At 40.6% G+C, this 44,021-nt stretch carries 38 protein-coding genes and 2 tRNA genes; 20 read left to right on the top strand and 20 right to left on the bottom strand.

Going from position 1 to position 44,021, the window contains the following annotated elements; translation table 11 throughout:
* From VGA95_08305 to VGA95_08290, 4 genes are all read left to right on the top strand, one after another.
* On the top strand, positions 1–1,395 hold a 1,395-nt coding region (locus VGA95_08305), incomplete at its 5' end, for an aldehyde dehydrogenase family protein (protein HEX9666540.1).
* A gap of 100 nt (positions 1,396–1,495) precedes the next feature.
* A complete protein-coding gene (locus tag VGA95_08300; protein ID HEX9666539.1) occupies positions 1,496–3,133 on the top strand; it encodes a methylmalonyl-CoA mutase family protein in 1,638 nt (545 codons plus the stop codon).
* 150 nt (positions 3,134–3,283) lie between these two features.
* Positions 3,284–3,694 (top strand): cobalamin B12-binding domain-containing protein, encoded by a 411-nt coding sequence (locus tag VGA95_08295; protein ID HEX9666538.1) that lies wholly within the window; start codon positions 3,284–3,286, stop codon positions 3,692–3,694.
* Positions 3,695–3,714: 20 nt separating this feature from the next.
* Complete coding sequence (locus VGA95_08290; protein ID HEX9666537.1) at positions 3,715–4,353, top strand: hypothetical protein; 639 nt, start codon at positions 3,715–3,717, stop codon at positions 4,351–4,353.
* A 179-nt stretch (positions 4,354–4,532) separates the two neighbouring features.
* Here the strand turns inward: VGA95_08290 and VGA95_08285 are convergent, their stop codons facing one another.
* Positions 4,533–4,712: a hypothetical protein gene (locus VGA95_08285; GenBank protein HEX9666536.1), complete on the bottom strand. Its 180-nt coding sequence runs from the start codon at positions 4,710–4,712 to the stop codon at positions 4,533–4,535.
* Positions 4,713–5,765: 1,053 nt separating this feature from the next.
* Here VGA95_08285 and VGA95_08280 point away from each other — a divergent pair.
* Positions 5,766–7,634: a VacB/RNase II family 3'-5' exoribonuclease gene (locus VGA95_08280; protein ID HEX9666535.1), complete on the top strand. Its 1,869-nt coding sequence runs from the start codon at positions 5,766–5,768 to the stop codon at positions 7,632–7,634.
* A 6-nt stretch (positions 7,635–7,640) separates the two neighbouring features.
* Here the strand turns inward: VGA95_08280 and VGA95_08275 are convergent, their stop codons facing one another.
* From VGA95_08275 to VGA95_08255, 5 genes are all read right to left on the bottom strand, one after another.
* Positions 7,641–8,192, bottom strand: coding sequence for a carboxypeptidase-like regulatory domain-containing protein (locus VGA95_08275; GenBank protein ID HEX9666534.1), 552 nt, complete (start codon positions 8,190–8,192; stop codon positions 7,641–7,643).
* 27 nt (positions 8,193–8,219) lie between these two features.
* Positions 8,220–8,924, bottom strand: a complete 705-nt coding sequence (locus VGA95_08270) for a hypothetical protein (GenBank protein ID HEX9666533.1) — start codon at positions 8,922–8,924, stop codon at positions 8,220–8,222.
* A 30-nt stretch (positions 8,925–8,954) separates the two neighbouring features.
* Positions 8,955–9,539: a hypothetical protein gene (locus tag VGA95_08265; GenBank protein ID HEX9666532.1), complete on the bottom strand. Its 585-nt coding sequence runs from the start codon at positions 9,537–9,539 to the stop codon at positions 8,955–8,957.
* Between the two features lie 125 nt (positions 9,540–9,664).
* Positions 9,665–10,303, bottom strand: a complete 639-nt coding sequence (locus tag VGA95_08260; protein ID HEX9666531.1) for a bifunctional 4-hydroxy-2-oxoglutarate aldolase/2-dehydro-3-deoxy-phosphogluconate aldolase — start codon at positions 10,301–10,303, stop codon at positions 9,665–9,667.
* A gap of 23 nt (positions 10,304–10,326) precedes the next feature.
* Positions 10,327–10,415: transfer RNA gene (locus VGA95_08255), tRNA-Ser, on the bottom strand.
* A gap of 297 nt (positions 10,416–10,712) precedes the next feature.
* Here VGA95_08255 and VGA95_08250 point away from each other — a divergent pair.
* A complete protein-coding gene (locus VGA95_08250) occupies positions 10,713–13,289 on the top strand; it encodes a helicase C-terminal domain-containing protein (protein ID HEX9666530.1) in 2,577 nt (858 codons plus the stop codon).
* Positions 13,290–13,471: 182 nt separating this feature from the next.
* Here the strand turns inward: VGA95_08250 and VGA95_08245 are convergent, their stop codons facing one another.
* The 5 genes from VGA95_08245 to VGA95_08225 form a co-directional block, all read right to left on the bottom strand.
* Positions 13,472–15,637 carry a nitrite/sulfite reductase gene (locus VGA95_08245; GenBank protein HEX9666529.1) on the bottom strand — a complete coding sequence of 722 codons (2,166 nt, stop codon included), beginning with the start codon at positions 15,635–15,637 and terminating at the stop codon, positions 13,472–13,474.
* Between the two features lie 197 nt (positions 15,638–15,834).
* Positions 15,835–17,160, bottom strand: coding sequence for a M28 family metallopeptidase (locus VGA95_08240; GenBank protein ID HEX9666528.1), 1,326 nt, complete (start codon positions 17,158–17,160; stop codon positions 15,835–15,837).
* Positions 17,161–17,227: 67 nt separating this feature from the next.
* On the bottom strand, positions 17,228–17,854 hold the full coding sequence (locus VGA95_08235; protein HEX9666527.1) for a class I SAM-dependent methyltransferase: 627 nt from the start codon (positions 17,852–17,854) through the stop codon (positions 17,228–17,230).
* A gap of 131 nt (positions 17,855–17,985) precedes the next feature.
* Positions 17,986–18,837: a glycosyltransferase gene (locus tag VGA95_08230; protein HEX9666526.1), complete on the bottom strand. Its 852-nt coding sequence runs from the start codon at positions 18,835–18,837 to the stop codon at positions 17,986–17,988.
* Between the two features lie 26 nt (positions 18,838–18,863).
* On the bottom strand, positions 18,864–19,523 hold the full coding sequence (locus VGA95_08225) for a hypothetical protein (protein HEX9666525.1): 660 nt from the start codon (positions 19,521–19,523) through the stop codon (positions 18,864–18,866).
* Positions 19,524–19,574: 51 nt separating this feature from the next.
* Here VGA95_08225 and VGA95_08220 point away from each other — a divergent pair, with 51 nt between their 5' ends.
* Together VGA95_08220 and amrS are read left to right on the top strand one after the other, a co-directional pair.
* Positions 19,575–19,841 (top strand): hypothetical protein, encoded by a 267-nt coding sequence (locus tag VGA95_08220; protein ID HEX9666524.1) that lies wholly within the window; start codon positions 19,575–19,577, stop codon positions 19,839–19,841.
* Positions 19,842–20,412: 571 nt separating this feature from the next.
* The gene (amrS, locus tag VGA95_08215; GenBank protein ID HEX9666523.1) at positions 20,413–21,495 is read left to right on the top strand and encodes an AmmeMemoRadiSam system radical SAM enzyme; all 1,083 of its coding nucleotides are present in this window, start codon (positions 20,413–20,415) and stop codon (positions 21,493–21,495) included.
* Between the two features lie 160 nt (positions 21,496–21,655).
* Here amrS and VGA95_08210 read toward each other — a convergent pair whose 3' ends face one another.
* Complete coding sequence (locus VGA95_08210; GenBank protein ID HEX9666522.1) at positions 21,656–22,465, bottom strand: amidohydrolase family protein; 810 nt, start codon at positions 22,463–22,465, stop codon at positions 21,656–21,658.
* Positions 22,466–22,633: 168 nt separating this feature from the next.
* Between VGA95_08210 and gyrA the strand changes: the two genes are divergently transcribed.
* Genes gyrA through VGA95_08195 form a run of 3 tightly spaced genes read left to right on the top strand, consistent with a single transcriptional unit; the run spans position 22,634 to position 26,285 of the window.
* Entirely contained in the window at positions 22,634–25,084 is a 2,451-nt protein-coding gene (gene gyrA, locus VGA95_08205) for a DNA gyrase subunit A (GenBank protein ID HEX9666521.1), read from the top strand.
* A gap of 52 nt (positions 25,085–25,136) precedes the next feature.
* Positions 25,137–25,631: a PaaI family thioesterase gene (locus tag VGA95_08200; protein ID HEX9666520.1), complete on the top strand. Its 495-nt coding sequence runs from the start codon at positions 25,137–25,139 to the stop codon at positions 25,629–25,631.
* A 3-nt stretch (positions 25,632–25,634) separates the two neighbouring features.
* A complete protein-coding gene (locus VGA95_08195; GenBank protein HEX9666519.1) occupies positions 25,635–26,285 on the top strand; it encodes a glutathione S-transferase family protein in 651 nt (216 codons plus the stop codon).
* Between the two features lie 56 nt (positions 26,286–26,341).
* Here the strand turns inward: VGA95_08195 and VGA95_08190 are convergent.
* Positions 26,342–26,418, bottom strand: a tRNA-Gly gene (locus VGA95_08190).
* 239 nt (positions 26,419–26,657) lie between these two features.
* Positions 26,658–27,122, bottom strand: a complete 465-nt coding sequence (locus VGA95_08185; protein HEX9666518.1) for a transposase — start codon at positions 27,120–27,122, stop codon at positions 26,658–26,660.
* A 188-nt stretch (positions 27,123–27,310) separates the two neighbouring features.
* Between VGA95_08185 and proB the strand changes: the two genes are divergently transcribed.
* Together proB and mltG are read left to right on the top strand one after the other, a co-directional pair.
* A complete protein-coding gene (proB, locus tag VGA95_08180) occupies positions 27,311–28,459 on the top strand; it encodes a glutamate 5-kinase (GenBank protein HEX9666517.1) in 1,149 nt (382 codons plus the stop codon).
* A 26-nt stretch (positions 28,460–28,485) separates the two neighbouring features.
* Entirely contained in the window at positions 28,486–29,508 is a 1,023-nt protein-coding gene (gene mltG / locus VGA95_08175) for an endolytic transglycosylase MltG (protein HEX9666516.1), read from the top strand.
* On the opposite strand, the gene VGA95_08170 is transcribed toward mltG, so the two are convergent.
* Positions 29,489–31,597, bottom strand: a complete 2,109-nt coding sequence (locus VGA95_08170; GenBank protein ID HEX9666515.1) for an AAA family ATPase — start codon at positions 31,595–31,597, stop codon at positions 29,489–29,491. The genes mltG and VGA95_08170 overlap by 20 nt on opposite strands.
* A gap of 808 nt (positions 31,598–32,405) precedes the next feature.
* On the opposite strand from VGA95_08170, the gene VGA95_08165 reads away from it, so the two are divergent.
* From VGA95_08165 to guaA, 5 genes are all read left to right on the top strand, one after another.
* Positions 32,406–33,776 carry an ammonium transporter gene (locus VGA95_08165; GenBank protein HEX9666514.1) on the top strand — a complete coding sequence of 457 codons (1,371 nt, stop codon included), beginning with the start codon at positions 32,406–32,408 and terminating at the stop codon, positions 33,774–33,776.
* Positions 33,777–34,036: 260 nt separating this feature from the next.
* Entirely contained in the window at positions 34,037–35,200 is a 1,164-nt protein-coding gene (locus VGA95_08160) for a zinc-ribbon domain-containing protein (protein HEX9666513.1), read from the top strand.
* Positions 35,201–35,421: 221 nt separating this feature from the next.
* Positions 35,422–35,796, top strand: coding sequence for a hypothetical protein (locus VGA95_08155; GenBank protein HEX9666512.1), 375 nt, complete (start codon positions 35,422–35,424; stop codon positions 35,794–35,796).
* A 6-nt stretch (positions 35,797–35,802) separates the two neighbouring features.
* Complete coding sequence (gene guaB / locus VGA95_08150; protein ID HEX9666511.1) at positions 35,803–37,269, top strand: IMP dehydrogenase; 1,467 nt, start codon at positions 35,803–35,805, stop codon at positions 37,267–37,269.
* Between the two features lie 81 nt (positions 37,270–37,350).
* On the top strand, positions 37,351–38,883 hold the full coding sequence (gene guaA / locus VGA95_08145) for a glutamine-hydrolyzing GMP synthase (GenBank protein ID HEX9666510.1): 1,533 nt from the start codon (positions 37,351–37,353) through the stop codon (positions 38,881–38,883).
* Between the two features lies 1 nt (position 38,884).
* Here the strand turns inward: guaA and VGA95_08140 are convergent, their stop codons facing one another.
* The 5 genes from VGA95_08140 to VGA95_08120 all read right to left on the bottom strand — a co-directional run bounded on the left by VGA95_08140 (position 38,885) and on the right by VGA95_08120 (position 41,700).
* On the bottom strand, positions 38,885–39,094 hold the full coding sequence (locus VGA95_08140) for a hypothetical protein (protein ID HEX9666509.1): 210 nt from the start codon (positions 39,092–39,094) through the stop codon (positions 38,885–38,887).
* On the bottom strand, positions 39,094–39,294 hold the full coding sequence (locus VGA95_08135) for a hypothetical protein (protein ID HEX9666508.1): 201 nt from the start codon (positions 39,292–39,294) through the stop codon (positions 39,094–39,096). The genes VGA95_08140 and VGA95_08135 overlap by 1 nt, the downstream gene beginning before the upstream one ends.
* Positions 39,295–39,371: 77 nt before the next feature.
* Positions 39,372–40,358 carry a methyltransferase gene (locus VGA95_08130; GenBank protein HEX9666507.1) on the bottom strand — a complete coding sequence of 329 codons (987 nt, stop codon included), beginning with the start codon at positions 40,356–40,358 and terminating at the stop codon, positions 39,372–39,374.
* A gap of 22 nt (positions 40,359–40,380) precedes the next feature.
* Entirely contained in the window at positions 40,381–41,325 is a 945-nt protein-coding gene (locus VGA95_08125; protein HEX9666506.1) for an NAD-dependent epimerase/dehydratase family protein, read from the bottom strand.
* A 174-nt stretch (positions 41,326–41,499) separates the two neighbouring features.
* A complete protein-coding gene (locus VGA95_08120; protein ID HEX9666505.1) occupies positions 41,500–41,700 on the bottom strand; it encodes a hypothetical protein in 201 nt (66 codons plus the stop codon).
* Between the two features lie 347 nt (positions 41,701–42,047).
* On the opposite strand from VGA95_08120, the gene VGA95_08115 reads away from it, so the two are divergent.
* Positions 42,048–43,226, top strand: coding sequence for an RNA polymerase sigma factor RpoD/SigA (locus VGA95_08115; protein ID HEX9666504.1), 1,179 nt, complete (start codon positions 42,048–42,050; stop codon positions 43,224–43,226).
* A gap of 567 nt (positions 43,227–43,793) precedes the next feature.
* A partial coding sequence (locus VGA95_08110) for an aminopeptidase (protein ID HEX9666503.1) occupies positions 43,794–44,021 on the top strand: 228 nt, incomplete at its 3' end.

The raw sequence follows: 44,021 nt of genomic DNA, 5'->3' as shown, positions 1-44,021 counted from the left end.
AGCCAGAAAAAACGTGAGGTGAAAAGCCCCTATCATGGCGAAGTGGTAGGAATTACAAATATCCCCGAACCAAAGGACTCAAAAAAGGCGCTGGACGGGGCTCAAACGGCATTTGACAAATTCAAGAATAGCCCTAGTTATTTAAGAAGCAACATACTGAAAAGGATTGTGGATGGTATTGAGAAAAGAAAGGATGAGTTCGCCAGGGCATTAGTTGAGGAAGGAGGCAAGCCCTTAAAAACAGCCAGGGTTGAGGTTGGTCGTGCAATGACAACCTTTTCAGTTGCTGCTGAAGAAGCCAATAGGTTTTCCGAGGGTAATCTAATACCAATCGACATCGTTCCTGGAAATGAAGAGATGTATGGTTTAACGCGTAGATTTCCGCTTGGGGTTGTCATGGGTATTTCTCCCTTTAATTTCCCCCTCAACCTGGTGGCTCATAAGGTTGCTCCTTCAATCGCGTCGGGAAATGCCATGATACTGAAGCCAGCTTCGCAAACCCCTCTATCTGCTCTCATGCTAGGTGAAGTCGTTATGGAAGCGGGGCTGCCCGAAGGATTACTGAATATACTTACCCTGCCCGGATCTCAAATCGAACCGGTGATGGAAGATGAAAGGATAAAGAAGATTTCCTTTACCGGGAGCGATGAGATCGGCTGGGAGCTCATGAAAAAATTCCCTAAGAAAAAGGTTACGCTTGAGCTGGGGGGAAATGCGGCCACTATCATAGATGAAGACCCCCCAGACTTAGATTTCGCTGCAAGCCGGAATGCATGGGGGGCATTTTATCAAGCTGGACAGAGCTGTATATCGGTTCAAAGGATGTATGTGCATGATAAAATTTTTGATCGATTTCTCGATAAGTTTATATCTGCTACTAAAGCGCTTAAACTCGGTGACCCTATGCTCGAAGATACCGATGTGGGGCCAGTCATTGACACGGATTCTGCTGAAAGAATAATGAAATGGATTGATGAGGCTGTGGAAAGCGGAGCGAAGCTTCTCACTGGAGCACACAGGGATGGTAGTTTGATTGAACCTACTGTCCTAACTGACGTCCCCGCTACCTGTAATCTGAGCTGCAACGAGGTATTTGGTCCTGTGGTCCATGTAGAGAGATATAAAGATTTTGATGAGGTCCTGGGTTGGGTAAACAATTCAAGGTATGGCCTTCAAGCGGGGGTGTTTACTAAGGATATGAAAAAGATGTTTAAAGCGTTTAATGCGCTAAGAGTTGGCGGGGTTATTATAAATGACTACCCAAGTTTCAGGGTTGAAAACATGCCTTATGGAGGTGTAAAGGATTCTGGCGTGGGGAGAGAAGGTTTACGGTATGCGATCGAAGAGATGACAGAATTGAAACTCATGGTTGTAAATTTGAAAAACTACTCGTGAAATTAAAGTCTTAGCCGATTATTGTGGGAATCTGATTTTAATCAAACTATTTTTTATCTGAGGGTAACAAGTGCCAAACTATAACGAGGAACATCACAAAATGAAAGAGGGGAAGCAGACCTGGGAAAAGAATTATCAAAAAAATGCTAAAAGGAGTGCCGATTTTACTACAATCTCGGGAATGGACGTGCCTCCAGTTGCTACGCCTCTGGATCTTGATGGATTTGATTATCTGGATGATCTTGGATATCCAGGCTCTTATCCCTTTACCAGGGGTATTTACGACAGCATGTATCAGGGAAGGCTCTGGACGATGCGGCAATTTGCTGGTTTTGGATCTCCAGAAGATACCAACAAAAGGTTTAAGTTTCTATTGAAGCATGGTCAAACTGGACTCAGTACTGCCTTTGATATGCCGACTCTTATGGGTTACGACAGTGATCATACAAGGGCAACCGGTGAGGTGGGAAGAGAAGGTGTTTCAGTATCGTCGCTTGCAGATATGGAAGCTTTATTCGACGGTATAAGGCTGGATAAGGTATCAACCTCAATGACCATAAACTGTACGGCCGGTATAATTCTAGCGATGTATCTCGTTGTTGCGGAGAAACAGGGTGTTAAATGGGATAAGTTGGATGGCACAATTCAGAATGATATGCTAAAGGAGTTCATTGCACAGCGAGAGTGGATATGTCCGCCAAGGCCTTCTGTAAAAATCGTAGTCGATATAATTGAGTTTTGTTCCAGGTATGCTCCTAAATGGCATCCAGTTTCTATTTCCGGTTACCATATCCGTGAGGCGGGCTCGACGGCTGTGCAGGAACTTGCTTTTACGCTTGCTGATGGGATTGGGTATGTCAGGGAATGCATCGAGCGTGGTCTTCAAGTTGACCAGTTTGCTCATCAGCTATCTTTCTTTTTCAACGTGCATAATGATTTTCTTGAAGAGATTGCTAAATTTCGCGCGGCACGAAGGCTTTGGGCCTATATCATGAGAGAGCGATTCGGAGCGAAAAATCCAAAATCTTGGATGCTAAGAACTCACGCGCAGACTGCTGGATGCAGTCTTACGGCTCAACAGCCTTTGAACAACATCGTGAGGGTTTCGATACAAGCCTTGGCAGCGGTACTTGGCGGAACGCAGTCCTTACATACCAATTCCATGGACGAGACACTCGCGCTGCCAACCGAAGAAGCAGTAACGGTTGCTCTTAGAACCCAGCAGATAATCGCCGAAGAAAGCGGAGTTGTAAATTCAATCGATCCGCTCGGTGGGAGCTATGTCATTGAATCTCTTACTAACCGGATGGAGAAGATGTCTCTCGAGTACATCCGAAAGATAGATGAACTAGGCGGAATTATCGAGGCTGTCGATAACGGATTTCCTCAAAGAGAGATTGCTGATGCATCGTATAAATACCAAAAGCAGCTCGATGGTGGTCAAAAGGTTATAGTTGGCGTAAACAAGTATAAAGTTGATGACGAAACCACCTTCCCAACGCTGAACATCGATGACCAGGTTGAAAATGAGCAGAGGAAAAGGCTTACTGCAATTAAGGGATATAGAAACAACAGAGCTGTGAGAAAACATCTTAAAGCGATAAGCAGGGCGGCTAAAAAGGGAGAGAACTTGATGCCTCTTATAGTACAAGCTGTTAGAGAATACGCGACTGTGGGTGAAATTAGTGATGTCTTCAGGGATGCATATGGCGTTTATAGAGATCCGGGGTATTTTTAATTACAGGATACAGGATACAAGAAGAAGATAATCATGGATCGTGCATCGTGCATCATGTATCATGCATCTTGCATCGTGTATCATGCATCGTGCATCATTTTTATGTAAATTGGTGTTCATTCTTCGTCGAAGAGCAGTGAGGAAACAGTTATGGGAGACGAGAGAAGGATAAGAATCTTAATTGGGAAGGCGGGGTTGGATGGGCATGATAGGGGTGCAAAAATAGTCGCGAGGGCTCTGAGAGATGCTGGATTTGAAGTAATCTACACGGGGCTCCACCATACGCCTGAAATGATTGTGGAGACCGCAATTCAGGAAGATGTCGATGTAATAGGATTAAGTATTCTTTCAGGAGCGCATAATTATTTGTTTCCCGAGGTAACTAGGTTGTTAAAAGAAAAGGGAGCCGATGATATAGCGGTATTTGGTGGTGGTATTATACCCAAAGGAGATATACCCGGACTTATTAAACACGGTGTAAGGGCAATATTCGAACCGGGCACACCAACTGGTAAAATAATTGATTGGGTAAGAAAAAACGTAAAACCTAGGAATCCATAAATGCGATCAATTTTTTGGATATGAAATGCTTAATTTGTGAAAAGAGAAAGGGGAAAAGGCATTGTCCTGCGAAGAATGGGTACATATGCCCGGTATGTTGTGGAGAGAAGAGAGGCATTGAGATTAATTGTCCACTCGACTGTCGACATTATTCAGGGGGCCAGAAATATCAACAGGACAAGGTTTCTAGGCAAAGGCTGAGAAAAGAAGGTGTTGGTTCATTTATCAGGCGAGCGGAGCTGTATAACACCAATCCTAGGATCTTTAGCGATATAGAAATTGCTTTTGTTAGAGTTTTCCGTTCTAACAATAGAATTAGAAACATTGATTTAGCTCAAGGTCTTGAGCTAGTTCTTAAAACGCTTGATACGGAGAAGAGGGGTTTACTTTATAATCACAGATCAGAAAATGTTTTTGCAAATGAGGTATCGGATGTTGTAATCAATATCATCAGGGAATATAAAGATAATGTACAGTTAAGCAAGTCTAGAGTTTCCATTGACTATGGAAGAGAAATTGTACAAGAATTTCTTAAAGAAGTTGAATTCTTTATACATAATGAGGCAAACCCGAGGAGCTATTTTATTAATATTCTCAGGCTTCATCCTCAAAGAATTGAAACTTCACACAGTGCCGGCAAGATAATTCTCGCATCATAGGACTATCGCATCTCTAAACAAAGCACTGATTTTCATAGGAATTGAACTAGTTCCTGGGGATTTAAATCGAATCTTTGCTACGCCATTCTTATAATAGATTTTCATTCGTGATGGGCGTATTTAAGAGAAGATTTGTCTTATAAATCAATCGTAATTTAAGGGTTGGAAGAGATTGATACTTAAGCCTTATCCCCACCGGCTGCGGCTATACCGATAATTGCTGATATTACTAAAACAACTGCGCCGATTTTTACATATAGATTCCAGTTGATTGACATGCCAACATATAAAGCATAACCAATTATGGCGAGTAGTATAATACTTATGATTGTACTCCCGATTATGTTTGTTTTCAGCATGCAATATCCTCCAACCGGTTTTGACAGTAGGAACTTGTCAGCGGGGAATACTATCTGAGAAATTAGCAAAATTCAAATCTATGATAATGACACTCGCTGCAGGAAGCGGCGGGGTATCAATACCTAAACGATCAGCCTCTCATGTCATAGCAATGACATATACCCTGCCGTCATTGCTGTAGATGTTAGATATTTCGTGGACAAAATTCTTACAATTTCATGAATAGAGTTATTTGCATTAATCCTTTTCAGAATTGAAAGGCCTTGAACGGCCTTCCAAAAATTGCGTTAAGTGGGTGAATGTCATAGTCAGTCATGCTGAACTTGTTTCAGCATCTCTTGTTTCCACTAGATCCTGAAATAAATTCAGGATGAGCGGGTTGTGGTCGAATTAAATTTTTTAGTCGGTCTGTCATCCCCGAAATCAGTAGTCGGGGATCCAGAGGTAAAAGCATGGATTCCCGCTAACAATCCGCGGGAATGACAACAAGGGGGGCGGCCTAGTCCTGAGCGACGTCGAAGGATTGCTTCTTTGTACCTGTGCTGAACCATGTCCTGACGATAGGTCAGGATCTATTCAGCATCAAGACAAAGAAGTTCTAAAGGAACATTAAGATAAGTGAAGCTAATACTATTTAGGATTCTGTCGTCGAAATATCTGGTTTTTACAGCGATGAAATGCAGTTATCTCATGATACATGTAATTTCTTTTCAGTGACATGAGTTTAAACATTAAATTAATACTTTAAGTCTTTAATGTTTCTTCCGCTTAATATTACCAAAAGCGATTGACAAAGTAATTTGGCCATTTATCATTCATTTAACTATAACTCGTATATAGACGTTTATGGATTAACGATTTTGCCTTATGGCAGATAATAAAATAGCCGAGAATGCCAGTGAGAAGAGTCTTCGCTAAGGTTTCATAAAAGTAGAGAATTGGTTATTTCCCAAGTCTTGATAAAATAAAGAAATATTGAAGATAAACTATATCTCATTAAATATTAAAATCCTATGATTAAGCTACCGGGACCACGAGAGATAGAGAAATTTATGAAGAGGCCGTCATATAGGCCTTCAAGGGCACGAGAAATTTCAAAACGGCTTCGTGTAGAAAAAGAAGGTAGGAGGGCGTTCAAGAACGTACTGCGGAAAATGGTAAACGAGGGAAAGATCTTAAGAATAAGAGGGGGCAGATATGCACTTTCAGAAGGTTTCACCACTAGTGGAAAGGAGAAAACAGCGATTTCTCCTGTAAGGGTTCGAAATCAAGGGAAAATCATTGGAAAGTTCATAAGAACAGGAAAAACGGGAATTATATTGGCCAGAAATACAAACGGTTCGAGGATTGCGGTTAGGCTAGGTGATGCAAAAGGGATAAGGAGTGGTAGTTTGGTTATAGCTGAACTTCGGGGAGCAAGAGTTGAGGAAAATATTCCAAAAATTAACATTGTTGAAGTATTAGGAAAAGCCGGGAAGCTTGATGTTGAGTACAAAGGGCTATCGGCAGATTATAATCTTCCAAACGGTTTTTCAAGGGAAGCGTTGCGCGAGTCTGAAGAAATTCCTTCTGAAGTTAGTCCTGACTATTTGAGGGGAAGGGTAGATTTGAGGGGCTGCTGCATCTTTACAATTGATAATGACACTGCAAAGGATTTCGATGACGCGGTTGGCATTTCACGCGTTAGCAATGGGTATAAACTCTGGGTATCCATAGCGGATGTTACTAATTACGTAAGACTTGGAAGCGGCGTTGACAATGATGCTCTACAGAGAGGAACTAGCATTTATATGCCGCACATGGTCATCCCGATGCTCCCTGAAAAACTTTCTAACGAATTGTGCAGTCTTGTTCCCCACGAAGACAGACTTGCTAAGACCGTAGAGATGCATTTCAACGACGGTGGTGACATAACGGATTACAAGATCTACAAGAGTGTAATACGAAGTCATGCAAGGCTAAACTACTCGTTTGCTTCGGATTTGCTAAACAAACGGTCGGCTGAGAAAGCTGTAAGAAAAGAGATAGTTCAAAGTCTCCAATCAATGAAAGAGCTTTACGAAAGAGTTAGGGAAAGGCGAATTTCAAATGGGGAGCTTAACTTCGATATACCTGAACCCGAGCTTATACGAGACGAGCTTGGAAGAACCGTTGATGTAGTAAAGCTTACAAGGAACATTGCGCATGGAATAATCGAGGAGTTCATGATAGCTGCTAACACTAGTGTGGCTATGCACATATTCAACTCGAAAACCCCCTCTATTTATCGTATACATGATATTCCTGATATTATGTCTTTGAAGGAGCTTGCTGATGACCTGAAAAAACTCGGCTATTCCCTTCGAATCAACGGGAACATTAAGGCTAAAGATATTCAAAGGGTAATTTTGGAGTCTAAAGGGAGACCTGAGGAGATTGCAGTAAATATGCTGATCCTGAGGTCTTTAAAACGAGCATTATATTCTACAGCTACCAGAGGTCATTTTGGTCTCGCACTCAGGCATTATACACACTTTACATCTCCGATAAGGCGCTATCCTGATTTGGTAGTTCATAGGCTTATCGATTGTATTCTCAGTGGAAGGAGAATTCCATATACACCTGAGTCTCTGGAGTGGATTTCAAATCACTGTTCGATGCGGGAGAGATATGCTGATGAACTTGAGAGGGAGGCTATAAAGCTTGAGAGCGCAAACATGATGAAAACGCACGTTGGAAAAGAGTTCGAAGGTGTTGTAGTGAGTGTTCTTCCGTTTGGGATTTTTGTCGAGCTTAAGGAAGTTTTCGTTGAGGGGTTCGTGCCCAGAGAAAAAATTAAGAGTCATAAGAGAAGATGGTATGAAATAGGTCAAAGTGTGAAGGTTAAGGTTGATGACGCTGATGTGGAGAGAAGGAGGATCACGCTAGATCTGGTTGACTAGCAATGTTCAATCATTTGTGATGATATTTATCCCTCCGGTAGTTTGTCCGTTAATTACTATAATCTCCACGGAATCCTCGAGATCATCATCAGAGGATTCTTCGGTCCCATTAAAATACTCGTCAGGAAAGGAAATCAACGGAGAGTTTTGTTTTACAAAATCACTATATCTAAAATCTTGAAACACAAGCGATCGTCCGTCTAATTTTTCAATGAGTATTCTGTAGTTCCCGGATGGCACGCCGTCTATCCGGAATTCTCCATCTCGAAGAGTTAAGTTTGGACCGATGCCTGAAAAGGCCGAAATCTGAATGTTTGTGTTGTCTACTTTCACAGCCCTCACATGCACCCCATTTAGCGGAGATCCACGGGAAGAAGTTACGGTTCCTTGTATGGCACCATTTAATAAAGGTTCTGTCAGATTCATATCAGGGCCTGGATTTGATCCATCTCCACCGCTTTCTTCACCTCCACCATCGCATGACCCAGAAAGTGTAAAAATTATTGCAAGGAACAATAATGGAATCATCGCAAATCTGACATTTGTTCTGAATAACAACTTAAATAACCTCCATTGATATCTTAATCAGTTGGAATGGTATCTTACCGATATTCCAACCTCATCATCAAGTTCCAAGGTCCTTCCAAGTGCATCATTAGTCGGTATGTTAAACGGAAACATCGTTGGAATTGCTTCGGGATCGATCGGTTCGAGCCCATGAGTAAAATTATCACTGTTAATTCCACCTATTGGTATATGGGCCAATCCCCAACCATGGCCCATCTCGTGGATTGATGTTGAAAGCAGGTCCGATGACGAACTGCTTTGTAAACTACCGTTTAAAACTAAAAGCACATTTTGTATTTCACCGTTTGCTACGTTGCTTGTGACAGAACTTACTCCCAGAGTCGAGCTGGGAGAGAACCCCAGATCAGCTAGGATTTCACCTGTTTCATCAAAGATTACATCAATATTACCGTCATTAGTAGATATAAGAGATTCATAATTTTCGACCGTAATGTCTTCGGACACAGTGGAAAAATTTCCACAGAGGCTAACCGCGGTTGGTACGTTGTTCCAGGTCTCACATGCCTCTTCTACAATTTCTCTTCCATCTCCTCCTCCCAAGGTGCCAGGATCTAGTCTTAAATTTACTGTTGTGCCTCCCCATTTAAGGAATACGAAATTACCCGACGAATTTCGGTTATTCAGTATATGGTAACCAAATACAATGCATGGCACAAAAAACACGGCTATAAGAGACGCTGTTACTATTCTTAGTTTAGTCATAGAGGCTCTTTTTCAATGCTTTCAGGTTGGTCAATCAATTGCCTTCTTGAGACTATAATTGAAGTCTTCCAATAAGACTCCATTTTCATAGGGTGAAGATATGGATTTATCTGTATTTCTCTTATAAATTTGAATACCAGTGGTCGGCGTTGTTATTAATTTATTACCAGTGTCTAAGTCGGTTTGAATCCTAAGCACGCCGTTTTGAATGCTGCTTAGCGTTTGATAGCCAGATTTATTTTTTGGGCCGAGGAAGAGCATTACTTCTTCATTCTCAGAGAATTCAGGCATATCGGGTACAGACTGTACTGTGTCCCCGACGCGGCCACCTAAAAATCTTAGGGCTAAATTTTCCTCTGTACTATCTCCTTTAACAGTATCCTGTAACTGAAATGTTACATATGTAAATATTAAAGACCCCTGTTCATTCCACCTTGATTCAGTTGAAATGCATTTTGCTACCACTATGTTATTTGAACTCCTTGCTATATCCAAAGTGGTCTCCTCGAGTTCACGGGTCGCGTATGATTTTGAGCAGTTTATAAAGAAGGTCCCAAGGAATATGATTAAGATACAGGGTATTGCGTAAGTTATCTTTCTATAACTGAGTATCATTGTTTGAATTGGTTCTCCTCTGAGCTGATATTATATCCTATAATTCTGCGCATTTCCTGATTTTATGAGCTCCTATTCGATTGTTCGATGATGATGCCGATATTTCGCCAGTAATGGCACCTTTGCTACTTAATTGTTTTGAAATCTTCTATTAATCCTATAGGATATTTCGTAATTTCCAAATCAATAATAGGAGCTACAGCGTAGGCTCCTTCCCTTAGATACCGGCTCGCCTCTGATGGATTCATCTTATCGGTTGGTATGAATCTTAACTTTGGAAATATTTCCCTGAGGAATACGAACCAGCTCACGCCGCCCATTTTATTACATGGGAAAATACTGATTGTTCTTGCTCCAAATTCATTGGCCGCGGCTAACTCACTTGGTGTGAGACATCCTATAGAATTAAACACAGTTTCTCTATTACATCTTCTTATTATTCCTCTGTCACAATGGGTGGAGAAGATAAACGATGCGCCCGCATTAATAGCAATCCTGGCCTCCTTCTTCGATGAGACACAAAACACTCCAAACCTTCTTTGCCCATGTTTCTTTAGAGATTTGAGGTGGTCCTTCAGTCCGGGTGTTTTCATATCTATCCCTATAAGGTTAAAGCCCTTCTCGCTGGCATAAGAGGACGATTCAATGAATGCATCTAAATTGTTACCTTTAAACAAGAGAAAGGTTTTTTCCTTTTCGATGTACTCCATCGTTTGAGAATAAATGACCCTGTTTGAAGGGAGGTCGAATCTCTTTTTTTGCATTTCTAATCTCAAACTGCTTTAAACGGAGGGGGTGGGATTTGAACCCACGAGAGCCCACAAAGGCTCTACCGGTTTTCGAGACCGGCGCCTTCGTCCACTCGGCCACCCCTCCATCGTGCACAGTGATAAACTACCCTTTTTTACCTGCGTTTTCCATAGAGAAAGATAAGAGCATTCTCCAGAAGGTTTGAAGATCCGTTTTCTGTCACACCCGAAGTCTTAGATCGGGTATCGATACGATTCCGAGATAAGCCGTTCTGGCGTAATTTTCAAATCGAAATTACTCGGGTAGCCGACCAGTCCCTTCGACTTAACTCAGGCCAGGCTTGCTGGTTGGTTAATCGCCTGTCACGAGCAAGACTCGTGACCTAACCGTTAGCGATGTTGGAAAACCCAGTCTATTTTTGTGATGTCAAACGCTAGGAATCTAATAATTGTATTTTTTGGAAAAACTCTCAGTTGTGTTAATTTTCTTGCTGTGAAATTAGATATCTTTTCAAAAAAGGCTAAGAAGGAATTTGCAAAGGTCATTAAAGAAGCAGATGGAAATGAGGTGTTTTTTGTTGGCTCCTTTGGGGATGGAGACGTCATAGAAAATGTGAGAGTGATCGCGCGTGGGAATAATTATTCTGTTCCCGCAGTAGTCGATTCTGCTAAATCTGGTGAAGTCGTAATCCACAATCATCCTTCTGGAAATTTAACTCCTTCAGATCAAGATATACAAATGGCCTCTGTTTTCGGAAACCATGGTGTCGGGTTCTATATAGCTAATAACGATGCCTCGAGGGTTTATGTCATTGTTGAACGTTTCAAGGAAGTCGAGATAAAGCACCTAGAGACTGAGGGTATCCAACAACTCCTAATGCCGAAGGGTAAAGTTGCCGAGAGCTTAGGTTCTAATTATGAGATGCGTGAAGAACAAATAAGGATGCTCGGCGCGGTCTCAAGTGCGTTTAATGAGAACCTCGTATCAATAATCGAAGCCGGTACGGGAACAGGCAAAACGCTTTCTTATCTGATACCTTCTGTCTATTGGTCTCTTCTGAATGGCGAGAGGGTTGTCATCTCCACCAATACTATTAACCTTCAAGAGCAGCTTTCACAGAAAGACATCCCACTCGTTCACAGTAGTCTAAATGAGGATTTTAAACATTCTCTTGTAAAAGGTATGGGTAATTACCTGTGCCTTCTGAGGGCTGAAACTGTTGGAGAGGGACTATTCGAATTTGCTGAAGATGAAGAAATCAAGATCCTTAGCGATATCCTTGATTGGTCAAGGGTTACAAAGGACGGTTCTTTATCGGATTTAAATTTTACCCCCCCTGAGGGTATTTGGGACAAGGTCTCTGCAGAGAGTGATAGCTGTTTACGTGTGAGGTGTCCTCACTACTCGAATTGCTTTTTCTATAAGGCGAGGAGGGATGTTGCATCGTCTCACATTATAGTTGCTAATCATCACCTTGTTTTTTCCGATTTAGCAATAAAAGGAGCAAGCGAGGAGAATGACGCTGGAATCCTACCCCCCTATAAAAATATTGTATTTGATGAAGCCCATCATATTGTAGATGCCGCTACGTCGCATTTTGGAATGAGGGCAACAAAATTTGGGATTATAAGAGCGTTGAGAAGGTTAAAGAGAAAAGGAAGTAGCGGTGAGATAAAGGGATTGATCTTCTACACTGCTAATCTTACAACAAGGCTCAGGAAATATTTTAAAAAAGGAATACTTAACAAGGTGCTTAGAAGAATAGAAGAAAGACTTTCGCCACAGGTCGATATGGTCGAAGAACATGTATTAAATACCTTTGATGAGCTTTATTATTTTTCACTTCAGATAGTTGAGGCAAAAGAAGGTTCCAAAAATGAGATTAATTTAAGAATTACAGAAGATATATTTGAGACAGCGGGATGGGAAGAAATTCATAAGAAATTTTCTATTCTGAGTATAAAGCTTCGTGAATTATTCGATGAGATAAGGAACTTTATAGATGTTCTCATGGAGTTTGAGGCCGAAACTGATGTCGCAAAGATTCTTGTAGAATTTAAAGGTGTCGGCAATAAAGTCAATTACTTCTCCCAAGTCATCGATTCATTCCTGAATCGAGAGGATGATGGTTATATAAGATGGGTTGAGGGTAGGGTGGGAAAAGGGGGAATACTTTCTGGTATCGGTCTCTCCCCACTTGATATTTCGCCACATTTAAGGGAAAGGCTATATTCGAGCTGTAATACGATAGTGATGACTTCTGCTACGATGGCTGTCGGAGGCAATTTTAATTTTCTAAAATCGGGCATTGGTTTAACTGATAACAACAGGGTAAAAGAGCATATATTGCCTTCGTCATTTGATTATGAACAACAGGTTCTGCTCGCGATACCCAATGATATGCCGGCGCCAACGGATATTCAACACTCTTTAAAGGTCTCGCCCGTGATTTTCGACGCTGTTAAAGCATCTGGTGGGGATGCCCTTATTCTCTTCACATCATATTCTCTTCTTGAATTGGTTTATAAGGAAATAAGTAAACGACTTGAGAGTCTTGGGCTAGTTCCATTAAAGCAGGGCAGTCTTCCGCGGGCTAGACTTCTCGATAATTTTAGAAAAGAAGTTAATTCTGTTCTTTTTGCAACCGATAGTTTTTGGGAGGGAGTAGATGTCCCAGGAGAAGCTCTAAGGTTGGTTATTATTACCAGGCTCCCATTCAGGGTTCCCACGGATCCGATTATAGAAGCTCGAGTTGAACATATGGAAAGACAGGGAATAGATCCGTTTTTAGAATACACCGTCCCGGTCGCAGTTTTAAAATTCAAACAGGGTTTTGGGAGACTCATAAGATCTCGTACGGACAAGGGTGCTGTGCTTGTTTTAGATAAGAGAATTATTAGCAAGTTCTATGGTAGATACTTTTTGGAATCTTTGCCAGAATGTAGTAAAATCATCGGGAAAACTGATGATGTATTGGAAAAGCTAGAATCGTTTTTCTGATGTAGGCTCCCTGGCAATCTGATACGGTGTGTCATTCTGAGCGAAGCGAAGAATCTCATCAGGCGATTGCTTTGTCCCCTTCGCACTAGCTCAGGATTGCTCGCAACCGTATATTTTAATACCATACCCCAGCAGCTTTCCGCAGGGTTATTCATTTATTTTTTTATCGGGTTTTGAACCTGCTAGTTTTTTGTAGCCTGAGTAAGATTCATCTGGATTTGTTGGCACTCTGAATGCATATCATCTGCTATAGCTAACAGCTCTTCGGCGATTTCCTTTGTAGGTTCCATGCTGATTTTTTCCTTTAGGCGCACAGCAATGTCAATCCATTTATTATCTGCTTCTCCTGTGCGCACAAGCATGTTCTCAAACTCCCATATTGTTTGCTCATCGGTAAATGGGTCGACCAATTTCGTGTACAAGGGCACATGAGCAGTCGCTGAACATGCCTGGTATGATTCTATTATTGATGATTTTAATTCGCCGTGGTGTAAAAAGGCGCGCGCCTTCTCTAGATGTTTTTCAGCATCTTTGAAGGTTGGGATCTTTTCCTCAACAGTCGCGCCGGCGCACTCCCCTTTAACTCCTTGTTGAATTTCGAACTTTTCTTCCTCATGTCCCCAATCCTGATAGAACGAGGGGTCTTCTTCAAAAGATGGAATAGATGTAAATTCATCAAGCTCCACTTTTATCCGATCAGCGCCTAATCTTTGCATAACAAGGTCAAAGTGCTCGTCACCCTGTTTTTGGTGTTTGTATAGCTCAAGCAGTTTCTTGACAACCTTTGGGGCATTTCGAGTAGGAATCTTTTTAATTGGCATGGCAAGCCGAGTATCATCCCCTATAAGTGAGCCTCCTACAAAAACCATTTCTGCGGGAACTGTCCTACCATCATGATTTATCGACGCGCCCTGAAAACCAATATTTGCGGAGACATGCTGTGCACAGGCGTTTGGGCATCCAGATATTTTAATCTTCAAGTCCTTCGCCATCTCCTTATATTCCGAAAGACCATTTGCCATTCCGTTGCTTAGCCTTCCAGCCAATCCTTTGGCTGATGTGATACCCAATCTGCACGTGTCTGCGCCTGGGCAAGCAGTTATATCCTCAAAGGTATCGGCTCCCAGATAGGTTAAATCTGCCTCCCTGAGGGCAGCATAAAGCGACGGCAGGCAATCCTCTGGTACCCAGCGTAAGACAAAGTTTTGCTGAATCGTAATACGAATTTCCCCGCCGGAGAATATCTCGGTTATGTCTGCCAACGTTCGCGCTCTCTCCGATTCTATATCCCCGACCTTGATTCTTACGTGCACCATCCTATATCCATCTTCCCTATGGGGTACTACGCAAGATTCTTTCCATTTTATATAACCTGGGTCGCTTTCGATTCCCTCCGGTGCCGGAGGTATGTCCTTGAATCTTTCCGGGGCTTTTTCATGTTCATCAATTTTTTTGAGATAATCATTCCATGATTGATCTACTTTCAGTTGAGCTCTTTCTTCTTCAACACGCTTTCGAAACTCCTCAAATCCCAGCTTCCTTACGAGAAACTTCATTCGGGCTTTCATGCGGACCTTTCTTTCTCCATAACGGTCAAAGATCCGTATGATAGAGGCAGAGAGCGGGAGCATTTCTTCGACCGGTATGAAGTCACTCCACAGATATCCAAGGGATGGCGACGCTCCTAAACCGCCCCCAACATAAAGCTGAAATCCTCTCTTTAAGTCCCCGTCAATTTCTTTTACTCTGGCACGAAATCCGAGGTCATGAATTCTGACACCGGCATGGTCTTTATCGGAACAACCCTCGAAGGCTACCTTAAATTTGCGTCCCATATTCTGACAGATGGGATTTCTCAACATGAATTGGACAAAGGCGTCCGTATAAGGTGTAACATCAAATGTCTCTGTTCTTGAAATACCCGATTGATGACATGCAGTAACATTTCTTACGGTATTTCCACAGGCCTCACGGGTTGTAATACCGGCGTCAGCAAGCTCCCTCATCATATTTGGAACTGTGGGGAGTTTTACGTAATAAATCTGCACATCCTGCCTGGTGGTTAGATGCATGAACCCGCTGGCGTATTTTTCGGTCACGTCTGCCAATCTTCTAAGTTGATGAGAAGTAAGCCCCCCATACGGTATCTTGATTCTCTGCATTTGGACGCCATTCTGCCTTTGAGCATAGGTTCCCATTTGCAGACGAATCTTTTGAAATTTAATCTCGCCAATCATGCCAGCTTGATATTCACGAACCTTCTTCTCGAGATAATCAAGCTCTTCTCTTATTAATGACGGTAGGTCCCGAATTATTTCTTTAATTGTTTTTTTTGTTGATTCCTGCATCTCTTGGATAACCTCAAGGATTCATTACATTATTATAACATTATAACATTTTGTCTCATATCCTAACTCTTGATATTGACAGATGCGTTTAATGACCCATCGGGTTACGATTTTAACTTAATATTCCCACCATAGTCAAGTTAAATAGTTTTAACTAGAGAATTCCCTATAGATTGCTAAAGGGTTATTCGTCTTTTCTATAATGACGCATCGATCCTTCTTATATAATTAGTTATCCATCCAACCACCTTATCGTAAAGCTTCCACTGTATATTACTACCGTCGTCGAGTTTGGTATGATAAAAATCGTTTAGGCATGCAGTGGAAGCTGAAAAAATATTATTCTTCAGGAAAACTTCAACATCTGAAGGGAATCCCCTCGATCCCAGAATACGAGCAATCAGGTTAAAAATGCCAAAATGGACGCGATTAAAATGTAAGAACGGTTCCGGCTTTAAGTAATTGTAAAGAAAGAAGTTGTTAAAGAATTTGAGAGTAGTTGGCAAGGACATCTCAAAATTGAAATAAAACTTGTAGTTCTGAGCCAGATTTTGGATTTCTCTATTTGACATGTGGTAAAGCGAACCTAGTAATCCCAGCTCTTCAGCATCCCAGAATATTGCCCTTATTTGGTGTTTAGGAGCACTATTTTTGTGTTTATATAATTCCTCTAGAACAGAAAATAGAGTTTGAACTGATCCACAATTATCTTGGGCGCCAATGTCCCAGCTATCATAATGCGCCCCTAACACGATAATTTTGTCGGGTGCTTTATCGTTATATTTTCTGCCTATATCTACTATTATATTTGCTCCTGTCAGCGTTTCCTGTCTGAAACTGTAGTTTATCATCACTTCATTCATCTTGTGTCTAGAGATTTCATTCCACTGGTTACGTAATATTCCTGTAACAGGGATATGACAATGCTCGAAATTTTGTATATCAGGAAATTCTTTACATGCGAAGCCTGCGTACGGGTAGCCAATACCAGTTTTTTCTAAATTTCCCTGAGCTACTAGTAATACACCGGCTGCTCCCGCCTTTAGTGCCGAGCGAACTTGCTCGGTACGATGTGGAGAAATTTTCGCCAGATCGAATACAACTATTTTATCTTTTGCTTTTCTCCTTTCGAAAATGTTCAGTCTCTTTTTCACGTACAACAACTTTTTCGGTTGTGTACTCAGATCTTCGCCCGAATGCCCCTCCTTATAACCTGTGTTATCATAGAGATGCACTTCCGACATTCCTTGATTGTCGAAAATGATCTTAGCCTTTTCCTGGACTGGCTCAACTGAATCAAACTCAAACTTTTCGAAATAGATATGTACATTTCTTGACAGAATAGTTGAAGAATCAATTGCACTACAAATAACCTCACATGCCTTCCTCCCGTTTTCACTTCCTGCCCGTTTGGAATGATCATGATTTTCATCTTCTATTTCAACAAGCCTTTTAAATAAAGAACATTTTTCAGGAACGATACCTACACCGATGCTTCCATACTTATTTGGATGATTAGTCATATTGCTACTTACCGTTTTTAGAATGCAAATTGAAGAAGTATTATTAATCTATAATTCTGTTTTGGATTTATCGAACCTTTTTGAATAAATCTCCTTCCTTTACCCAACTGATTGGAAAATATTTAATTGACAAAGGTATCTTTTTTAAGTGGATAAAACCGTTGTCGATAAAAGATTTTATATTTACGTTGTGTTCATACGGCGTAAAGCCCATGGTTAAACCGACAAGCCTGCCCCAAAAGTTATTCTTAACAGGCGAATTGAAAAATAGGCCATTGACCCTGAGATACCTGCATAGATTTTTAACTGTAAGGTCCGGATCGACATGTTCCAATAATCCACCAGCTACAATCAGGTCATATTCATCACCTTCAATTTCTGGTATTGGATATCTTGCATCCGAGAAAATTGTTTTAACCGAGTTTGTTAACGATCGGCTTTTCAAGTTAGATTTTAATCTCCTGACCATGTTTTCATTTATGTCAATGGCTGTTATACGAGAGTTTGGAATTCTCTTCAAGATTGCGAGGGTGTAGAGTCCTGTCCCTGCACCAACATCTAATAACTTAATAGTTTGATTGTCATCAAACGAAATTTGCCCTACAAAATAATCCACGGCTCTTTTGTAACTATTCATGTACAAAAATAGGTCATAAAATCTCGCAATGTTTGAATAAAGAAGTTGGTGATACATAATTAAAATTCGAAGCATCAATCGAGGTTGACCGCTTTCTTAGGGCTATCAGGATTGAATAACATCATACCTTGCGCAAGCAATCAAACCCACCACCGATAAGAGAAATCACTACCGTTATTGCGCTCATTTTATCCTTCATTTCTGAAGGGGTATTTGCTTGCAAGTCCATTATAAAGGTTTGCCTCTTTCAGACGTCCTCTTTTTTCTGCCCCTAGCGCATAAATTTGACACTTTTTCACCAGTTCTCCGTGGGTGAGTTTATATTCTTCTTCATTTAAACTGTTACTAGATAACATCTTCTCCAATGCCCGTATTCTGTTTTTATCCAATCCCCATTGTGAAGACAATTGATCTGTTCTACCGCCGTCCTTAATGGTTAAATTTTCGCTTATAAGCTTAACCTCAAACGAATGAGTTGCCCTCAACCAGAAATCGTAGTCTTCACATGCTGGTAGGCTTTCGTCAAATAAACCAATTTTTTCAAAGACTTCTCTCATGACTACCGCAGTTGACATACCAATGCAACATAATGGCACTGCCTTTAGGTAAACATAACCAGACGGTTTTTCATGTTTTTTCTTTTGATTAAGTAACCTCCCCCCCTTATACCAAATTTCGTCAGTGTGAAAAATACTTATGTGGGGATGTTGATTAATCAGTTCATTTACTCTTTGGAGTTTTTGAGGGACCCATCTGTCGTCGGAGTCCAGAAATGCCATAAATTTACCATTGGAGATTTCAAGACCACGATTCCGAGCATGCGAAACACCATGATTTTTTTGATACAGGTATTTGATCCTGGTGTCATCGAAGTTTTTGATCACTTCGCTTGTCTGGTCAGTCGAACCATCGTCTACAATAACAATTTCGAAGTCTTTGTAAGTTTGATTTAGAACGGATTTCAATGCGATCTCGAAGAGGTGTTGACGATTATGAGTGGGAATGATAACGGAAAAAAAAGGGGTCCGTGGTTGTAACATGTTAATGGAGATAATAAGGCGATCAGTTAATTTAATTTGGTTATTACCATTTTAAAATTTTCATCAGCGATCAAATTTTGTGTCGCAACTGCAACAGAAGCTCGTATTACTTTAGTGGAACCATATGCTATTGCCTCTGTTAACCTTTCAGATCCTTCTGTAATCTTTTCGAATAGAATCTTATCATCGGTATTAGAATGCATCTGCCAATGTATTTTTACATATGCTTCACCCTTGCTTATTTTCCAACTTCTGAAGCCGCTCTTTGGAAAACACAAGTTCGCTTTTAATTCCTTAACAATACCCTTTAAAACTAACTCATCTTCATATACACGGGTTTGTGAATCAACCGAGGTATCATCGATGATATTATAATCTGCATTCTCAAGGACGGTCTTAACTACATCTGTGAAATCATTTTCTGAAACTTTGGCTTTCCCTCCAATTGATTTCAGGTCTGTCATTGGAATACACAAGACGCCCATCTCGATTCTGCCAAGCTTATGCCCCTCTGGAAGTTCTAGAACAATCTGTTTAATCTGAATTGGCTTCGTTCCGTAATTGATTTGCGGATTCATGGGATTTTTATCTACCTGATTTATGGTTGCCTCGGTCCACCAGTAACCATTTAGATTAGATTGAACTAAAACAATCGATAGCAAAACAGTAAAATGGACTATATTCACAGTAGATCCTGTATATTGTTATAGAATCAGATTACATTAAACTACTAAAATATGAAAATCCATAAAGGTAGCTGTCATTGTGGTGCTATTCACTTTGAAGTGGAAGCCCCTGATGAGATATATGCTCAAGAATGCAACTGTTCTATCTGCAGATTGACAGGTTTCTTGCATTTAAATGTCCCAAGGTCGAGATTTAAGGTCTTAAGGGGTGAGGACAACATCACGACCTATACCTTTAATACAGGGGCAGGGGTTGCAAAACTTGTGGCATTAAACCATTTTATTTCCCGAGGTCTAATCCAGATGGAAATAGCGTGAATGTGAGATGCCTGGATCAATCAGGTATCAAAAAAATAACCATAGAGCAATTCGATGGGAAGAATTGGGAGGAGAATGCCGCTAGTTTAAAGCACTTAACATAAGAAGATAGATGTCGTCGGGGACACTCCGATTAACTCAGTGCAGGCTTAGCGTGGCGATCTCCTGCGGACTTCGGTGAGGGGGATTGCCTCAATTTCCTCTTCAAATTTAAATTTCGTATTGACGCTATTGATCGTACGAAAGACTTCCCCCAGATGAGACTCAAAGATAGGCCAGCCACGATTTGGTCGGGGTTAGAAAACCCCGCCTATCGACTATCGACAAGGAATTAAATCAACGATAGGCGGGACATTCATGTCCCGCATTGAAGGGCAATCAGAACTTTTGTGGAGAGCTTCCAGATGCGACTCAGCTTAGAGATCGAAGGATTATTTCAGGATTTCAATTTAGATTCTGAAGCAAGTTCAGAATGACGGGCAGATGTCGGACTTGGCCACAGAGTCTATTTCATTTTCATAGAATTTTTGTACAATAAATAATAAAGCATATTTTATTAGGGGCGTGCGGCATGCCTGAAAGCAAAAGATACAAATCCGTTGCAAAAACCTCTCTCGCTGAATCACTGGATAAGTATTCTTCTGAGGGTGAACTATATGAGAAACTTGAGGACAATAAGGTTCTCTGTTATGCCTGTGGTCACAGGTGTGTGATATTTGATGGCCTGAGGGGGATCTGTAAGGTCAGATATAATGAGGGCGGAAGGCTTTATGTTCCCAAAGGCTATGTAGCTGCCCTTCAGTGTGATCCAACGGAGAAAAAACCCTTCTTTCACGTGCTCCCGGGTTCCTCTACATTAACATTTGGCATGTTGGGATGTGATTACCACTGTGGTTATTGCCAGAACTGGCTAACCTCCCAGGCCTTAAGAGATCCTGTGGCTGGAATAGAACCGATGATAGCAACAGCAGAGCAGTTAGTCTCACTTGCAAAAAGATATGAGGCAAGATTAATTGGTAGCTCATACAATGAGCCGCTTATCACCGCGGAATGGGCGGCTGATGTATTTAAAATAGCAAGGAAAGATGGATTCAGAACCGCTTTTATTTCAAATGGCAACGCAACTATGGAGGCATTGGAATATCTGAGGCCAATTACTGACTGTTATAAGGTGGATCTAAAGTCCATGCAGGATAAAAACTATAGGAAACTTGGCGGGCTTCTAAGCAACGTTCTTGAGACAATTTCACGACTATATGATATGGGCTTCTGGATTGAGATAGTAACGTTGGTGGTTCCCGGATTCAACGACTCAAAAGAGGAATTAAGAGATGCGGCAAAGTACCTTGTTTCTGTTTCAGCGAATATACCCTGGCATGTTACAGCATTTCATAAGGACTATAAAATGACAGACCCTGATAATACTTCGGCCGAGGCTTTGATCCGTGCTGCTGAGATAGGTTATGAAGCCGGTCTCAAGTTTGTGTATGCTGGGAATCTTCCGGGTAACGTAAAAAATTACGAGAATACCTACTGCCCGAATTGCAATAGACTCTTAGTTGAGCGTTACGGATATCAGATCTTAAATTACCATATAACTTCTGACGGAAAATGCTCAGGTTGCTCTTCCGATACTCCCGGGATTTGGTGGTAAAAAGATCAGAAAAATCAGCATAATATGAAATGTAGGGCGTTGCTATTTCCCTAGGTTTTAAGCGGGAATCTGGACAAGACAAATGGATGCCCGATAAATGCATTCGGGCATGACAGAGTTAGGTAGACCGCTAGTCTTGCTTGATGGGCTATCAATATTTTTACAAATCAAGCAATCCAACTGCGTTATCGTGAAAAATTTTTCTTTCTACAGATTCACCAAGACTTAATTTCTTAATAGCCTCGACTTGGTATGAATACTCATAGGGTATGTTTGGGAAGTCTGAGCCGAATAGTATCCTTTCCTGGTGCTCGATGAAAAATTGCCGGCCAGGGCAAATATTAGAAAAAACATTATTGTGAACGCAGTTCATAGCTGTATCGAAATATACGAATTCGAAATCCTTTACCAGCGAATGGTAATCGCCATATTCAAAGGCGCCACAGTGTGCAACAATAACTTTTAATCTTGGGAATTTATTCAAAATATTTCTTAAACGAATGGCGCCGTCCGTTCGTTGATATATTGGAACAGAACCCGTATGAGTGACCAGTATTTTCCCCATATTCTGCATGATATCATAGACAGGGGAAAATCGTTTATCATCCACTTCTTCGTTTGAGACGAAGGGGTGCAATTTAATGCCAATAAACTCAAAATCTTCGAAAATGGTTCTTGCCACCTTTTCACATCGACCATCTCCGGCGAAGATGGTTCCAAAAGGGATGAGTTCAGGGGATTGACGGGCAGATTCATGAATGAAATTGTTCAGATAATCCGCTAGGCCAGGTTTATGGGCGTACACAAGAGTGGTATGACGTTTAACTCCGTGCCTTTTAAGGGTATTAATAAGTCTTTTGCCGTGCGTCTTGTATTTAACTTTCCATAAACCATGGCCCGGGGTTTCAAAGTACCTCCATATTGCTTGAAATATCGAGGGAGGGAAGAAATGTACATGAATATCAATCATTGTCGATTTAGTGAGATCTAACTGATTTCATATAGTGAAGTCTGAGAAAATTGGAATATCAGGGACTCGCTATTAAGTTTTGCAATTAATGTCCAATTTTCTTTGACACCATCCAAACACTAATATATCCTTTATAAAGGTTTTCGTAAAGATTTAGGAGGGTTATAAGTGGCCATTGGATCAAAAATATTGCCCGTAAACATTGAAGATGAGATGAAGGAATCGTATCTCAGCTATTCGATGAGTGTCATAATCGGGCGTGCGCTTCCGGATGCTAGAGATGGTCTTAAACCTGTTCACAGGCGCATTCTTTTTGGGATGCATGAGGCGGGGAATCATTGGAATAGACCTTACAAAAAGTCTGCACGAATTGTCGGTGACGTGATGGGTAAATATCATCCCCATGGGGATGCTGCAATTTATGATTCGCTTGTGAGAATGGCCCAAGATTTTTCGATGCGTTATCCATTAGTTGATGGTCAGGGAAATTTCGGCTCAATCGATGGTGATCCTCCAGCAGCAATGAGATATACAGAGGTCAGGCTCGCAAGAATTGCAAGCGAAATGCTGGATGACCTGGACAAAGAAACGGTAGATTTCGTTCCCAACTATGACGGTGGAGCAACGGAACCAGTCGTTCTCCCATCAAAGATACCGAACCTGTTGCTAAATGGTGCATCCGGGATCGCTGTAGGTATGTCGACTAACATTCCGCCACATAACTTAGGTGAACTCATCGATGCAATAGTAGCACAGATAAAGAAACCCGATATCTCTCTTAATGAATTGATGAAACATATTCCTGGACCGGACTTTCCTACTAACGGTTTCATATGTGGAAAGGAGCCAATAAGGGAAGCTTATACCACGGGTAGAGGAATTATCAGGGTCAGGGCTCGTGCGGTGATTGAGAGGCAGAAAAAAGGCGATAGGGAGTTGATTATTGTTACTGAAATCCCATATCAGGTAAACAAAGCCAAGCTCGTTGAACGTATAGCCGAGTTGGTCAAAGACGAAAAAGTAAAGGGAATATCAGACATACGTGATGAATCAGATAGGGAAGGAATCAGGGTAGTAATCGATGTTAAACGAGGGGAGAATGCAGAGGTAATATTGAATCAGCTTTATAAACATACTCCCATGGATACGTCTTTTGGAATCATAATGCTTGCGCTTGTGAAAAACCAGCCTAAGGTACTGCCATTAAAAGACCTAATCGGACAGTTTATTGAACACAGAAAAGAGGTTGTAACTAGGCGAACACAGTTTGAATTACGCAAGGCTGAAGAAAGGCTTCATATACTAGAGGGACTTAAGATAGCACTCGATAATCTCGATGAAATAATCAGCCTGATAAGGAAATCTCAAAGCCCTTCTGAGGCTAAAGAAGGCTTGATAATTAGACTTAAGCTTTCCGAAAACCAAGCCCAGGCAATACTTGAAATGAGGCTTCAAAGGCTTACCGCCCTTGAGAGAGAGAAGATCTTAGAAGAGAGGAAAGATCTGATAAAGACCGTTAAAGAGTTGAAGGAGATTCTAGGAAATGAACAGTTAATACTAATCATAATCGTAGATGAACTGGTGGATATTAAAAAACGTTATGCTGATGACAGAAGAACCGAGATCCTTGAAAGTGTTGAAGAGATCTCTTTGGAAGATCTTATCGCAGACGAGGATATGGTTGTCACAATTACTCACGAAGGTTATATCAAGAATACACCTCTTAGCGTTTACAGAAGTCAGAGAAGAGGGGGTAAGGGTAAAACAGGAATGAGCACCAAGGAGACTGATTTTATTGAGAATGTATTTGTGGCTTCAAAACACAACTACGTTCTTTTTTTCACTAACCTTGGTAGGTGTTACTGGCTTAAAGTTCACTCAATACCAGAAGCGGGACCCACTGCTAGGGGAAAGGCGCTTGTAAATTTGCTAAATCTTTCTGCGAATGAGAATGTAGCTGCTGTTCTTCCGGTTAGAGAATTTAAAGAAGCTCGGTTTCTTCTCATGGCTACCAAGAATGGGATAGTAAAGAAGACTAAACTCATGGCCTATTCCAACCCTCGTGCTGGGGGCATAATGGCCATAAATATTCTTAAGGATGATGAGTTAATCGGTGCTAGGATGACTGATGGAACCAACGAAATTCTCCTCACTACTCGTAATGGACAAGCTATTAGATTTAGTGAGACAAAGGTAAGGGATATGGGGAGAAATGCTACGGGGGTCATAGGCATAAGACTTGATAGGAATGACGAAGTTGTTAGCCTTGAGGTTATCGAGAATCCAGATGCTCAGATTCTAACTGTAACCCAGATGGGGTATGGGAAGAGGACATCAGTTTCCGAATACAGGATGACTGGGCGCGGGGGAAAGGGGGTTATTACGATAAAAACAACCGGTAAGAAGGGACTAGTTGTAGGCGCGTTTCAGGTTACTGGTGATACTCAAATTATACTTATAACCACACATGCGGGAAAGATTATTCGCTTGAAAGCCTCGGATATAAGCGTTTATGGCAGGGGTACCCAGGGGCTCAGGCTGATCGACCTCGAGCCAGAAGAAAAGGTTGCGGCTGTTGCCAAGGTCCCTCCCGAGGATAAGAATATTGAAATGGAATGATTCATTTTGAAGCCTTTCCGAATTCATATAATCCGTTTTAATTAAATTTTTAATGGTCAGAGAAATTGAGAACATTTTTCTAGACTTCCCCGGTTATGGTTGTTTTGCTTGTGATCCAAGAAATAAGCTAGGGCTGAGGATGAAGTTTTATGCGGATGATGAAAAGGGGGAAGTGTTTACCAAACTAAGACTCGAAGAACACCTGTCAGGTTTTCCAGGAATACTCCATGGAGGAATTCAGTGTGCTCTGGTTGATGAGGTAGCATTCTGGGCGATGTTTGATAAGCTGAAAAAGATTGGGGTTACGATGAGGGTCGAAATGGATTTTGTCAAAAAAGTCGACAATCCAGGAGCTCTCGAGATTAGAGGACGGATAGAACAAATAAGGGATAGAAGGGTTACGGTGAAGGTAAATATTTATGACGGACAGAACAATCTGGCTACTAGAAGTAGGGTAACTTATTTTATTCCGAAAAGAGAAATGTTGTATAGGATTATGGGTGAAGAAAGGTTCACAGAAAAGTTCCAAGGATATATTGAGGACTAAAAAATGATCAGTCTATATGACCATCCTTTGTCAGGAAACTGTTACAAGGTAAGATTGTTACTAAGTCATCTTGGTGTTCACTATGAACGGATTACAATAGACTTCTTTAAAGGTGAAAATAAGACAGAAGATTTTAAAAAATTAAATCCCAACCAAAAGATTCCTGTTATCAGAGACGGGGATTTGATTTTGTGGGAATCGAGTGCAATACTCCTCTATCTCGGAAAGAAGTTCTCGCCAAATATATATTATTCAGAAGAGTTGGATCGATTTGGCCTTATTTCTCAGTGGCTTTTTTTCGGGAAGACTAGCATTGATCCATCCCTTGCAAGGGCGAGATTTATGACGAGATTTGTTCCCGAAGAAAAACGTGATGAGGGGGAGCTCAGATCTCTCCGAAATGCCGGTGAATCAGCCCTTCAAATTTTGGAGGACCAACTTAAAAAAAATGATTTCTTGGCTGGTTCCTACTCATTAGCTGATATCGGATGTTTTCCCTATGTCAATATGGCTGAGGAGGGAGGAGTTAGCCTTACCCCTTTTCCTTCGGTAATTAGCTGGTGTGAACGTATTGGCTCCCAGCCCGGTTATATATCTATAGTATTAGAAGAAAAAAGCCACAGAGGTCACGGAGGATTTAGAGAGAAAATATAAAAATTCTAATTATACGCCTCTGTGTCCTCTGTGGCTTATCAGGTCTAATTTTTTACTGGAGCGGGAAACGGGATTCGAACCCGCGACCTTCTCCTTGGCAAGGAGACGCTCTAGCCAACTGAGCTATTCCCGCTTTCAGGTTTTAAAGATAGCGAGGCGTGATAAGATTGTCAAGAAAAACCAGCACTTAAGAATACTCGAGGCTGGACCTGTCTTGAGTTCATCGAAGGAAGCCCCTCCTACAGGGGGATATGGAATTTGTAATTTTTTCGTACGAGCGCCTTCCAGGCGCGATAGAAAAAAAGATTTCCCGCACCGTAGGAGCGGCATCCCTGCCGCGATAATGATATATGTAGGTAGGAGAATTTATGACTAAATTTCATATTTACAATACCAAAACGCATAATCTTTGAAGTCATCTGCCAGCCCTTTTCTCACGGGGTTCTCTAAACAATACTTCACCAAATCCATCAACGATTTCTCATTTCTTATTCCCCTCTCATAATATTGGCTTTGCCAGACATGCCCTTTTCTTTCTAAAGCATTATTTATCTCATTGGCGGAATAGCTTTTTAGAGAATGCATAAGCTTAGGAATTGATGTTTCTTTAAGCTGTGCAATAAAATGAAGGTGATCTGGCATGATTACACAGGCTATTAGATTAATTCGTTCTTTTTGATCCAGCCACTTAAGAGTATTTAACACAATTTCCGCTGCATTTTTGTTAAGAAAGATTTTGGTACGATTATGGGTAACGGCGGTGAAGAAGTAAAATAGTTCGTTTTCGCTGGAGCGGCCTTGACGAATAGATTTTTGTTTTGGAGTTGATTTAAACATTTTTGATAACCTAATTAAATTATAGTGCTTAAATAATATCGAGGCTAGAAGCCTCTCCTACGGTGAAATTGAATACGCAGATAATATTTATGTAGATATATTTGTCCAACCGCAAATAAGCTTGACCTCCAGGCAATTCTTTTCTCTACTCATCTCTTTTTAGGTAGAATAATAGGCATTTAACTCCTATGAAAAGACTAGACAGGAAGCCCCTTATTTCAAAGGTAAAAAGGGTAGTAGTAAAGATAGGTAGCAGTGTACTCACAGACGAAAATGGAGAGCTACAAGATTCTGTGTTTTATGAGATTGCTAATGACATTTCACAATTAAAATCTAAAAAGATTGAAACGGTTGTAGTATCTTCTGGGGCAATAGCCTCTGGAATGAAGAAGCTCGGCCTTAAGGAAAAGGCCAGAGATGTTCCAATGAAGCAAGCTATCGCAGCATGTGGACAAAGCGCTTTGATGTGGAATTATGAACGCGCTTTTTCTGAGTTTGGAGAGAGGGTTGCCCAAATACTCCTGACGCATGATGGGCTTGCTGACAGGAGGAGATTTTTAAACGCTAGAAAAACCCTTCTTACACTACTAAGAATTGGAATTATTCCGATTGTTAATGAGAACGATACAGTGGCTGTGGAAGAAATTATGTTTGGAGACAACGACAATCTTGCAGCACTTGTAACAAGTCTGGTAGAGGCTGATCTTCTCGTTCTTCTTACAAATATTGATGGACTATATACAAATGATCCTCGAAATCACAGAGATGCTGAATTTATTTCCGTAATAAATGAAATAGACAAAGAAATACAAAAAATGGCAGGTAAGACTTTTGGAAGGACAACAACCGGAGGCATGAAAACGAAGATCGAGGCAGCCAAGGCAGCGGCCGCCTTTGGGGTTCCTACCATTATAGCAAATGGGAAGAGGTCGTCTACACTGGCGAATATATTTTCGGGAGAGAAGATTGGCACGCTTTTCCTCCCATCTCATGAGAGGATTAGAGGGAGAAAGCATTGGATCGCATTTACACTTAAGCCATCGGGAGATTTAATAATAGACAATGGGGCAAAAAGAGCTATAGCTTCCTTGGGGAAAAGCCTGCTTCCATCCGGGATAATAGGGGTTAAAGGTGATTTTGAATTGGGTGAATCGGTGAGATGTATAGATGAAAATGGATTTGAAGTTGCGAGGGGACTTGCCAGTTACGGTTCTGATGAGATAAGAAAAATAGTTGGCGCAAAATCAACCAGTATTGAAAGCATACTCGGATATAAGTATGGCGACGAAATAATTCATAGGGATGATTTGGTTGTAATTTTGAAAGAAAAGCCTTAATTGATTTGACCTGACGAATCTTCAAAATGAAGTTTCTGAAGAATAGATTATCCATAATATCCTTAACGTTAATAGTATTATTAATACCCTCTGTATGCTTTGTCTATTTTAACTATTTTGTTCCATCCAATACAAAGAAAGTAATCTTTGAAATATCGCGAGGGACGGGGCTGCGTGAAATCGCAACTAAGATCGAAAAATGTGGAGTTGTGAAAAGCGATAAGATCTTCATCCTGTATGTTATGTTCAAAGGGAAACACAATAGGTTGCAAGCTGGGGAATACGAATTTAGCCCAGGAGAATCGATGTCAGATGTGATCGAAAAAATAGCACGTGGCGATGTAATAGTAAGAAAAATAACCATCCCTGAAGGACTTAATATCAATGAGATAGCAGATCTCCTTGAAACAAAGGGAGTCATTTCCAGGAGAGAATTCATTGAGAAGGCCACAAGAGCTGATCTTGCGAAAGAACTTATTGGAAAACCATTGAGCAGCTTTGAAGGTTATCTTTTCCCTGAAACCTATTATTACAAGAAGGGTGTCACTGCTGACGAGCTTATTAATATGATGACATCAAGATTTAAAATTATTTGGAATTCTCTTAAGATCCGGAGAGATGAAATCAATCTTACTGATCAAGAGATAGTAACGTTGGCATCAATCATCGAGAAGGAAACAGGAGAGCCATCAGAAAGAAATATGATATCGGAGGTATTTCATAATCGCCTGAAGCTCGGTATGCGTTTAGAAAGTGATCCGACTGTGATATACGCATTGGGTAATAATTTCGATGGAGATCTAACGAGGGAAAAATTGAAAACGACATCAAACTATAATACTTATATAATCTCAGGTCTTCCCCCAGGACCAATAGCAAACCCAGGTAAAGCATCGCTCGAAGCGGCTCTAAATCCGACCCATTTCAATTATCTGTACTTTGTGTCAAAGGGTGAAGGAAGGCACGAATTTTCGACAAGTTACAGGGATCATCGTAAGGCGGTGAACAAATATCAAAAGCGATCGAGAACTATCGGGAAAACGCCTTAGTAAAAGGATCTATATGCTGTTTTTCGATCTTAGGTGCAAGGTATTTCTTTTCTTTTCTTTCTATTCTTATAATACCGTCTCTTTCCCGTGATGCGATAAACTGAGTTCCACTTGTTTCACTAGAGATCCTCTCAAGTATCTTTGGATAATTCTTAGAACCTATAAATATAGAGTGAATGCAGACTCCAAGCTTTTTTGCCCTAACTCTTTCATTGGGAACCTCACAATCACCTGAAGTGGGAATACCATCTGTTATAAAGAGAATGTGCTTATTTCTGAGTCCTCTACCTTTGAATTCGGAGAGGGCCCCCTTTAATGCATCCTCATAATTTGTATTACCTGAGCACTCGTTCTTCGAGGCGAGGTCCATCATCCAGTGGTAATCTCTTGTAAAGAATTTCGAGTTTCGCTTGTACATGTAGGAACGGTGATTAAATTCGATATAACCAACCTTCATCTTCTTGACCCTCGCAAGCTCAATTACTCCTAGGACTACTGAGGAAGACCACTCACTATAAACACCCATCATTGAGGTACTAACATCCCTGAGAATTGCAAGTTCCCCGCCCATGACTTCCTTTTCTCGTTTGTGAACCCTTGGAAGCGTCGGTGTTGTATGTTCAGCCCAGAAAATTCCTTCAAAGAGATCTACGTCTTCCATTTCTTCAAAGTAATTCATCTTCTTCCATCTTCTGGGTAATCCTCCGGGATGAGGAGCGTCTAATGCCATACTCCTCTGGATATTGCCCTCAAGAACTTTCATGATTATCTTGACATTATCAGCACTCGAATAGATTTTTTTCCCGCCAATCCAGTATTCTTCTTCATCTCCTGGACGTGGGGACTTACTTGCGTAAACCTTTTCTGAAAATGGCAGCACACGGTCATCACTCGAGTCTTCTATTCCACTTTCGTGTCCACTACCATCATCTGAAAGGTTTTGATCCGAAGGAGGGGCACCGCTAGGGCTTTCCTTCTGAATATTATCTTTCAGCTCTTTTAGGGCTTGGAGGAATGTCTTTCGGGCTTCGGAAAGTTGGTCTTTTTGTTTATTTTGTTCTTGGTCAGGCGATTTTCTTGGTTGATCCCCTGGTAGATCCTGATCAAATTCAGATGTCTGCGGTTCTAATTTGCTTGTTGTATCCTTGGTTGTTTTTTTTTTTGAAATTACATCCTCAATGATTTCTTCGATTCTCTTAAACATTTCCCCAGGCAGACGGAATGCCGTCATATATTTAAGGGCCATGAGGTCTTGCAGACCGCATGTTTCCCTGTTATTAATGAGGGCATGGGATCTGATTATCTTGAGCGATTTTACGAAAAATGTCCTGTCAGAGATCAGTGAATTAGATTCATTTAGACCATAATCTTCGATAAGTGTTGTAACAAAGTTTGCGAGTCCATCTTGTACGTCTGAGGGAATGACTACTGTATTAAGCCTTTGATAATATTCATCAAAGACTTCCTTAGACACCCTTGTCGGCACTTCATAATCTAATGGATGTTCCGTATATAGCTTTATAACTTCTTTCGCTTCATTCCACTTCTTGCCGTAAGATAGTCCTTGAGCGTTTATCTGGAGTACGAAACGATCTAGATTAGCCGGGTCAAGCGGCTCGTTATAATATTCATCAGCAGTTGGGTTGCTCGTAGCAATTGCCGTAAGAAGAGGAATACGCTCTTCCAGGAATTTTCTCTCATTCAGGATTCTTAGTAAGACATTTAACGACTCGCCTGGTGCACGAGAAATATCATCAAGAAGACAAATTTCTGAGGTTAAAATACCACCCTTTACAATCCTTTGCTTAATCAATTCACCGGTATCTAGTGTCTCTTTTGAAATAACCAGATCACCTACGAGTTCCGAAAGCCTTGTATCCCTGTGCAACTGGTAAAAGAAAAACTTCAAATGAGCCGCCTTAGAAATAATTTCGGCAAGCATCGTTTTGGCAGTGCCAGGGGGACCTTCGATATATATATGCTCTCTTGATAGGACACCTAATAGCAAGGACATTTTGACATCTTCATGTCCTATAACGAGTTTGTCCATCTCTTCTTTGAGCAACTTAAAAGGATTAATATCTTTCATTATATGATTTACCTTCTCAAAACAATTATCCTTTAAATATTACATAAGCATAAGAGAATTTTCAATATACTTTAGATTATAGATGCTTGATATGCAAAATTTGTGCACAGGTTGAGACGAAGAACGTCAATTTTGATTAAGTTACGAAAAACAGATTACAATCAAAGTCTCCGCGAAGGATGATATAAAGCTATATAATAGAGGTAATAGCTACAATTGCTTAAAACATCCATCGTGCCAATCTGATGGACGTTTCAACTTTATGTGTGAAAACCTGATCTTTCTGAATTTTAACCGTGGCGATCTGACCTTTTGTGGGTGCTGGGATATAGTCGGAAGGTCAAATATTGGTCGACACTAAACTATTCCTCTTAGGATTTTGAACCTACCTAAGGCTATTCGATACGTTCTTAAATATTTTAGGAAAATTGCGATATAACGCTGTTTGTTTCGGTAATTAATTGATTTATTAATTCTTCTCAGAGTATTTGAGTTTTTAACATTATGATCATGCCTAAATAACGGGCATATCTGCTTATACCTTAAGCAATATTCCTGGTCTTTTTTCATCTTATGCCTTGAAATGAATGGCTCAAATACTGGCATATATTTTGCATTTTGAAAGTCTAACGCAGTGCAAACTAAGAGGTATGAGATGAATATTTGCATAAAAGAGTGTTCATGCCCAGAGCATCATTCTATCAGTGTTAGCTCAATCACCTCAAAGTATTGTTTCCTATTTAGTACCAAATATTTCACTGATTATCTAGGATCCACTAAATATCGATTAAGTAATGGAGGATCATAAATGGAAAGGTTAAATAAGAGGATAACAATCGAACGATTGGTTTTACCTTTGGTTAGTTTGGTGGCATTCATATTACCGATGACTTTGTCCTTTGGCCAGGAACCTTTGGAAGTTAAGCCTGACGCCATTTCACAAGTAGCAACTGCTGGGCTCGATACTGGGGATACAGCGTGGATGTTTACATCCTCGGTCCTGGTCTTGATGATGACAATACCGGGTCTTTTCCTTTTCTATGGCGGGCTTGTTAGATCGAAAAATGCCCTGGGCACCATTATGCACAGCTTCATCATAGCTGCTTTGATAAGTGTTCAATGGATACTCTGGGGATACAGCCTCGCTTTCGGACCGGACCTAGGGTCTATTGTCGGTAACCTTAATTGGTTTGGTTTAAATGGGGTTGGGCCAGATCCAAATCCTGACTATGCTTCAACTATTCCCCAATACGCTTTCATGTTTTTTCAAATGACATTTGCGATTATCACACCTGCTCTAATAACGGGAGCATTTGCAGAAAGGGTTAAATTCAGTACCTTTATAGCTTTCATTCTTCTATGGGCAACTTTTATATACGATCCTCTCGCTCACTGGGTTTGGGGTGGAGGTTGGATAGGATCTATGGGTGCATTGGACTTTGCGGGGGGTACTGTGGTGCATATAAGTTCTGGGGCGGCAGCATTGGTAGCGGCATTAATGTTTGGTAAAAGGATTGGATATGGATATGAACCTATTACACCCCATAATTTACCGTTTAGCATTATCGGTGCTTCACTCCTTTGGGTGGGGTGGTTTGGATTCAATGCCGGTAGTGCGCTTGCTTCAGATGGCCTAGCGGCCCTTGCTTTTGTGACGACTAATACTGCGACAGCTTCTGCAGCTCTGACTTGGATGTTTTGTGAATGGATAATCACGGGTAGACCGACTGTTTTGGGAGCAGCGACCGGGGCCGTAGCTGGTCTGGTTTCAATCACTCCTGCAGCAGGGTTTGTGAGTCCTGTGTCCGCTATCATCATTGGAATTGGAGGCGGCGTTTTCTGTTACCTCGCAGTTAACCTGAAGACTAAACTTGGTTATGATGATGCACTCGATGTCGTAGGCGTTCATGGGATAGGGGGAACCTGGGGTGCATTGGCTACTGGCCTATTTGCCTCAGTGGCCATTAATCCTAGCGGCAGTAACGGTCTGTTTTTCGGAAATCCAAAACAGCTCTGGATTCAGTTTATCGCTGTGGTTGCAACATGGGTTTTCGTATTTATTGGTACTCTAGTTATACTTTCTATCCTAAGGATTGCTATGGGACTGAGGGTAACTGAAGAAGAAGAGCAATTGGGTTTGGATTTGAGTCAACATAATGAAACTAGTTATTCTATTTGACGGTAAGGCTTATAATGATAACACTGCCGGAGCCCCGGGGCGGATCTGGCAGTGTTATTCTATAGAGTATTAAAAAATTCCTTATCCAAATTTTCTGACTATCTTATTAACTTTTTAGTATCTCAAATTCATAACATAATATTGAAGGTATCTTTAATCTTGACATCGGTCCAGATAGGCGATAATTTTCTATAAAATAATCCTGCTTCGTAAGTTGCTAGGGCTAGTATCCTGAGAATGAATTTAGATAATCATCGGATATGATTGTAAGATGCAATTATTGTAGTAATATATACAATCTTGAGGAGTCAAAGATAACTGCCTCGGGCATCTGGTTTGGTTGCTCGAATTGTGGTGGGGTTTTTTATCTTGAACGAGAGCTGAATCGAGGGAAATCCGAGGCTGAATATAAGGGAGAAACAATAGACTTTTCCGATATGCCGGGTAATGATACAAAAGAAACCAAAGTCAGGCATGAGAAAGAAAGCGTCGATTTAAAAAGTAATGCCGACAAAGAAAAACAATTCGATGCTAATTACAAAGGTGATTACTCTAAAACCTTTAATTGGCGGGAGTTGCGAGTAGATAGTGAAACAGAGGCTCAGCAATATACTTATCCGAAATTATTCGATGATTCCGACGAGGTATCGCTTGAATCTAAATCTGACAATTTAGAAACCGGAATAGACCATGAACGGGGTTCTCCTGTTAGAAAATCTTATTCCCAAAGGCTTGATATAGACAGAGAGAAACTCTCAAAAGCAAATATTGAGACACCGGTATCACCTTACTATCAATCCGAAAGGGTAATTTATACCGAAAAAAAATCTGGGGGTGGTATCTTAAAAAGCGCTTTCAATTATATCATCATACTATTATTTACACTGATAATAATTGTTGCGGTTTTTACGATATTAATCAGTCTTGAGTTGATATCGAGTGAGAAGATTTCTGCCTATGGCAATTATTTACGATCGAAGTTTGCTTTTACACTTCCAAAGATCGCTTCCAGTGATGTTGTGGTCACGGGTAGTGTCGGTAGGTGGGTTCCTACTAGGAATGGTCTGGTGTACTTAGTGTCTGGTCAGATTACAAATAATTCTAGTAAAGCAGTCAATTTCGTTAAAATAAAGAGCGAGTTTAAGAGTGCTGGAGAGAATGTTTCTGAGCAAACAGTTTATGCAGGGAATACACTTTCCGAAAATGAGCTTAAGACCCTTCCGATCGAGGCTATCATATTGAAACTAAAGAGAAAAAGCGGTGATATAGATTTTAATGACCCAAGAAGACTAGCCGGGCTTAACTATGGAATTATGCCGGGAGAATCAATCCCCTTTTACATTGTTTTTCCGTCAAAAAAGAGAATCTTGGGATTAAAATATGATATAGACGTGTCGGAATTCGAGACGGCATCGGAAGATTAATAATGATGCCTCAATATTTGAATCGTTACGTTATAACCGCTATTGAAGTTTTCCGATATTTTTAGTATAATAAACGGTTTATATTAGGATTTTTCAAATTAACAAAAGACGGCTATCTTTCCAGGATTTTTATAATGGGAAAAAGGAAAGGTTGGTACGTGAAGGATTTATTGTTTTTTAAGTCAGTATATAGACATCAAATTAATTTTTTTTAACGATAGATGAAATCGACAAGGCTAAAGATTAGTGTGAGTCAGGATGGCCTGCTTCCGCAGGAAACTGCTGATGTTGCTGTAATACAGTTCCCTGTGTTGCCCAAAAAGCTACTAAAAGCTCTTGGATTTGAACGAGTAGATTCTACAACGTTCGTCGGTGTACTCCCAGTATTCGTCAATCTTGGTGAAAAAGAGCAGGAGATTGAAATTGAGCTCGGAGTTACGCTACCGGAAATGAGAAAAAAGGTTATCGAAATTGTTAAAATCCCCGCAAAACAAGCACCGATAGCCAAAGTTGTAAAGCTTCCAAAGCAAGCTAGGGGTCGATCTAAAAAATTAACGAGTAACATTATAAAGTCACGTAAGAAAAAGAAAGGATAATAGAACATGTCAAAGGACAAGATCGAGGAAACGCTAACCTTTGATGATGTTCTTTTGCTTCCTTCCTATTCAGAGGTCCTTCCCAACGAAGTAGAAGTATCAACTAATCTTACTGCCCGGATCAGTCTTAATATTCCAATTATCAGCGCAGCAATGGATACAGTGACTGAAGCAAAGACAGCTATAGCAATGGCTGAGGAAGGGGGTATCGGAATTATTCATAGGAATCTGGATATTACATCGCAAGCTGCTGAAGTTGAAATGGTCAAAAAATATGAAAGTGGGATGATAGTTAATCCATTGACAGTGCGACCTAACCACAGTGTTCAAGAGGCACTGGATATTATGCTGAGACATAACATCACTGGACTGCCTGTCACGGGTGCGGACGGAAAACTTTTAGGCATCATAACTTATAGGGATCTTAGGTTTGAGAAGAATCTTCACTACAGAGTCGATAAATTAATGACTCCAAAGAAAAAACTAATTACTGTAAACGAAGGAACAACATTGGAGGAGGCGACGGAATTACTTCATAAATATAAAATTGAGAAGTTGCCGGTTGTAAATGATGAATTTAGACTTCGCGGTCTAATTACAATGAAAGATATTGAAAAGATAGAAAAGCACCCGAGAGCGTGCAAAGACAAGATGGGAAGGCTGAGGTGTGGTGCTGCAGTCGGAATAAATACTGAAAGAGAAGCAAGAATTGAGGCACTCTTGAGAGTGGGCTGTGATGTTATAGTAATTGATACCGCTCATGCCCATACAAGCAGGGTAATTGATGCCATAGTTTCCAGCAAGAAAAATTTCCGTGGTATAGAACTTATTGCTGGAAATGTAGGGACTGCTGAAGGTGCTGAGGCTTTGATAAAGGCGGGTGCAGACGCCATTAAGGTTGGAGTGGGTCCGGGGTCAATTTGCACTACTAGGGTTATTGCTGGCGTTGGGATGCCCCAGATATCGGCGATAAAGAATGTAGCGGGGGTGGCAGCAAAAACTGGTATTCCCCTGATAGCAGATGGGGGAATAAAATATTCTGGTGATATTACTAAAGCCATTGGGGCTGGGGCAGATTCTGTGATGATTGGAAACCTGTTTGCCGGTACGGATGAAGCCCCAGGTGAGGTCGTCCTTTTTCAGGGAAGGACATACAAGGTCTACCGTGGAATGGGTTCACTAGAAGCTATGAAAAAAGGGAGTCGTGATCGTTATGCACAAGATGAGATGATTGATGCGAAGCTTGTCCCTGAAGGTATTGAGGGTAGGATTCCGTATAGAGGATCGCTTGGTGGAGTGATCTTTCAACTTGTGGGTGGATTGAAAGCGGGAATGGGATACACAGGCTGCCGTACTATCCCGGAGCTTAAGCAAGCTGCTAACTTTATAAGAGTAACACGTGCCGGTCTTCGTGAAAGCCATGTTCACGATGTTATTATAACAAAGGAAGCTCCCAATTATAGGATTGAATAGCTCTTAATTTATTTTGAGGGCAAATTAACCATAACCAAAAGGTAGATTTTGATCGAACCTATATTATCTTAAAGTTCTTATATGAGAGAAAAGGTATTAGTCCTGGATTTTGGATCTCAGTATACACAGCTTATAGCAAGAAGAATTCGTGAGTTAGGCGTTTTTTCAGAGATCAGGCCTTTCCATATTTCAATAGACGAAATTATTGAAATTCAACCCAAGGCAATGATTCTTTCTGGTGGTCCTGCAAGCGTATGGGATGATTGTTCTCCTTCTTTAACTCATAAGATACTTGAATTAGGTATCCCCATACTGGGTATATGTTACGGGATGCAACTAATAGTACACCTGCTGGGGGGGAAAGTTGAACGCTCCCAAAGAAGAGAATTTGGACCGTCTGAAGTTGAGATAACCGATTACGCGGACATTTTCTCGGGTATTCCCCAAAAAACCTCTGTCTGGATGTCTCACAGCGACCGAGTGCTCGAGTTGCCCGCCGGATTTTCCGCTATTGCATCGAGCGTCAATTCCCCAATTGCAGCGATAAAAAGTGATAGAGATAAGATCTTCGGCATTCAATTCCATGCAGAGGTCGTGCACACAGGATATGGGAAAGAGATTCTATCAAATTTTATATTTAAGATCGCGGGGTGCGATGGCGATTGGACTCCTAAATCCTTTGCAGACGACACGATAAAAGAAATTAGAGAAAAGGTTGGAGATTCTAACGTAGTATGTGCAATTTCTGGCGGAGTCGATTCGTCTGTAACAGCTTTGATCTTGCAACGTGCCGTATGGGACCGACTTTACTGTTTCTTCGTCGATACGGGACTCTTGAGACTCGACGAAGGATCAGAGGTTTTAGATGTTTACAGGAAGATGGGGCTTAATGTAATTCATGTAGATGCGACAGATAGATTTTTACGAAAGCTTCGGGGTGTGGAGGATCCGGAGGAAAAAAGAAAAATAATCGGTGAAGAGTTTATAAGGGTCTTTGAAGAAGAGGCATCTAAGATTAATAAGGCTGAATTTCTTGCTCAGGGGACTCTTTATCCTGATGTCATAGAAAGTGTCAGCGTTAAGGGACCCTCGTCGAAGATTAAATCTCATCATAATGTGGGAGGTCTTCCTGAAAAAATGAAACTGGAACTGGTTGAACCATTGAGAGAGCTGTTTAAGGATGAGGTAAGAGAGGTGGGTCGTGAGCTTGGACTTCGTCCAGACATTCTCAGCCGTCACCCGTTCCCTGGCCCTGGTCTGGCAATTAGAATCATCGGCGAAGTGGACGAGGATAAAATAAGGGATCTTAGACAGTCTGATGCGATATTCATCGAGGAGTTAAAGAAAGCGGGAATATATGATGATATATGGCAGGCTTTTTGCGTTTTTCTTCCGATTAAAACAGTGGGAGTTATGGGGGATGAAAGAACTTATGAGAATGTAATTGCCTTGAGGGCCGTTACAAGCGTAGACGGAATGACTGCTGATTGGGCTCGAATACCTTATGATGTTTTGGAAACCGTATCCGTGCGTATCATCAACGAAGTGAAGGGTGTAAACCGTGTGGTCTATGATGTTTCAACCAAACCTCCAAGCACCATAGAGTGGGAATAATCTAAACCTTTGGTTTTTTGAAAATTCCAAATTCGCCAAAAATGGTAATTAACTCCCATCCCAGTTCACCTTGCTGGTTTAGATTGTGTTCAAGACCTTTTCCTATCTTTGACCTCCGTGATGAAGCCGCCTGCTTTGAGACAGCTATGTCATGATCTTCATGGTCTGAAATCAGTTCATCTACCGAGATTATTTTGTATTCCCAATTCATTACGACTCTTCCTCATTATGATTCGATTCACCTTCTAATTCCCCCGTAGGTTCATCATCTATGATCAAGGGACAACTTTCATCGACCATATCTGGAAGATTTTTCAGATACTCTTCGTACTCATTTTTCGTAATTTTCCCTTCACGCAGATATCTTTCAATAATTCTTACATCATATCCGAACTCAGGTTTATCACCCATAGTCTACCTCCATGAAATTTATGATACCAATATGAGTTATTATCTTCAATTATTTTCGGGACAAACGTGTTTTCGTTTTATTTTCGCGCTGTGATCAACGATGATTCTAAAGGTTTTGGTAATTGTTTCCATTCTATATAATTAAATCCGGTGGCTTCCAGCCATGTGGAGACTTGCTTGAAGGAATAGTCTCTACCGTTTGTCGCTAGGAGCATCGTAATAGAAAAGATAGCTCCTACAGCGGGGCTTGTAAGGTCTTCATTTAATATATGATCTTTGATTACTAGCAGTCCTCCAGTGTTTAATGCTTCATAAATATTTTTCATTAAACTTTGATTCGTGTTTTCGTCTTCGCTGTGGATGATATTTGAAAGAAATGCCACATCAAAACCATCGGGTATTCTATTTTTCTTATAATCTCCTTCAAATAAGGTAATTTGACCTATCTTATGTTCCTCTTCCAGGATTTTCCTTGTTACACGTAGGGTTCCTGGTAGGTCAAATATTGTAATCTCGAGTTTTGGATATTTATTTATAAACTCAATTGGATACGTCCCCGGTCCTGAACCTATATCAATCAACGAATTTGCCCATCTAAGGTCTAATAGGTGGCTTACGACTTCGGCGTCGCCTCTTGCCTTTACGAGTGAGTGCATAGCCAAAATAAATTTTTCCGTTTCATCTTCCCTATTTTGAAACATATCAGGTTTTCTGCCAGGCATTCCCGTTCTTACTGAATCTTCTAGTTTGCCCCACATATCCCATAGATTATGTTCGAATATAATCATCCCACCAAAGTATTTGGGGGAGTTCTTAACCAGATATGTGCGTGAGATTTCTGTATTGAAATATTTTCCAGATTCCTTTGATAGTAATCCTATAGCTACTAAGGCATTTAAAAATAGTTCTGTTGCCCTTGGGCTGGTATCAATCGATGAAGCTACTTCTTCTGAAGTGCTTCCCCGGGTTTCAATTTTATCAAATATTCCTATCCTTACAGCAACCTGGATAATTCTGGATACACTAAATCCGCTACTTAAACGATTGAGTTCAGAGAAATCCATTCTTACCTTTGAGTGCTTTAGATTACTTATTCAAGGTCGTATAGCCGGCCTGTTCACTACTGAACCATTCCCATGTTTGGTAAAGGCCGTCTTCTAAGTTTATATGCGGAGTCCATCCCAGGAATTCCTCTGCTCGCTTGATTTCGAGGGCAATTCTATCTACTTCTCCGCTCCGGCGAGGGGTATATACAACTTGTACATCTCTGTTTGTGACTCTTTTCAATGTGCTTACGATATCATTAACAGATGTTTCAATTGCTGTTCCGATGTTGAGTATAACATCTTGAGCATTTAGGCTTAAAATATTTGCCCTGGCAACATCCTCTACATAAATATAATCCCTGGTTTGCTTTCCGTCTCCAAAAATTTCGCATGGATCACCATACTTAATTCGATTACAGAAAATAGCCACAACCCCTGCTTCACCATGTGGATTTTGCTTAGGACCATATACGTTAGAATATCTCAGAACGACGTGAGAAAGGCCGTGGACTGCTTTATAGTAATTTAGATATTGTTCGACTGCGAATTTCGAAACTCCATACGGAGAAATAGGTGCTGGAAGCGTGTCTTCTATGCATGGGATGACCTTAGGCTCTCCGTAGATGGCTCCACCAGTCGATGCAAACATGAATTTCTTTATTTCGTGTTTTATCGATAGCTCTAATAGATTTATCGTGCCGAGTATATTCACTTGCGCATCGAAATTTGGATCTTCTACAGAGTTCCTGACATTTATTTGAGCGGCATGATGATTAACTACTTCTGGTTTAAAATCCTCAAATATTTTTTCGAGCGGCTCACGATCTTTTATATCGGCCTCGACAAAGTTTGCATCTTTTGGGATGTTTTCAATGTTGCCAGTGGAGAGGTCATCTATGATAAAAACTTCGTTTCCGTCGGCTATAAGAGCCTCTGCTACCCAGGAACCAATAAAACCAGCACCTCCTGTTAAAAGCACTTTCATCTAAATTATCTAGTTGGACCTGAGTCAGTGTACCTACGTATTGATTTTGGTTTTTGTTCACCGACAAAAGTAAAAAGTATTTTGTAAATTTAAACCTGTATTAAAATAGACTCTACAATTTTAGATTAAATTGAGATCTATATTTATCCTTGTTAAATGTTAATGAATCGATTTCTATTTGGCTGCACCTATGACTTGGGTCTTACAGGAATCACAATCACAACCTACCATCCATCCAAATATTCTTGATTCCTTTTTGCAATTCGGACAGCTTATATTAATCAAATGCCCTTCCCTTGCTCTTGATTCAGAGAGGATACTCCATTCTCTTACAGGGGTGTCAGGACAATCCCAGCAAATTCTCTTAACTGACATTACCAGCCCTCCGCGATGTTATTAAACGACTTAATATTAATACAATAAATCCTCGTATTGTCAATCGATTGTTCGCACGGAGATAGATTTATGAATAATTAATATTAGTTTTTTACCACGCAAAAATGGTTGTAACTACTCTGCAATTATACAATTTACCAATTAATTAGTTTTTAAATCGTTGATACAGCCTCCTGACAACTTTTGTCAAAAACTATCTGAAAGCTGCCAAAAATTGCTAATATGCATCATTTACAATCAAAAGTAGCTCAATAATTTCAATGAGTTATAAGAATGAAATCATTTGGCACATTCATTGCGTTTATAGGGTAAAAAGGTATAAACGAATGTCTAATGAAAAAGACAAATGGCTTCGATCAGTATCTTCAACAAGAGACGTTTCAGATAAATTCAGCACGAATAAACAGGACTCAACAATAGATGACATGAGTCACAGCAAAGACTCCAGGATTGGAGATAGCAAGTTTAGGAGTGAAGAAAATACAAGGATTCTCCAGACATATTTTAGGGAGGTTGGTGCTGAGCCTCTTTTCAATGCGGTTGAAGAACTTCGGATTTCAGTGAAGATGAAGATATACGAAAAAAAGGCGAAAGAGTTAAAAACAATTCTTCATAAATCAATATCCGATTTGGAAGATAGACGTGATCGTAGAGTTAACGTGCCTTTAAGAAAGGATAAACAGATCTCTTGGATTGATGATAAAAGGGATAAAATTTCAAACTCTTCAAAAAGGATACGAAGGCTTTCAGCATTGATGATAGCTTGTTCAAAGAAAGCAAATGATTTCAATCATAGATTCATTAAAGCCAATCTAAGGCTAGTCGTGAGCATGGCAATAAAGTTCATGGGTAGAGGACTTCCGCTCGCTGACCTCATACAGGAGGGTAACATCGGGTTAATTAAGGCAGTCAAAATGTATGATCCATCAAAGGGATTCAGATTCTCGACTTATGCGTCTTGGTGGATTTTCCAATGTATATCTAGAGCATTGCTTGATCAGACTAGAATTGTAAGAGTACCGGTTCGTGTGCTTGAGAGGGCTAATAAAGTTAAGAAATCCATGATCAAGCTCAGGGAAGAAAAAGGTGAACGGCCAGCAATTGAAGATATCGCAAAAGAAGCCGGAATTAGCATTAGTAGACTAAAAAAAATAGCTAAATTAACTCAAACGAGTGTTGTTTCGATTGATACTTCAGCTTCAACCCTCGAAGATAATAGTGGTTCGAAGAAGATTTATATGACTGACGATCGACCAAGGACAGATATAGTATTGGAAAAAAGTATTTTGAAATCAAAAATATCGGAAGCCCTTTCAAAACTTGAAACGAGGGAACAAGAGGTTCTAAGGATGAGATTTGGAATCGGTTATGAAGAAGGTTTCACGCTAGAAGAAATCGGGGCATATTTTGGTTTAACCAGGGAGAGCATTAGGCAAATTGAGAGACGTTCTATGAAAAAGATCAGGCAGGGTGAAATAGGGATACTACTTAAGGGTTTTATCTAATTTGAATCATCAATCTGCTAGGTCATTCAGCGAAGATGATCCTACGATATTAGGATCGTTTATGAAAGTCTATTTCTATTAAAAGTCTTGATCTTCTGATTGAAATTGTACAATCAAATGCAATCCGGGGTTGGAAAACCCCGGCTATCGCTTGCCCTAACAAAGGATAGGCGGGACATTCCTGTCCCGTTTAATAAAAATAATTTTCCAAATCTGTTACCTCTCTGAATCTGGCAGAGTTGTAATCGGTACAAGATTTACAAATGTTGCCCATCTAATTGAAATTATACAACCAAATGCAAACTGTTGGTTGGCAAGAAAGGAGCCATAATGCCAAATGTTTGGTACTTTTTAGCTTATGGTCAAGAATGCAAGGGCAAACGTTTTCTATTTGGTATGGTTAACTCCTGCCGACTTTCAATCGGTGGTAGCACCTGGGATATTTCAATCATTACTCATTGTGTTTAAAATTTATTTAAGATCTGTGAGGGTTAGAATGGTTGCTGAACAATCCGAGACTTAAGAAAATATAAAGATCGAAATCCTATTCCGGAGGGCTGAAATCTAATGGACAGAATGAGAACCGCAGCTTTAATTGCTGCCAGAGATTGTATGGCAATAAAACAAGATGAGAATGTACTCGTTATAACCGATGAACCCTTGAGAAAGATAGGCTATGCCCTTTGGGAAGCCTCCAAACAAGTAGCAGCAGAAGCCATAATCACTGAGATAATACCGAGGAGATCTAACGGTGAAGAGCCACCGCTGCCTGTAGCAGAACTGATGAAAATCGTA

It is taken from the genome of Thermodesulfobacteriota bacterium, from assembly GCA_036397855.1.
GTDB lineage: Bacteria > Desulfobacterota_D > UBA1144 > Nemesobacterales > CSP1-2 > DASWID01.
The sequence above is the reverse complement of the archived record's forward strand: the minus strand, read 5'-3'. Positions and strand labels throughout refer to the sequence as shown.

Bases quoted from the DNA above. Each gene is read 5' to 3' on its own strand.
- VGA95_08300 (HEX9666539.1), top strand. From the start codon at position 1,496: ATGAAAGAGGGGAAGCAGACCTGGGAAAAGAATTATCAAAAAAATGCT.
- VGA95_08295 (HEX9666538.1), top strand. From the start codon at position 3,284: ATGGGAGACGAGAGAAGGATAAGAATCTTAATTGGGAAGGCGGGGTTG.
- VGA95_08290 (HEX9666537.1), top strand. From the start codon at position 3,715: ATGAAATGCTTAATTTGTGAAAAGAGAAAGGGGAAAAGGCATTGTCCT.
- VGA95_08285 (HEX9666536.1), bottom strand. From the start codon at position 4,712: ATGCTGAAAACAAACATAATCGGGAGTACAATCATAAGTATTATACTA.
- VGA95_08280 (HEX9666535.1), top strand. From the start codon at position 5,766: ATGAAGAGGCCGTCATATAGGCCTTCAAGGGCACGAGAAATTTCAAAA.
- VGA95_08270 (HEX9666533.1), bottom strand. From the start codon at position 8,924: ATGACTAAACTAAGAATAGTAACAGCGTCTCTTATAGCCGTGTTTTTT.
- VGA95_08265 (HEX9666532.1), bottom strand. From the start codon at position 9,539: ATGATACTCAGTTATAGAAAGATAACTTACGCAATACCCTGTATCTTA.
- VGA95_08260 (HEX9666531.1), bottom strand. From the start codon at position 10,303: ATGCAAAAAAAGAGATTCGACCTCCCTTCAAACAGGGTCATTTATTCT.
- VGA95_08250 (HEX9666530.1), top strand. From the start codon at position 10,713: ATGTCAAACGCTAGGAATCTAATAATTGTATTTTTTGGAAAAACTCTC.
- VGA95_08245 (HEX9666529.1), bottom strand. From the start codon at position 15,637: ATGCAGGAATCAACAAAAAAAACAATTAAAGAAATAATTCGGGACCTA.
- VGA95_08240 (HEX9666528.1), bottom strand. From the start codon at position 17,160: ATGACTAATCATCCAAATAAGTATGGAAGCATCGGTGTAGGTATCGTT.
- VGA95_08235 (HEX9666527.1), bottom strand. From the start codon at position 17,854: ATGTATCACCAACTTCTTTATTCAAACATTGCGAGATTTTATGACCTA.
- VGA95_08230 (HEX9666526.1), bottom strand. From the start codon at position 18,837: ATGTTACAACCACGGACCCCTTTTTTTTCCGTTATCATTCCCACTCAT.
- VGA95_08220 (HEX9666524.1), top strand. From the start codon at position 19,575: ATGAAAATCCATAAAGGTAGCTGTCATTGTGGTGCTATTCACTTTGAA.
- amrS (HEX9666523.1), top strand. From the start codon at position 20,413: ATGCCTGAAAGCAAAAGATACAAATCCGTTGCAAAAACCTCTCTCGCT.
- VGA95_08210 (HEX9666522.1), bottom strand. From the start codon at position 22,465: ATGATTGATATTCATGTACATTTCTTCCCTCCCTCGATATTTCAAGCA.
- VGA95_08200 (HEX9666520.1), top strand. From the start codon at position 25,137: ATGGTCAGAGAAATTGAGAACATTTTTCTAGACTTCCCCGGTTATGGT.
- VGA95_08195 (HEX9666519.1), top strand. From the start codon at position 25,635: ATGATCAGTCTATATGACCATCCTTTGTCAGGAAACTGTTACAAGGTA.
- VGA95_08185 (HEX9666518.1), bottom strand. From the start codon at position 27,122: ATGTTTAAATCAACTCCAAAACAAAAATCTATTCGTCAAGGCCGCTCC.
- proB (HEX9666517.1), top strand. From the start codon at position 27,311: ATGAAAAGACTAGACAGGAAGCCCCTTATTTCAAAGGTAAAAAGGGTA.
- mltG (HEX9666516.1), top strand. From the start codon at position 28,486: ATGAAGTTTCTGAAGAATAGATTATCCATAATATCCTTAACGTTAATA.
- VGA95_08170 (HEX9666515.1), bottom strand. From the start codon at position 31,597: ATGAAAGATATTAATCCTTTTAAGTTGCTCAAAGAAGAGATGGACAAA.
- VGA95_08165 (HEX9666514.1), top strand. From the start codon at position 32,406: ATGGAAAGGTTAAATAAGAGGATAACAATCGAACGATTGGTTTTACCT.
- VGA95_08160 (HEX9666513.1), top strand. From the start codon at position 34,037: ATGATTGTAAGATGCAATTATTGTAGTAATATATACAATCTTGAGGAG.
- VGA95_08155 (HEX9666512.1), top strand. From the start codon at position 35,422: ATGAAATCGACAAGGCTAAAGATTAGTGTGAGTCAGGATGGCCTGCTT.
- guaB (HEX9666511.1), top strand. From the start codon at position 35,803: ATGTCAAAGGACAAGATCGAGGAAACGCTAACCTTTGATGATGTTCTT.
- guaA (HEX9666510.1), top strand. From the start codon at position 37,351: ATGAGAGAAAAGGTATTAGTCCTGGATTTTGGATCTCAGTATACACAG.
- VGA95_08140 (HEX9666509.1), bottom strand. From the start codon at position 39,094: ATGAATTGGGAATACAAAATAATCTCGGTAGATGAACTGATTTCAGAC.
- VGA95_08135 (HEX9666508.1), bottom strand. From the start codon at position 39,294: ATGGGTGATAAACCTGAGTTCGGATATGATGTAAGAATTATTGAAAGA.
- VGA95_08130 (HEX9666507.1), bottom strand. From the start codon at position 40,358: ATGGATTTCTCTGAACTCAATCGTTTAAGTAGCGGATTTAGTGTATCC.
- VGA95_08125 (HEX9666506.1), bottom strand. From the start codon at position 41,325: ATGAAAGTGCTTTTAACAGGAGGTGCTGGTTTTATTGGTTCCTGGGTA.
- VGA95_08120 (HEX9666505.1), bottom strand. From the start codon at position 41,700: ATGTCAGTTAAGAGAATTTGCTGGGATTGTCCTGACACCCCTGTAAGA.
- VGA95_08115 (HEX9666504.1), top strand. From the start codon at position 42,048: ATGTCTAATGAAAAAGACAAATGGCTTCGATCAGTATCTTCAACAAGA.